The sequence below is a fragment of the Methylobacterium sp. SD274 genome (assembly GCF_017355285.1).
Lineage (GTDB): Bacteria > Pseudomonadota > Alphaproteobacteria > Rhizobiales > Beijerinckiaceae > Methylobacterium.
Window position 1 is genome coordinate 53,504 of the sequence record NZ_JADIJP010000020.1, and the last position, 42,622, is coordinate 96,125.

General features: G+C 65.4%; 39 protein-coding genes and 1 tRNA gene (1 of these 40 only partly in view). 18 read left to right on the plus strand and 22 right to left on the minus strand.

Annotated features, from left to right (window positions below; all coding sequences use genetic code 11):
- The 3 genes in view from IPV08_RS16975 to IPV08_RS16985 are tightly spaced (at most 26 nt apart) and all read left to right on the plus strand, a layout consistent with a single transcriptional unit that may run on beyond the window.
- A protein-coding gene (locus IPV08_RS16975; RefSeq protein ID WP_207412731.1) for a hypothetical protein crosses the window boundary here: on the plus strand, positions 1-132 show its end. It extends 192 nt beyond the left edge of the window; 132 of the gene's 324 nt are visible here — the last part of the coding sequence; the start codon falls outside the window, past its left edge; its stop codon occupies positions 130-132.
- Positions 133-158: 26 nt separating this feature from the next.
- The gene (locus IPV08_RS16980; RefSeq protein ID WP_207412732.1) at positions 159-623 is read left to right on the plus strand and encodes a hypothetical protein; all 465 of its coding nucleotides are present in this window, start codon (positions 159-161) and stop codon (positions 621-623) included.
- Positions 596-1,276, plus strand: coding sequence for a DUF4145 domain-containing protein (locus IPV08_RS16985; RefSeq protein ID WP_207412733.1), 681 nt, complete (start codon positions 596-598; stop codon positions 1,274-1,276). Before IPV08_RS16980 ends, IPV08_RS16985 begins: the two co-directional genes overlap by 28 nt.
- Before the next feature lie 125 nt (positions 1,277-1,401).
- On the opposite strand, the gene IPV08_RS16990 is transcribed toward IPV08_RS16985, so the two are convergent.
- From IPV08_RS16990 to IPV08_RS25105, 7 genes are all read right to left on the minus strand, one after another.
- Positions 1,402-1,887 (minus strand): hypothetical protein, encoded by a 486-nt coding sequence (locus IPV08_RS16990; RefSeq protein ID WP_207412734.1) that lies wholly within the window; start codon positions 1,885-1,887, stop codon positions 1,402-1,404.
- A 585-nt stretch (positions 1,888-2,472) separates the two neighbouring features.
- Positions 2,473-2,964: a MarR family transcriptional regulator gene (locus IPV08_RS16995; protein ID WP_207412735.1), complete on the minus strand. Its 492-nt coding sequence runs from the start codon at positions 2,962-2,964 to the stop codon at positions 2,473-2,475.
- The gene (locus IPV08_RS17000; protein ID WP_207412736.1) at positions 2,961-3,212 is read right to left on the minus strand and encodes a DUF6074 family protein; all 252 of its coding nucleotides are present in this window, start codon (positions 3,210-3,212) and stop codon (positions 2,961-2,963) included. Before IPV08_RS17000 ends, IPV08_RS16995 begins: the two co-directional genes overlap by 4 nt.
- A complete protein-coding gene (locus IPV08_RS17005; RefSeq protein WP_207412737.1) occupies positions 3,209-3,658 on the minus strand; it encodes a hypothetical protein in 450 nt (149 codons plus the stop codon). Before IPV08_RS17005 ends, IPV08_RS17000 begins: the two co-directional genes overlap by 4 nt.
- Positions 3,659-3,842: 184 nt before the next feature.
- Positions 3,843-4,040 (minus strand): DNA-binding protein, encoded by a 198-nt coding sequence (locus tag IPV08_RS17010; RefSeq protein WP_207412738.1) that lies wholly within the window; start codon positions 4,038-4,040, stop codon positions 3,843-3,845.
- 59 nt (positions 4,041-4,099) lie between these two features.
- Positions 4,100-4,759 (minus strand): hypothetical protein, encoded by a 660-nt coding sequence (locus IPV08_RS17015; RefSeq protein ID WP_207412739.1) that lies wholly within the window; start codon positions 4,757-4,759, stop codon positions 4,100-4,102.
- A gap of 1 nt (position 4,760) precedes the next feature.
- Positions 4,761-5,999, minus strand: coding sequence for a site-specific integrase (locus IPV08_RS25105; protein ID WP_207412740.1), 1,239 nt, complete (start codon positions 5,997-5,999; stop codon positions 4,761-4,763).
- Between the two features lie 182 nt (positions 6,000-6,181).
- Between IPV08_RS25105 and IPV08_RS17025 the strand changes: the two genes are divergently transcribed.
- Positions 6,182-6,255, plus strand: a tRNA-Lys gene (locus IPV08_RS17025).
- Between the two features lie 141 nt (positions 6,256-6,396).
- Here IPV08_RS17025 and IPV08_RS17030 read toward each other — a convergent pair.
- The 3 genes from IPV08_RS17030 to IPV08_RS17040 all read right to left on the minus strand — a co-directional run bounded on the left by IPV08_RS17030 (position 6,397) and on the right by IPV08_RS17040 (position 9,105).
- Entirely contained in the window at positions 6,397-7,458 is a 1,062-nt protein-coding gene (locus IPV08_RS17030; protein ID WP_207412741.1) for a DUF3445 domain-containing protein, read from the minus strand.
- 127 nt (positions 7,459-7,585) lie between these two features.
- Complete coding sequence (locus tag IPV08_RS17035; protein WP_207412742.1) at positions 7,586-8,539, minus strand: PDR/VanB family oxidoreductase; 954 nt, start codon at positions 8,537-8,539, stop codon at positions 7,586-7,588.
- A complete protein-coding gene (locus tag IPV08_RS17040; protein WP_207412743.1) occupies positions 8,536-9,105 on the minus strand; it encodes a dimethylamine monooxygenase subunit DmmA family protein in 570 nt (189 codons plus the stop codon). The genes IPV08_RS17035 and IPV08_RS17040 overlap by 4 nt, the downstream gene beginning before the upstream one ends.
- 1,152 nt (positions 9,106-10,257) lie before the next feature.
- On the opposite strand from IPV08_RS17040, the gene IPV08_RS17045 reads away from it, so the two are divergent.
- Both IPV08_RS17045 and IPV08_RS17050 read left to right on the plus strand, forming a co-directional pair.
- A complete protein-coding gene (locus tag IPV08_RS17045) occupies positions 10,258-12,009 on the plus strand; it encodes an APC family permease (protein ID WP_207412744.1) in 1,752 nt (583 codons plus the stop codon).
- Between the two features lie 200 nt (positions 12,010-12,209).
- Positions 12,210-13,343: an aminomethyltransferase family protein gene (locus IPV08_RS17050; protein WP_207412745.1), complete on the plus strand. Its 1,134-nt coding sequence runs from the start codon at positions 12,210-12,212 to the stop codon at positions 13,341-13,343.
- A 95-nt stretch (positions 13,344-13,438) separates the two neighbouring features.
- Here IPV08_RS17050 and IPV08_RS17055 read toward each other — a convergent pair whose 3' ends face one another.
- Positions 13,439-14,497, minus strand: a complete 1,059-nt coding sequence (locus IPV08_RS17055) for a LuxR C-terminal-related transcriptional regulator (protein WP_056426462.1) — start codon at positions 14,495-14,497, stop codon at positions 13,439-13,441.
- A gap of 425 nt (positions 14,498-14,922) precedes the next feature.
- On the opposite strand from IPV08_RS17055, the gene IPV08_RS17060 reads away from it, so the two are divergent.
- The 3 genes from IPV08_RS17060 (at position 14,923) to IPV08_RS17070 (ending at position 21,084) form a co-directional block, all read left to right on the plus strand.
- Entirely contained in the window at positions 14,923-16,278 is a 1,356-nt protein-coding gene (locus IPV08_RS17060; RefSeq protein ID WP_207412746.1) for an NAD(P)/FAD-dependent oxidoreductase, read from the plus strand.
- Positions 16,279-16,338: 60 nt separating this feature from the next.
- Positions 16,339-18,726, plus strand: a complete 2,388-nt coding sequence (locus IPV08_RS17065) for an aminomethyltransferase family protein (protein WP_207412747.1) — start codon at positions 16,339-16,341, stop codon at positions 18,724-18,726.
- A gap of 282 nt (positions 18,727-19,008) precedes the next feature.
- Entirely contained in the window at positions 19,009-21,084 is a 2,076-nt protein-coding gene (locus IPV08_RS17070) for a methyl-accepting chemotaxis protein (protein WP_207412748.1), read from the plus strand.
- Between the two features lie 103 nt (positions 21,085-21,187).
- Here the strand turns inward: IPV08_RS17070 and urtA are convergent, their stop codons facing one another.
- From urtA to IPV08_RS17115, 9 genes are all read right to left on the minus strand, one after another.
- Positions 21,188-22,438 (minus strand): urea ABC transporter substrate-binding protein, encoded by a 1,251-nt coding sequence (gene urtA, locus IPV08_RS17075; protein ID WP_207412749.1) that lies wholly within the window; start codon positions 22,436-22,438, stop codon positions 21,188-21,190.
- A 226-nt stretch (positions 22,439-22,664) separates the two neighbouring features.
- Positions 22,665-23,525 (minus strand): urease accessory protein UreD, encoded by an 861-nt coding sequence (locus IPV08_RS17080; RefSeq protein ID WP_207412765.1) that lies wholly within the window; start codon positions 23,523-23,525, stop codon positions 22,665-22,667.
- 5 nt (positions 23,526-23,530) lie between these two features.
- Entirely contained in the window at positions 23,531-24,166 is a 636-nt protein-coding gene (gene ureG / locus IPV08_RS17085; RefSeq protein ID WP_207412750.1) for an urease accessory protein UreG, read from the minus strand.
- Between the two features lie 14 nt (positions 24,167-24,180).
- The gene (ureC, locus tag IPV08_RS17090) at positions 24,181-25,893 is read right to left on the minus strand and encodes an urease subunit alpha (protein ID WP_207412751.1); all 1,713 of its coding nucleotides are present in this window, start codon (positions 25,891-25,893) and stop codon (positions 24,181-24,183) included.
- 144 nt (positions 25,894-26,037) lie between these two features.
- Positions 26,038-26,733, minus strand: coding sequence for an urease subunit beta (locus IPV08_RS17095; RefSeq protein WP_056426446.1), 696 nt, complete (start codon positions 26,731-26,733; stop codon positions 26,038-26,040).
- 160 nt (positions 26,734-26,893) lie between these two features.
- Complete coding sequence (locus IPV08_RS17100) at positions 26,894-27,592, minus strand: urease accessory UreF family protein (protein WP_056426443.1); 699 nt, start codon at positions 27,590-27,592, stop codon at positions 26,894-26,896.
- Complete coding sequence (gene ureE / locus IPV08_RS17105) at positions 27,592-28,056, minus strand: urease accessory protein UreE (protein WP_207412752.1); 465 nt, start codon at positions 28,054-28,056, stop codon at positions 27,592-27,594. Before ureE ends, IPV08_RS17100 begins: the two co-directional genes overlap by 1 nt.
- A gap of 177 nt (positions 28,057-28,233) precedes the next feature.
- Positions 28,234-28,455 carry a hypothetical protein gene (locus IPV08_RS17110; RefSeq protein ID WP_207412753.1) on the minus strand — a complete coding sequence of 74 codons (222 nt, stop codon included), beginning with the start codon at positions 28,453-28,455 and terminating at the stop codon, positions 28,234-28,236.
- Between the two features lie 371 nt (positions 28,456-28,826).
- Positions 28,827-29,522 carry a GntR family transcriptional regulator gene (locus IPV08_RS17115; protein WP_200919077.1) on the minus strand — a complete coding sequence of 232 codons (696 nt, stop codon included), beginning with the start codon at positions 29,520-29,522 and terminating at the stop codon, positions 28,827-28,829.
- Between the two features lie 139 nt (positions 29,523-29,661).
- Here IPV08_RS17115 and IPV08_RS17120 point away from each other — a divergent pair, with 139 nt between their 5' ends.
- Complete coding sequence (locus IPV08_RS17120; protein WP_207412754.1) at positions 29,662-30,633, plus strand: ribokinase; 972 nt, start codon at positions 29,662-29,664, stop codon at positions 30,631-30,633.
- Between the two features lie 29 nt (positions 30,634-30,662).
- Here the strand turns inward: IPV08_RS17120 and IPV08_RS17125 are convergent, their stop codons facing one another.
- Both IPV08_RS17125 and IPV08_RS17130 read right to left on the minus strand, forming a co-directional pair.
- Complete coding sequence (locus tag IPV08_RS17125) at positions 30,663-31,454, minus strand: hypothetical protein (RefSeq protein WP_348646145.1); 792 nt, start codon at positions 31,452-31,454, stop codon at positions 30,663-30,665.
- A 182-nt stretch (positions 31,455-31,636) separates the two neighbouring features.
- A complete protein-coding gene (locus IPV08_RS17130; protein WP_207412767.1) occupies positions 31,637-32,269 on the minus strand; it encodes a LuxR C-terminal-related transcriptional regulator in 633 nt (210 codons plus the stop codon).
- Positions 32,270-32,552: 283 nt separating this feature from the next.
- Between IPV08_RS17130 and IPV08_RS17135 the strand changes: the two genes are divergently transcribed.
- From IPV08_RS17135 to IPV08_RS17170, 8 genes are all read left to right on the plus strand, one after another.
- Positions 32,553-33,137: a hypothetical protein gene (locus IPV08_RS17135; RefSeq protein ID WP_207412755.1), complete on the plus strand. Its 585-nt coding sequence runs from the start codon at positions 32,553-32,555 to the stop codon at positions 33,135-33,137.
- Positions 33,138-33,140: 3 nt separating this feature from the next.
- Positions 33,141-34,235: an AAA family ATPase gene (locus IPV08_RS17140; protein WP_207412756.1), complete on the plus strand. Its 1,095-nt coding sequence runs from the start codon at positions 33,141-33,143 to the stop codon at positions 34,233-34,235.
- Between the two features lie 66 nt (positions 34,236-34,301).
- On the plus strand, positions 34,302-36,257 hold the full coding sequence (locus IPV08_RS17145; RefSeq protein ID WP_207412757.1) for an AAA family ATPase: 1,956 nt from the start codon (positions 34,302-34,304) through the stop codon (positions 36,255-36,257).
- A 19-nt stretch (positions 36,258-36,276) separates the two neighbouring features.
- Positions 36,277-37,656 (plus strand): hypothetical protein, encoded by a 1,380-nt coding sequence (locus IPV08_RS17150; RefSeq protein ID WP_207412758.1) that lies wholly within the window; start codon positions 36,277-36,279, stop codon positions 37,654-37,656.
- Positions 37,653-39,014, plus strand: a complete 1,362-nt coding sequence (locus IPV08_RS17155; RefSeq protein ID WP_207412759.1) for a hypothetical protein — start codon at positions 37,653-37,655, stop codon at positions 39,012-39,014. The genes IPV08_RS17150 and IPV08_RS17155 overlap by 4 nt, the downstream gene beginning before the upstream one ends.
- On the plus strand, positions 39,011-40,378 hold the full coding sequence (locus tag IPV08_RS17160; RefSeq protein ID WP_207412760.1) for a peptidoglycan-binding protein: 1,368 nt from the start codon (positions 39,011-39,013) through the stop codon (positions 40,376-40,378). Before IPV08_RS17155 ends, IPV08_RS17160 begins: the two co-directional genes overlap by 4 nt.
- 9 nt (positions 40,379-40,387) lie before the next feature.
- On the plus strand, positions 40,388-41,713 hold the full coding sequence (locus IPV08_RS17165) for a hypothetical protein (RefSeq protein WP_207412761.1): 1,326 nt from the start codon (positions 40,388-40,390) through the stop codon (positions 41,711-41,713).
- A gap of 162 nt (positions 41,714-41,875) precedes the next feature.
- On the plus strand, positions 41,876-42,622 hold the full coding sequence (locus IPV08_RS17170) for a cadherin-like domain-containing protein (RefSeq protein WP_246748004.1): 747 nt from the start codon (positions 41,876-41,878) through the stop codon (positions 42,620-42,622).

Consider the following 42,622-nt stretch of genomic DNA (forward strand, 5'->3'; position numbering starts at 1 on the left):
CGCGACAAGGACGACCAGGCAGCTTATGACGCTGCGCTGAAGGCTCGAGTGAGTATGATGGAGGCTGCGCGCCACTTCCAAGCCGCCTATGAGGACCTAGCCTACCGGATGAAGCTTTGTGCCAGGCGGTAGGCCATCACGAGGCGCGCGAGCGCGTCTTGCGCGATGTCTCAGGCGAATGGGTGAAGCAGGCCGGCAAGGAGACAGCTGACAGGGCCGTGCAGGGCCTGCACTTCCTCCAGGCTGACGAGTACCTGACCCGGCGCGAATCCAATGTCCTGCGCGATCGTGAGAAGCGAGACCGAGCCCAGGAATGGGAGCGCGTCACCGGTAAGCCACTCGTCTGGTACAATCGCCTCTGGTTCGCGTGGTTCGGAATGGCGCTGTGGTGCGCTGTGGTGGCCGTGGGCGGCGTTCTCGTTGCCCCCGGCACATCCGAGGCTCGTGAGGCTTCTCCCCGGTGGAAGGCGCTCGCAGCGTGTGGCGTCGTCTCAATGAATTCGCCAGAGTACGAACGCCGCTGCCGGCGTTTCAGCCGGACAGAGATCACCACGACGCGAAGCTATGACGGGCCGGGCTATGGTGCCCCGCGCGAATGGGAATTGCCGAAGGCTTGGGAATAGAAATGCCGGTTCTTGTTCATGATTGTCCGCATTGCCCTGCAAACAATGTATCATTGAAAGCTGTTCTTATAAGGCAAAGGGATGAGAATAATGTAACGGCTCATTTCATTTGCCAAATCTGCAGCAAGCCAATAGGGGCTTGGTTTCGTCGAGACGCCAATCGGGCAGGCGTTTCTTATTCATCACTCGTTAGCTTTGACGGGTCATTTACTGACACAGGCTGGGTCATGGAAAAGATGTGGCCCGAGAAAAGGAATACGGAGGCTCCCAGCAATGTACCTCTGCCAATAGCAAGAAATTTTATTCAAGCGGAACACGCCGCAACTGCGGGCCACCGGGAGTCAGCTGGGATGACCTACCGGCGAGTTCTTGAACTTACGATCAAGGACCGATTTCCAACGGGTAAGGGATCGCTTGCGAGACGCATTCACGACTATGCGGCGGCAGGCGGACTTACCGATGCCATGAAGGAGTGGGCCGATACTGTTCGTGAAATTGGGAATGAGACCGCTCACGATACTACCGAACCTTCCGAAGAAGATATTCAGGATCTAGCGGCTTTCACACGAGTGATGCTCGAATACCTTTATACGATGCCAGCCAAGGTCGCCGCTCGTACTCCTACACCGCCGCCTGGAGACGCACCTCCATAGTGTCGACTGCCCTTGATCGGTCAGCCAGCCCGTAGAACCTCGCCGTGGCATCCACCGCGGCGAGGAACAGCAACGTCAGCGCTCTCATCGCCGAACCCTTGCCCCGGCGCGGCATCCTCCCCCGCTTACTCCGCAGTTTCAGCCCTTTGGTGCTGAGCGCGAGCCTCCGCCCATTCCCGGTCTCTAACGGCTTGCTGCTCTTGAATAACCGCGTCCGCCTTGGCCTGTTCGGCATACATCTTGAGGTCTTCTCTCCGCTGACGAGCGGCAGCCTTCTTGCGCCGCTCCAGCTCCGCAGCCTTCTGCGCGATCATCTCCGCGACCGTGATCGGCTCTGGCTTCGCCTTGGGCTTCCTCCATGCATAGGCATAGGCCTCATAAGGCGCCCGAGAAGCCGAGGGGGGAGCCTGTGAAGGTGCTGGCCCTGTGGATGGCCGTGGAGCGGCATCCACAAGCTGCACAGCCTCTTCCAGCGTCATACCGGCCGAAGCCGCCACACGTGCCGCAGCGGCCCTTCCAGCCGCGCGCTCGCCGGGTGTAGCACCGCGGTCCGCAAGGGTCCGGCATTTCTCGAACCGATCCTGATCGAATTGGAACGGCTGCGATGTCATGCTTTGCCGTTTTCCAAGGCTGCCGCGCGATCAATCGGGCTGTCTAAGATTTGCATCTGGAAGGCGAGACCTGCTGTTGCGACGGCCCCGCTTCGATAATCGGGGGGCGGCAGCTTCCCAAGCCTCATCTTCAGCCCGCTTAGCGGTCTCCCGCCTAAACTGCTCAGCCAGATGCTCCTCAACGACCGGATCCTTTCCTGCAGCTTCGATGGCGGCATTCAGCGCATGCGCCAACGCAGCCGCTTGGCTCAAGTCCAGATCGATTGTGTCAGCCGATCGTGAGCCGCCCCCGATGCCATCGCGAACCTTCAGGTGCACCAAAGGCCGACTGTCGGCCTTCACCGCAGAGATGGCCACTTGGCGGTTTCCCTTGCCGCCTACACGGACCTTGAAACCGCATGCCTCACGGATCACGACACGTCCCTCCTAATTGATTGGGCAATCGATTTCAGGATCTGAGGGAGCCAAGACAGGAAGGCGCAGCGCTTCTCCTCGGTGGCTCTTTCCGGAACGGTGACTGGTTAACTACACAGTGTCCGGTGTCAGGTACCGTGAAACAGTGAAATGGGGGTTCACGGTCCGGCCTCAGGTACCGTTTCGGGCATTCTGAGCGATCACTGTCCGGCCACAGGTACCGTACGGTCCGGCTACAGGTACCTGAGGTACCTCAGGGCGGACCGTGAAATTGCTTTCAGGGCGCCATTTGGTGAATTCCTTGGTCGGCAATTCACCGTCCGTGTCGGACGGGTACTCGGTCAAACGCCACTCGGTCGCGCGCTTGTTTTTATGACTGAAGGCACCGCGGACAGTGACGACAGCAAAGCCTTTCTCTTGGAGCTCACGAAGGTACTCAGCGGCCGTGCTCTTTCCGACACGCAGCTCGTCGCTCACCTCACGTATCGAGAGGGGGATCGCTCCATTGTTGGATCCTGGTCCAGCATATCGCTTCCCAAGCATGAGATAGGTAGCGCGCGCACCTGCAGACAGCGACTTCCAAGCAATGGTATCGGCCATGTAGTGGAAGATCCGGGTGTGCCGACCGACCTTGCCCGAATTGCCTTTCTGATCCCTCTTCATGCGGCTCCCCCGTGGCTGAGGAGGAGGCGCCAGAGATGCGCACGGATGGCACCTTCGTAGGATGCTACCTCAGGCCGGATCAGTTCTTCGGCTACGCCCTTCTTCCGAAGGCCATCCTCGAGCCGCCGAAGCTGTTCACGAAGGTGCCCCTCTGCGTGGTTGTGCGGGACCGTCAACATATAGCCGGCGGTTTTGCGGATCTGCGGTAAGCGCCGTGCGAAACGGAATGGGACGACGATCGCGCTCATGATGCGCCGGCCTCCATCATTGTGGCGAGGTCGAGCACTGCGGCCGCGCCCGCGCGGTACGAGTCGGCGCGGATCTTTTCCACTGTTGGCGGCTCTGTCAGCGGCGAGAAATGCTTTCTGTCCTGTTCAAAGGCGATGAAGTCACGCAACGCCTCCACCGCCTCAGCATAGGTTGCCGGTATCTGCTCGCCGATATGGTCATCGAGGACCAGAAACAGAGCGTGCATGTGCGGAGGCAAGGGGCCTTCCAGCACGCCAGCCAAGTCGCAGATCTCGGTGAGGGTGTAATCACGCCCGAAGAAACTAACAGCCGGCTCGGGGTCGTACTCACGCCGGCCCGTCTCCAGGTGCACCACGCCCCATTGTTCTTGTCGCTCGTTGTCTAGCCGCCAGCCCAAAAGCCGGACGGCTGCAATGTGAAAGGCTTCGCGGATGTCGGCGGTCATGGCGACACCGCCTTTCCGGCCGCGCGGGCGCTCTGTGCGGACTTTCGGTCGGTCAAGATTCCAACCGGCAGCCCGTCAGCGTCATAAGCGTAGTCGCCCGCTGTAGAGTTCCGGATGAATCCTATGGGCGTGCGGCCGTCACAAAGGGCGACATCGCTGCGAACGGTGCCAGGGCGGGGGGCGCTCATGCTGCGGTCCTCCGGGCAGCGCGCTGACGCTCCCAAGTCTCGATAGCCTCAAGAGGGTAGAGATTGCGGCCGTTGAGCTTGACCGCCTTCGGGAAGCCGAGCTTTTCGTCTTTCTCCCAACGGTACAGCGTCTTCACATTGATGCTGTAGCGCGCCGTTAGTTCGCCGCTGGTGGCGTATCTTCTGGTGTTCATTGTCCGCTCCGGTGTGTCTTGGGAACGGACAAAAGATGCATCCTGCAAATTGGCAGCGCTCAGCCCGCGCTGCCAACTTTCTTCGGTGCGTTGGCAGCGATGACTTTTCGGATCGTGTCCAATTTTCTGTCTAGAAATTCTCCTCGCCCCTGCAGGATCGCAGCAACAGATCTAGGCGATAAATCCGGCTTTGCGCTCCAGATATCGCGCGCAAGACGGTTCGCCCTTTTTATCCAAGACGACGCCGCTAACTGCTTTTGCTTGTTATTAACCTTCCTCGCCACAGCAAGATCATTTCTTTTGTTTATTCCTTGCTTGATAAGGGGCTCGTAGCCGAGCATCCGCATTTGCTCACTATATCTTGCGACTGTACAGCCCCAGCTTACTGCGTTCCACACATCGCCGCGCTCACCGCAAGCAAAAGCGGCGGCGGTCAGGTCCACAATGCTTGCACAATACCATTCGACTGAAGGATGATCGAAACCTTCCCTCCGCGCCCGCATCTCGCAAGATCCGGCTTCCGACGATAAGCCTGCGGCCTGAAGATACGCCCGACAATCATCAGCGAAGATCATGAGCTTAGTTCGGATGTCCATCGGCGTTTTTGCCAGTTGTCCGAACAGATCGAACAGAGACACGGTATCGCCGATTTCAACTGTGTCTCTGTCGATTGCGCCGGTGACAGGTCCGGCAACCGGCTTGATGGTGCTCCTGGCCATCTCAGGCGCTCCGCCGGGCAAGCTGGATCACCTTCGCCCCGGACATCAGCAAGACGTCGAGGTGGCCCGCCCATAGCTCCATGGCGCGGCGGCGCTCATCCGCAAAATCGTGTCTCTGATAAACGCCAACGATACCGCCGAAGGTGCCCGACGTGTGATTGAGCGCCTTCTCGACCACGTGCACGGACACGCCAAGGCGGGCGCACCCGCTCGCGAATGTCCTGCGGATGTCGTGGAGCCGCCAGGGCGCCAACGGCTCGCCTTCCGGCATGTGAGCCGCGGCGAGGCGGTTCAAGCGGTCATGCGCCTTGCTGACGCCCGAGAACGGGGTGGTGCCGTTCGTAGTGAATACGAAGAGAGGTTTGGCGCCTATACGCGGCAGACCATCGAGGATTTCCGTAACGCGGGGCGACAGAGGCACCACGTGCGCCCGGTCGTTCTTCGCTCGCTCTCGCGGAATCGTCCACGAGGAAGCGGCAAGGTTGAATTCGCGCCAATCGGCTTCCAGCACTTCCGAGCGGCGCTGGCCTGTCAGAATCAAGAGTTGAACAGCCGAGCCGAAGGGGTAGCCAATCTCACCAGCCGCCTTCCAGATCGCGGTCAATTCGGCGTCGGTCAGCACCCGGTCGCGGGCGATTTCCTGAGACGGAGGCTTGAGCCCGGCCATCGGCGAGGCTTCCAGCACGCCCCGCTCCACCGTCCAGGCGTAGAACCGGCGTAGGGCTGAGAACAGGCGGTTCGCATGGATGGTGGCGCCACGCTCCACCACAGCGTCGATGGCGTTCAGGATCTCGCGCCGGCCGATAGTGCGGATGTCTTTGTCCTGCCAGGGGGCAAGGTCGCCCTCTGTCAGGAACACCTCCGTCTGCCGCCACGTGCGGTTCCGAGGCTTGGCGTACCGCGCGATGAAGTCCGCGGCGACCATGCCAAAGCGCATCGTCACGACGGCCGCTTGCTCGATTTGTGCGGCCGCCTTCTCGCCGGCTGGGTCACGCCCTTCGGATACCGCCTGCAGCGCCTCACGGGCTCGCTCACGGGCATCGCCAAGCCCCAGGCGGGGATAGGGGCCGAGTGTGTGCTTCTTGGGCTTCCCGGCTGCCCTGTAGCGCACCGCCCAACTCTTCGCGCCGCTCGGCTGGATGACAAGGTAGAAGCCGGGAAGAGCGCTGTCCGGTAGCTCCAGACGCTTCGACGGATCGGCCTTCGCGTGCTCAACGCTACGTGCTGTGAAAGCGGCCACGGTAATCCTTCCGCTCCCCGGAGGACCTTCGCGAAAAGGATCAGCTGGTCCTATCCGGGTAACGGTGGGGTAGCGGGCACACCGTGCCTTGCGACGTTACCCCATCGGTGTCTCATGAGCGGACATTGCAGGTCAAGCGCTCTTGAAAAGACCCTCCCTCATGTCCTGGGATGCACTGATGTGAGATGCGCCGAAACAGGCACGCAATAGACTTTTAATCTGTAGGTCCTGGGTTCGAGTCCCAGCGCGCTCACCACTTACTTTATTGATTAAACCAGCGATTGCCGGTCTTTGCGGCATCATCAGCAAGTCTGCAACTGCCATTTCCAAGGCTTCCGACCCTCGATAGTTCGGGCGGCCCGCCTCTACACCACCGCCTCAAAATCTTACAGGCAGCTCAGGCCGGCAACTGGGTCTGGTCGGGCTGGATGCCGAGGGACAGGGGTGTGCCGTCGTCCATAGCGGCCAGACGGGACACCAGCAGGTCGTAGAAGCGGGTCAGGCCCTTGTACTCCACGAGTTCGGGCGGGAGCGTCGCCAGTACGCGATGGAGGCGCTTGTGCCACTTTTTCACCCGCTCGATATCCTGCAGGCTGATCAGGTAGCAGCGGATTCCGAACAGGATCGCGTTGGAGCGGGGCAGGCGGAACAGGGTCTGTAACTCGACGCGCAGGTGAAGCTTGCCCGCGATGTTCTCCGCCGTGAGGGTGGTGCGGTCGGGGCCCCAGTCGGGATAATTCTCGGGCGAGGTATCGAGACGGGGGTTGATCGTCATCGTCCAGTTCAACCGGCGGACGGGATGCCCGTATTGCAGACGCAGGAGATATTGCAGCGCCCGGTCGAATACGCCGATCTCATGTGCCAGCGGTACCGGCCCGTGCCATTCGTGAAAGCTCATCCCGATATCGAATTCCAGCGACCAATCCGCCTGCGTCGTGACCATACCGCCATCGACGTAGAGATTGCTGTCCCGCTGATCCTGAAGGGTGAAATCGCCTTGCGCCTGACGAGTGATGTATTCGAACGGTTCGCAGGGCAGCGTGGACGCATCGCCGAAGACGAAGCGTTGGTCGAGGTTCAGGGGACGGTTGATCCAATGCCACGCGGTCCCGTCCCGCTTCAGGCTGAAATGCTCGGGGTAATCCGTGGACAGGCTCTCCATCAGGAGTTCGAGCGTGTCCCATTGCGCGGGCATCATGTGCGGCAGCACCTGACACCGTTTCGGATCGTGATCGAGGACGATCGCGCGCTCCCTGCATTCCGCGACGTAATGTTCGTCCACATCGAACGCGTGTTCGAAGGCAGGCGACGGGCCTCCTTTCACATGAGGCTCGATATTGACCGAGTACCTGTATGTGTCTTCGCCGAACGGAAACGGAAAGCGGAGGACCGCAGCGTCGCTGTTCCGATAGGAAAAGTCGTCCCGGAACGTCTCGTCCGTCTTGAAGTGAATACCCATTTCAGCCACCTTTTCCCAAGCGGCACTGATACCGACCGATGGCCGGTCTCAGCGCGTTAGGCGGACGCCCGCCGCCGCGCGGTCGCAACAACAGACGACGATCGGTTCTCCTCGTCGTCGACTAATCTTAGAAATCGAGCACGAGGGTCTCGGATCTGGCCCGGGAGACGCAGGTCGCGATGAGGCGTCCCTCCGACTTCTCGGCAGCGGACAGGACGTGATCGCGATGGTCGGGGAGGCCCTCCACCACGGGGAGGAGGCAGACGCCGCAGGCGCCCCCCCTGCAGAGGCAGGGGGCCTCAATGCCATACCCTTCCAGCGCCTCGAGAAGAGTCTGCGACGCCCCGACCTCGATCGACCGGCCGGACCGCGCCAGGGTGACGACGAACGGCTCGCCGCCCTTGGCCCCGCCGAAACTCTCGCGATGGATTGCATGGGGCGTCCATCCGAGGCTGCGCGCAGTCTCCTCGACCGCATCCATGAGGCCCTCCGGCCCGCAGGTATAGACATGCGTGCCCAGCGGCTGGTCGGCGAGGAGGGCGGCGAGATCCGGTCGCGCTCCCCGGGCAACGCCATGAACGTGAACGTTCGTCGCCTCGGTTCCGAGCAGGTCCCGAAAGGTCTCGACCTCGTCGCCGGCGCAGAATTGATGCAGTTCATAATTGGCGCCACGAAGCGCGAGGACCGGCAAGTAGGACAGGAACGGCGTCAAACCGATGCCGCCGGAGATCAGGATATGCTTTCGGGCCCGGGACGCGATGGGGAACAGGCTCGCAGGTACGCCGAGTTCCACGGCATCACCAGCCTTGAGCATGTCATGCAGGAAGTGCGAGCCGCCGCGCGATTCCGCAACACGGCGGACGATGATCGCGTAGTGATCACGTTGATCGGGTGGTGTCACCAGCGAATAGGCGTTCTGCCAGACACGGTCCGTATCCCGCAGAGTGACGAGCACATGCGCCCCTGGCGGTGAGGTGGGGAATGTTCCGCCGCCTTCCGGAACGAAGCGGAAGCGCTTCAGGGTCGGGTTCAGGAGTTCGATCTCGGCGACGCGCGCCGACAGCTTGCCTTCGACGATCATGAATAGGCCTGCTCTGCGGGAGGAACGTCGCCAGCGACTTCGGCATCGACCTTGACCCCCATGAAAGCCGAGAGGCGCCGGGAGAAATGATCCCGGACGAAAAGGTTCGCGCCGCAGCCCTCGCATCGGACGATGGTGGTCGTCACTGCGTGGTTGAAGGTCCGGCAATGGACGCAGGCGACGCGACGCGCCTTGGTGCCGGAATGGCACTGGAAGATCTCCTGCTTGTTCATTCCGGCGCGTTGCGCCGTGTTGAAGACGTCCCAAAGGAAATCCTCGGTCCCGCTTGCATAGAGCCGCAGCCCCATGCGTTCCCGCGCGAGACGATGGTCGAGGCGATCGATGAGGTGCCGTGGCGAACGAAAGCATCGCCCACCACCGGCCTCGGGCGGTCTCGTACGGCCCTCCTGGTCAGGGGCCGCGACGAACCAGATCTCCGCTTCCTGTCCGGGCGATGCCGCGAAGCTGAAGGCCGGAGAGTCTGAAACCAGCAGGTGTCGTAATCCGGAGGAATCCACCGCCAGCGACTGATAGACCGGCCGGCTCTTGATGAACTGATCTGACATCGGCCTCATCTCGACAACGGACGATATGGCAATCACCCGGCTCATCATTCCCATTCACGGTCGCAGCGGTCGGCACGGACCATGCGAACCCTCGGAGCAGAATTTCATCCAAGGAGCATGACTCTCCGTGACCCAACCATAGGGCAACAACCGTTCTCTAAGAGAATTTAATTTTCGCTAAGAGAATAAAAATGTCAATCGCCGATTTCGTCCGGCACGTTGGCCCGATGTCGATCAGGCAAGTGCCGGACGATCGTTTCATCGACTGCCTTCGTCAAATTCTCGAAAAAGCAGGGGCGATCCTGATAAATTGAAAGTGCCCAGCAGGGCCAAAGCCCATGAATCCACGGTTGATTCGGGCATCCTCGGCGATTGATCCCCTCAGGGCAACACAGTGTGCGGGCCATGAAGGATGTCAGCGCCTTGCGATCATCGGCAGCAGATGATTCTGCCTGATCAGATTGCTTATATACTGAGCATAAATGGATAAAAACGGCCAATTGCGGTGCATTTCAGTTCAATTTCCGTCCTTACTCGGCGGTGACCTGCAATAGCGCTTGACAGCCCTTAGCCCGAGGGGAAATGATTGTTCCCGTAGAGAACCCAGGCGATCGTCGACGGTCTCGCTCACGTGATTTGCCGGCCACTCCTGCCCGGCACGACCCGACCGTCCGGCTGACATCCATCAGCCGGACAACACCAAACAGATCTTCATCCCGTGTGCCGACAGGACCTTTGTAGCAGCCACCAAACATCAGGGTAGCGACGATACCGGCATTTCACCCTAAACTTTGGCCTTCGCGCCAATTCGAAGGTGACATGTCCAAAGCAAGTCCATCGACAACTCTGCCAACCTAAATAAATAGCGAACAACAAACCACTAAAGGTACGCTTTCCACCATCATAGCCGGCAGTGGGCAAGCTGGTCTTTTCTGATCAAACGATAAAATATCTCGAAGACATGTCTCTCAGCGCTTCTCACTGGCGTGGCGAGTGCGCACGGGAGCGTGCCTCATGGAAAAGACGAGGCTCCGGGTGCTCCTCGGTTCTTCCCAAACCTCATCGAAACGAACGGCCCGGGGATCGCAGCTTCGCGGAGGGCGCGTCTCGATCCGAACTGATCCCTCGCCAAGACAAATGGAGCATTCAACCATGAGCACCGGACTGACATCCGCGGCAAAGCCTCTGGCGGGCTACACTTCCCCCGCCATCGAAGCCGCCGGAGACGGCAAACTCCATCGCAGCATCAACTGGACGGGCGCGTTCTGGGTCGCCAGTGGCGTTCCCGCCCTCGTCCTGTTCTCGGTGGGCGGCATTGCCGGCAATACGGGCAAGCTTGCCTTCCTGATCTGGACGCTCTCCATGATCATGGGCTTCATCCAGTCCTTCACCTATGCGGAGATCGCCGGCCTGTTCCCGAACAAGTCGGGCGGAGCGTCGGTCTACGGGGCCGCGGCCTGGGTGCGCTACACCAAGCTGGTGGCGCCCCTCTCGGTCTGGTGCAACTGGTTCGCCTGGTCGCCGGTCCTGTCGCTGGGCTGTTCCATCGCGGCCTCCTACATCATCAACGCGGTGGCGCCGCAGCCGACGGCCACGTCGCCGGCCGTGGTGCAATGGCTCGCCACCAACGGTGCCGCCCTGCAGATGGCCGATGCCGACAAGGTGACGGCGGCCATCGCGGCCGTGGCGCCCGGCATCCGCAGCTGGACCCTGTTCACCACCACCCTCGGCCCGGTCTCGCTCTCCCTGAACCTGGCCTTCTTCATCGGCGCCGCCCTCATGCTCGCGGTCTTCGCCGTGCAGCACCGCGGTATTCTCGGAACGGCGAACGTCCAGAAGTATATCGGTCTCCTCGTCATCATCCCGATGTTCATCGTCGGCGTGGTCCCGCTGCTGATCCACGGCGTGAACTGGGAGAACTTCTCTCCGCTCGTCCCCCTCGCCGCACCGGCCGCTCCCGCGCCGGGTGCCTGGAACGTCACGGGCTGGACGCTGGTCCTCGGCAGCATGTTCATCGCGGCCTGGTCGACCTACGGGTTCGAGACGGCGATCTGCTACACCAGCGAGTTCCGTGATCCCGCCAAGGATACGTTCAAGGCGATCTTCTATTCGGGCCTGCTCTGCCTCCTGCTGTTCACCCTCGTGCCCTTCACCTTCCAAAGCATGCTCGGCGTCGAGGGGATGCTGGAGGCCTCCATCGTGGACGGGTCGGGTGTGGCGGCAGCACTCGCGCACATGGTCGGCGGCGGTCCCATCGTCGAGAACTTCCTCGTCATGCTGATGATCCTGGCCCTCGTGCTCTGCATCATGACGGCGATGGCGGGGTCCTCGCGCACCCTCTACCAGGGCTCGGCCGACGGTTGGCTGCCGCGCTACCTCAGCCATGTGAACGAGCACGGCGCGCCGACGCGGGCGATGTGGACCGATCTCGTCTTCAACCTCGCGATCCTGGCGATCGCCTGTGCCGATGCGACGAGCTTCTTCTTCATCCTGGCCGTGTCGAATTGCGGCTACATCATCTTCAACTTCCTCAACCTCAACTCGGCCTGGATCCACCGCATCGACTCGGCGCATATCCCGCGCCCCTACCGCGCACCGACTGTCATCCTGGTGCTCGGCGGCGTCTTCGCCTTCGTGAATGTGATCTTCATGGGCGCGGGCGCGAAGGTCTGGAACCCGGTCGCTCTCTGGGCCGGCCTGATCACCGCCGCCCTGATCATCCCGGTCTTCTGCTACCGCCACTATGTCCAGGACGGCGGCAAGTTCCCGGCGGAGATGTACGAGGACCTGCATGTCGGCCCCGACGGTGCGGTGAGCCGCCGCCGGGCGGGAATCCTGCCCTACCTGACGCTCGCCGCCGGCGTCGTGGTGCTCCTCCTCTCGAACTGGTTCTTCCAGCTGTGATCGAACCGGGCTGCCGGGACCGTCGGCTCCGGCAGCCCGCGCGCGGGACGAGACAGAGCCCGCCCAATCAAAAAACGGAACGCTAGAGCTGCGCCCGACCACGTTGGGTCGGGGCACATCTCTAGGCCTTTGTTTTGCCGCGCTCTTTTTCGCCGAACCGGCATCCACTTCGGCGGAGAGCGCTCTAAGGGACAGCCGCCATGAGCTACAAAGACCTTCCCCGCCAGTCGGCCCTCAACGAATGCCATCTGGCCCTGGGCTCGACACTCGACGCAGAGTGGAACGGGATGCCCATCCCCCAATCCTACAGCACCGACCGCTACGAGGAGACCACCATCGTCCGCTCGCGGGCGGGCCTGTTCGACGTCTCCGGCCTTCGCATCGTCAACATCTCCGGTCCGGACGCGGAAGCGATGCTGAACGCGATGCTCACCAGCGACGTCGGCAAGATCGCGCAAGGTAAGTCGGCGATCAGCAACATCGTCGACGAGAACGGCTCCCTGATCGACGACGTGCTGGTCTACCGCGACGGGCCGCAGGCCTTCCGCGTCTCGCATGGCGGCGGCAGCCTCGAAGACGTTCTTCCCGAATTCACCGAAGGCCGCGCCGTGGAAGCGGCCCGCGACGACGACGTCCACATCCTGTCGCTGCAGGGACCGCTGGCCCTCGCGATCCTCGCGCCGCACACGCCCTTCGATCTGGCGACTCTGAAGTATTTCGAGCATGTCCGCACGACGCTGTTCGGCCGTGACGTGTCCCTGGCGCGGGGCGGCTACTCGGCCGAGCGCGGCTACGAGGTGTTCTGCGCCGCCAAGGACGCCGTCGCCCTCTGGGACGCGATCATGCAGGCGGGCGAACCCTTCGGCATCGTGGCGGCCTCCTGGGACTGCCTCGACATCGTGCGCGTGGAGGGCGGCCTGCTGTTCTTCCCCTTCGACATGCCGAAGCCCGACACCACGCCGTGGGAAATGGGCCTGGCCTGGACCGTCGACCTCGACAAGGCGGATTTTCGCGGCAAGGCCGCCCTGCTGGCGAGGAGGGGCACCGAGCGTTTCAGCCAGGTCGGCCTCGAGATCCTGCACCATGAGGCGGTGACGCCCGGCGCCAAGATCTTCAAGGATGGAATCGAAGTTGGGACCGTCAACAGCACCACCTACAGCCGCCACCTGATGAAGTCCCTCGGCCTCGCCCACCTGCCACCGGAGCTCTCCGCCCTCGGAACCGAGGTCGAGGTCCAAACCGAGACCGGCCCGCTGGTCGCCAACGTGGTGCGGACGCCGTTCTACGACCCGATGCGCCTGCGCACCCATCCGGCCGACGAACGGACCGCCTGATACCAGACCGCGAGCCGGCGGCATGCCGCCGGGCCCCGGTGAGACCGGCCTGCGGGTCGGCCTCACCGGGAAGCCGCGGAGCTATGCGGCCCGTGTCAGGCCGAGGGAAAGAACGGACTGAACTTCTTGATGAGATCCCGTTCCGACGTGACATCCACCTTGCGATAGATTCGGATCTTGCAGTTCTTGATCGTGCCCTTGCTGATCTTCAGAATCTGCGCGATGTCGCCCGTGGCCTGGCCTTTCATGGTCAGGGTCAGGATGTCCCGCTCCCGCGGCGTCAGGGCTGTCAGGATGTCCGCCGCAGCCTGATAACTGGCCAGATCGTCCTGCGCCGAGACTTTCGGACCCAGCATGAAGATCCGGCCGCCGGGCGCCAAGGCGAAGTCGCGATCGAAGGTCTCCGACGTGATCACATGATCCCGCGCGTGGACGGTCTGGATAGCGTCCGCGCGAGCCAGCGTCTCCAGCATCGGTTCGATGGAGACATCAGCCAGGACCGCCTGCTTCCAGGTCTCGTTGGCAAACACCTCCACGTCGTGGCGGTCTCGGATCAGGGTCGGGCGGTTGAGCAATCCCTCCGCCTGCTTCCCATTCGTATAGCGCAGATTGCTGAAAAGGTGACCGAGATGGCTCCGGTGACATCCCTCTAGGGCCGGAAAGATCAGTTCCGCCCGACGGACATCCTCCTGCGAGAACTCCCCCCGCTCGCGTTCGAGGAACAAGCCGAAGCAGCAATGCCCCACCGTCGAGAAGAACATCCCCAATTCGTCGGAAATATTGGCGGCGGGGCGGAAGATCTTCGCATAGAGGATCGATTCTGGGCTGGTATGCCCGATCTCCGACAATGTCAGGATGCCCGGCTTGCCGAACGTCTTCCAATAGAGGGAGAACGGATCGATCCGAAGGCATTTCCTGTTGTAGAAATCCACGATCTCGCTTGGAACCCCGGTGGTGTAGAGCACGTCCGGCGGGGCCACACGCGAGTAACGGATGATCCATCCCGAATCGCTCTCAATGGAGAGAGCGAACAGGGACAGTAAGTTCCGGTGAAAACCCTCGGTTCCGATCGAAGCCGCGACCTCGCCGAACCGTCTGTACCATTCGGCGTCGGTCAACCCGATGCCACCGTTCCGGATCGGTTCGTCACTCATCCTAAAACGGTCATCTTGGAAACGGTGCCATCCACTGCATCTCACGGCGCTCGTCGCGAGACGGCCGGCCTCGCCCATGCGCAGGTCCCGCACAGTATCGTCGGCAGCCCCACCACCCAAGGCCTTCTTTACCCCCCGGTCCTTCGTCCACGGTCGTAAAGAGAGAATGCGGATGCAAGGTAATGGCACATTATCTGCTCGAAACGACCATTTGGCACGATCCTCGCAAACCCAGACGCCCCTCGTTTTTTCAATGCAGAGGCTGACCCACACAGTAGTGCCAACAGTCACTATTGCATCGCCATCTCACCCCGGCATAAAATTTTCCCAGGAAGAATGAACGCGCGGGGCGATCCTCGCTGTCGGAGCGGATGGCTCAATCGGGGGCCGTCTCGCCTCACACGATGTTTCTCGGAGATCTCATCATGCGGAAACGGGTTGCGATCATCGGCGCGGGTCCGAGCGGATTGGCTCAGTTGCGGGCCTTCGAGTCCGCGCGACGCCGAGGCGAGGAGATCCCCGAACTCGTCTGTTTCGAGAAGCAATCCGATTGGGGCGGCCAGTGGAATTATTCCTGGCGCACCGGCCTCGACGGAAACGGCGAACCCGTCCACAGCAGCATGTATCGCTACCTCTGGTCGAACGGCCCGAAGGAATGCCTCGAATTCGCGGATTACTCCTTCGAGGAGCATTTTGGCCGCCCGATTCCGTCCTATCCACCGCGGGCGGTGCTGCACGATTACATCGCCGGCCGCGTCGAGCGCAGCGATGTTCGCAAGTATATCCGCTTCTGCACGCCCGTCCGCTGGGTCAGCTATTCGGAGGAAACCGGCAGGTTCACCGTGACGGCGAAGGATCTGATCGCCGATGAGCATCAGGTCGAAGAGTTCGATTACGTGGTCGTGGCCAACGGGCACTTCTCCGTGCCCAACGTCCCGAATTTAGAGGGACTGGAGCAGTTCCCAGGCCGTGTGATGCATGCCCACGACTTCCGCGTCGCCGACGAGTTCGCCGGCAAGCATCTCCTGATGATCGGCGCAAGCTATTCCGCAGAAGACATTGGCACCCAGTGCATCAAGTACGGCGCGAAATCGATCACCTTCAGCTACCGCACCAAGCCGATGGGCTTCGATTGGCCCGAAGGCTTCGTGGAGAAACCGCTTCTGCTGAAACTCTCGGGGAAGGCAGCGCATTTCAAGGATGGCAGCACCAAGGAAGTGGATGCGATCATCCTGTGCACGGGCTATCAGCACACCTATCCGTTCCTGCCGGACGAGCTGCGCCTCAAGTCACACAACTGCCTGTATCCGGCCGGGATCTACAAGGGCATCTTCTGGCAGTCGAACCCGAAGCTAATCTATATCGGGATGCAGGATCAGTATTACACCTTCAACATGTTCGATGCCCAGGCCTGGTATGCCCGCGACTACATGATGGGCAAGCTCACCCTGCCGGGCGCGGAAGAGCGGAACGCCGACATCACCAAGTGGCTGGCCTATCAGGACACGCTCACCAACCCGTTCGAGGCGATCGACTTTCAGACGGAGTATGTCCGCGAGCTCCTGGCGGCGACCGACTATCCTCCCCTCGACGTCGACAAAGTTGCCGAGCTGTTCAAGGAATGGGAGCACCACAAGATGGAGGGCATCCTCACCTATCGCGACAGATCCTACCGCTCGACCATCACCGGCACGCTCTCACCGGCCCATCACACCACATGGATGAAGGCGATGGACGACTCGCTCGATGCCTTCATGGGCCTGCCCCAAGCCGCGGAATGATCGCGTAACACTCTCGCGTCGGCCCGGCCGCATCGCGGCCAGTTCACCAGGGATCGTCGAATGAACCAGATCTGGATGCAGCCCGAGCCCGCGCGGGGAGGTGCGGCGCCCCGCACGCTCTCGTTCTCGGCGAGGGGTGGAGCCTCAGCCTTCTTCGAGGTCGAGGCCGGGGATCGTCTGCGCATCGTGGATCCGGAAGGGCGCCAGCCCGCCTTTCTCTATGCTCGCCCCGATGCGTTCGGAACGGCGGCCGCGGACGGGCGCGTCGCCTCGAACGTGGGGGATCTCTTGCGCCGGCGGGGCGAGGGGATGGGCGGAGAGGCGGAAAGCGCCGCCCTCGCGCGGCATGGCCTCGCAGCGTCCGATCTCGAAGCGCACGCTCTGTTTCACGGCAAGTCCCAACCGGGCTCGGCCTTCGAGGTGACGGCGGCGGCCGCCTCGGTCTGCGTGCTCATCGTCCCCGGCGGCCCGATGGAGCCGGACGCGCAGGATCCGCCGACCGATCTGCGGGTGGAGATCGAGCCTGTGACGTCCCTCGAGGGGAGGGCGCCGCCGCCGCTGGCTCCGCCCCTTCTCGACCTGCGCGTGAGGGCCGCGACGGCGGAGGCCTTCACGGTCAAGGCCGGTCAGTACATCCAGATCATCGACGTGGACGGGCGCCAATGCGCGGATTTCCTCGCCTTCGATTCCGTGGCCCTCGAAGCGGGTGATGAATACGGCCTCGACGCCACCACCACGCATACCCTGATGGGATCGACGGCGCCGAAACCCGGCCTGCTGTCGAAATATTTCGACGCGCGCATGGTCCCCCTGGTCGAGATCGTGCAGGACACGGTCGGGCGCCACGATACGTTCATGCTCGCCTGCTCGGCCAAGTATTATGAGGATATGGGGTATCCCGGTCATTCGAACTGCACCGACAACTTCAACGCTGTCCTGCGACCGCATGGGGTTCAGCCGAAGAAGGGTTGGCCGGCGATCAACTTCTTCTACAACACCGTCGCCGGGCCGGATGATAAGATCACCATGGACGAGCCCTGGTCACGCGCGGGCGATTACGTTCTGTTGCGGGCGCTGACCGACCTCGTCTGCGCCACCTCGTCCTGCGCCGACGACATCGATCCCGCCAATGGCTGGTGCCCCACCGACATACACGTCCGGGTCTATGATTCTGAAAGCGCCTTCTCCAAGGGTATGAGCCACCGCATGACCCCCGATGCCGAACCGCGCCTCACCCGCGAATCCGGGTTTCACCCACGCACCGCCGCCCTGACACGGAAGATGGAAGATTATCGCGGGTTCTGGGTGCCGACCTGCTTCAACGCGGCGGGCCCGCTGGAGGAATACTGGGCCTGCCGCGAGCGGGCCACGATCATGGACCTCTCGGTCTTGCGCAAGTTCGAGGTGATCGGGCCCGATGCCGAGGATCTGATGCAGCTCGCGGTGACACGCAACGTGCGAAAGCTCGCCGTCAACCAGATCGTCTATACCGCCATGTGCAACCCGCATGGCGGGATGATCGACGACGGCACGCTGTTTCGCCTCGGCCAGAACAACTTTCGCTGGATCTGCGGAGACGAATATTCCGGCATCTGGCTGCGCAAGCTCGCCGAGGAACACAAGCTGAAGGTCTGGGTGAAGAATTCCACCGACCAGCTTCACAACGTCTCCGTCCAGGGGCCGAGATCGCGGGCGATTCTGTCGAGCCTCGTGGTCAGCCCGCCCCAGGAACCCACGATCGACGAGTTGAAATGGTTCCGCTTCACCGTCGGGCGCATCGAAGGCGTTCCGGTGCTGGTGTCGCGAACCGGTTATACCGGCGAACTCGGCTACGAGGTCTGGTGCCATCCGAGCCGGGCGACCGACCTCTGGGACGCGATCATGCGGGCCGGTGCGCCGCATGGCCTCACACCGATGGGGCTCGCCGCCCTCGACATGCTCCGGATCGAGGCCGGCCTCGTCTTCGCCGGATACGATTTCTGCGACCAGACCGACCCGTTCGAGGCGGGAATCGGCTTCACCGTGCCCAAGGACAAGCCGGACCACTACATCGGATCGGAGGCGGTGGCACGTCGGCGGGACAACCCGCACAAGCGGATGGTCGGCCTAGACGTCACGGGCAACGAGCCCGTCGTGCATGGCGATCCCGTCTATGACGGCCGGACCCAGATTGGGATCGTCACCAGCGCCACGAAATCACCGATCCTTGGCAAGACCATCGCCCTGGCGCGCCTCGACGTCTCGGCGGCGGCCATCGGTCGGTCGGTGGAGATCGGTAAGCTCGACGGCCATCAGAAGCGGCTTTCCGCGACCATCGTGGCGTTTCCCCATTTCGATCCCAAGAAGATTCGTGTCCGAGTGGGACCGCCGGCAAGTGAGGATCTGGGAAAGCTATGCTTCCCAAAGCCCTCGCCGGAGACCGTCGCAACTGCCGGAATTCCAGCTTAGGTAGCTCTCAATAGACCGCAACGAGGCTTCTTCACCAACCATTCTTCCGCAACTGACGAACGAACACCCAATCGCACGAGCTAAAATCCTACGGATACGCGAAAGAATTTTGCGAACACCACCATCGGTCCTCCTCGCGGATTCGGACAACCTTTAATCCGCTCACTACAAACCTTGCATTGGGAAAATGGAAATTTAAATCATACTACCAATAGATCATTTGTTAACCTGCCAATTGGATATTGCCTCAGTGCATATCTTATGGGCGGAACCGATCCTGCAATGGCCACTCTTTCCTTCAAAGCCGCGATTGCGGGCAGCGTGTCGCTGGCAGCGATCTTCACCGTCGGAACGATCTTTCTGACCAGACAGATCGGCGACTCGTTCGCCACCCAGGCCGAGGCGCTACAGGGGGAGACACTGTCGAACGAGGCGCGCGCCGTCCGCGGTCGCCTGGACGAGGTCGCCCAGATCGCGAAGAATATCGCTGTGGTCGCCGGCGCCATGCAAAGCAGTGGCGTGAAGGATCGCGCAATTTACGATGCGGCTCTCAAGCGGCTGTTGGCAGAGAATCCCGCCATCCTCGCCACATGGACCGGGTGGGAGGCCAACGCTCTCGACGCGCGCGACACCGAGTTCGCCGGTGGTTCCACCTCCGACGCCACCGGGCGTTTCCTGCCGTACTGGAACCGTGGCAGCGGCACCATCGTGCGCGAAGTGCTGACAGGCTACGAGAACCCCGTGGAAGGGGCCTATTATCAGCAGCCCAAATTGCTGAATCGGCCCGTCGCCATCGAGCCGTACAACTACCCCGTGGCGGGGAAGGACACGATGATCATGTCCTTTGGGGCACCGATCACAGTCGACGGTAAGTTCCTCGGCGTCGGCGGGATCGACATCGATCTGACCGCGATGAGCACGGCAGTGGCTTCAGTCCAACCCTTCGGCACCGGCTACGTCACGCTCGTCTCCGCTCAGGGCGGAGCGGTGGCGTATCCGGATGCGAAGGTGGTCGGCAAATCCCTCGACAAGCTGGATCCCGCGGCTGCCATGGCGGCCCGACGGGCGGTCGAGACCGGGGAGCGCGTGCAGGAGGTCGTGACCGGGCCCGATTCCCGATCCTGGCGCTACATGGCCGAGCCGATCCAGGCCGGAGCGACGAAGGATCGCTGGGCGATCGTCACCGCCGTTCCCGTGGCGACGCTGACGGCCGCGGCCGACAGGGCGCAATGGATCCTCATCGGCATCTCGGCCCTGTGCGTCCTGGCGAGCTCCGCCATTCTCTTCGCCCTCATCCGGCGTCTCGTCGGCGTGCCGATCCGGGCGCTCGGCACCACGATCGGCGACATGGCCGCGGGTGATTACAACGCGCCTGTGCCGCAGGCGGACCGCCGGGACGAAGTGGGGCTCGTGGGCAAGGCCGTCGTCGGGCTGCGCGATTCCCTGCGGCAGAGCGCGGAGGCGGAGGAGCGCCGGAAGGAAGCGGCCCGGGTGATGGCGGACGAGGAGCGTCGGGCCGGCACGCGGGGCTTGGCCGATGGGTTCGAGAACGCCGTGGGCGGCATCGTCGGCCTCGTCGCCTCGGCCGCCACAGAATTGCAGGCCACCGCGCGCGAGATGGCCGACACCGCCGCCCGCACGGCCGGCCAGTCCGACACGGTCGCCAACGCGGCCCGTGACGCGGCGGCGAACGTGACCGCCGTCGCGACGGCGGTGGAGGAACTGGGGAGCTCCGTTCAGGAGATCGCCCGGCAGGTGAGCGGTTCGAGCCAACTGGCGCAGGAGGCCGTCGACGAAGCCCTGCAGACCTTCGGTTTCGTGGAGGCCCTGAGCGGGGCAGTGGCGAAGATCGGCGACATGGTGACGATGATCAACGCCATCGCCGCGCAAACCAACCTGCTCGCCCTCAACGCGACCATCGAGGCGGCACGCGCCGGCGATGCCGGCCGCGGATTCGCCGTGGTCGCCTCGGAGGTCAAGGAACTCGCCAACCAGACCGCACGCGTCACCCAGGACATCGCGGGCCAGATCGCCGTGATCCAGGGCTCCACCGACCAGGCCGTGACGGCGATAGGCACCATCACCAACCGCATCAAGGAGATCAGCACGGTGGCGACCACGATCGCGGTGGCCGTGGAGCAGCAGGGTGCGGCGACGCAGGAGATCGTCCGCAACGTCTCCCTGGCGGCTGTCGGCACCGGTGAGGTGACCTCGAACGTTACGGGTGTGGCCGATGCCGCCGTGCATACCGGCGCCGCGGCGGATCAGGTGCTGGTCTCGGCATCGGAACTGTCACGCCAGTCGGAACATCTCGGTTCCGAAGTGCGGCAATTCCTGGCCAATGTCCGGGCCGCATAAATCCCTTGTGAAGGACCGCCGTCTCACCCGTTCACGGGTGGACGGCAGTCCTGTCGATCGACACGACACGGCGGTCCGGGCTTCGGACCGCCTTCGATAGGGTCTACTGATACCCTTTGGGGAATGGGTCCGGCTTGATCAGCTCCGGGCTCGTATAGACGATCTCGAACTGGCCATCGGCCTTGGCCTTGCCGACGCGGGTCTTGGACCAGAGGTGGTGATTGGGGTCGACGCGCACATAGCCTTCCGGCGCGTCCTTGAATTCCAGGCCCGGGGACGCCGCGACCACTTTGTCGACATCGAACGAGCCAGCCTTCTCGCAGGCCATCTTCCACAGGAACGGGCCGAGATAGGCGGCCTGGGTCACGTCGCCGATGACGGTCTTCTCGCCCCACATCTTGTGGAAGGCGGCGACGAAGGCCTTGTTGTTCTCGTTCTCGATGGACTGGAAGTACTTCATGCAGGAATAGGCGCCCGCGATGTTGTCGCCACCGATGCCCTCGACCTCGTCCTCCGTGACGGACAGGGTGAGCAGGGTCTGTTTCGAGAGATCGATGCCGGAGGCCTTGAGCTGCTTGTAGAACGCCACGTTCGAGCCGCCGACGACGGTGACGAAAATCACCTTCGGCTTGGTGAGCTTGATCTTGTTGATCACCGAGTTGAACTGGGTGTGGCCGAAGGGGAAATACTCCTCGCCGACGACCTTTCCTTTGAGCACGCTCTCGATGTGCTTGCGGGCGATCTTGTTCGAGGTACGCGGCCAGATGTAATCCGAGCCGATGAAGAAGAAGCTGTCGCCGCCCTTCTCCTTGTGGACCCAGTCGAGGCTGGCCAGGATCTGCTGCGTCGCCTCTTGCCCAGTATAGATGACGTTCTTGGACTGCTCCAATCCCTCGTAGAAAGTCGGGTAGTAGAGCAGGCCGTTATACTGCTCGATCACCGGCAGCGCCGCCTTGCGCGAAGCCGAGGTGAAGCAGCCGAAGATCGCCGCGCAATGGTCGTTGACGAGGAGCTTCTTGGCCTTTTCGGCGAAGGTCGGCCAGTCGGAAGCGCCGTCCTCCTGGATCACCTTGATCTTGCGGCCGAGGATGCCGCCGGAGGCGTTGATCTGCTCGAAGGCGAGCTTTTCGGCCTGCGTGGCACCGGTCTCGGAGATCGCCATCGTGCCGGTGACGGAGTGGAGGATGCCGACGGTCACTTCAGTGTCGGTGACGGCGAGTCCCGTCGTGTTCACGGTATCGGCAGCGAAGACGGACGAGCTTCTCGTAGCGGCAATGATGGGGGCTGCTGCCAGGCCGAGTAACAACCGGCGACGAAGCTGAAGATAAGCGGTGCCTTCGTCTTTCGACGCCATCGGTTCGTTCCCCACTTTTCATTGCGGAGGACATGCCTTTGTCCACCCACGGTTGCTCCCTGGAGCAGGATCACTCCAAATCAACCGACGCACACTGTCGGTAAGAAACTTCGTTTCTTAAAGGGCAAATTGGCTGCATGGTGCATCATTGCTGGGCAGGCTGAGCGTCTTTCCTTCACGACCGCTGAGCGGAGCCCGCGCCCGCCGATCCAGTCCAGTCCCGTCCTCATTTGCGACGGCGTGCAGGGGCGCAGCCGAACAGCGCGGCGAAAGCGACCGCGAAGACCGCATCCATGCCCGTCGACAGCACGCCGCCATTGCGCGCGAGGACCCGCACGGCCAATCCGGCGGCGTTCGGAAGCGGGCTCGCTCCGCACAGGCAGCCGATTCCTTCGGCGGCGACCTGGAGCACGCCGATATCGGGACGGCAATCGACGCTCCCGAGGATCACCATCGAACCATAGGCCGCGTAGGCGCCCATGGGGGAGGCGGGGCTTGCCAGGGTCGCGCCGTCGAGGGTGGAGCGCTCGTTGACGAGGATGCGTCCATCCTCAGTTTCGACCCGTAGGGACAGGGCAATCCGGGAGAAGGGCCGGCCCATGCCGGTCGGATCGTGGCTGGCGAAGCCTTCGCTGACGATTACGCGGGCATCCGGGCCGACGACGATGCGGGTGTCGAGATCCAGCGCCGAGTCGGGAAACAGGATCATCGGATCGGGATGGAGCGCCAGGCTCGCGTCGCTGGCGATGGCCAGACGCGTGTCCTGGCGTGCCGCGAAGGCGCCGGTATCATGCACGACGGTGGCCGATTGGGTGGTGACATGGGCCCGGCTCCCGGGCCTCGCCGTGATGTCGAGGCCGAGGCGGTCGGCCCGGTAGAGCCCGCCGGAGGCCGATTGGAGATACAGCGTCGCGATGTCGGGATGGTCCGGATACATCCGGAACGGCCGGGTGATGTGGAACGGATAGGGCACGACCTGCTGCGACAGCACCGTGGTCCCGCCGCCGCGCACGAAGACGAGGCGGGCTTGGCGATGCCGCGAGCGGCCCGCTCCCTCCGGCGAGGCACCCCGGACCTCCTCTCCCACGTCGCTCAAGGCGCGAAGAGCACGGCGCGGCAGATCGCATCCGCCACGGCCTCGATCCCGTCGCCCGCGCGGGCATTGGTGGCGATCATCGCCTTGCCGCCGCGCACGGCGGTGGCCTCGCTCAGCATGGCGGGGAGGTCGATCCCCACATGGGGGGCGAGGTCGGTCTTGTTCACCACGAGAAGGTCGCAGCGCAGCACGCCGGGGCCACGCTTCCTGGGGATGTCGTCCCCCCCCGCCACGTCGATGACGAAGATCCACCAATCCACCAGATCGAGGGAGAAGGTGGAGGCGAGGTTGTCGCCGCCGGATTCGAAGATCAGGAGATCGAGGCCGGGAAAGGCCGCCTCCAGGGCGTCGCCGGCGGCGATGTTGAGGGTCGGGTCCTCCCGGATCACCGTATGCGGACAGGCGCCGGCCTCCACCGCCGAGACCCGGGCCGGGTCGATCAGCCCGGACCGGCGCAGGCGCTCCGCGTCCTCCTTGGTGACGAGGTCGTTGGTGACGATGGCGAGATCGACGCCGCGCCCCGCCAGGACCGGGATCAGACGCTCGATCAGCGCCGTCTTGCCCGACCCGACGGGTCCGCCGATGCCGATCCGCGCGGCGCTGGCGCGGGTCGGGGAGGGGGTGAGAGTCATTGCGGGATTGAGCATCAGCGCAGCATGTAGCGTTGGGCGAGGGGGAGGACCTTGGCCGGTTCGCAGGTCGCGATGGCCCCGTCGACGAAGACGTCGAAGGTCTGGGGATCGACGCGAATATCGGGGCAGGCGTCGTTCCAGAGCATGTCGGCCTTGCTGAGCGTCCGGGTGCCATGGGCCGGCAGCAGCGCCTTGCGCAGGCCGAGCTCGTCGCGCAGGCCCCGCTCGATCGCCAGCGGATGGACGAAACAGGCCGAGAGCCCCTGCTTGGCGAGGCCGAACGCGCCCCATTGCGGGCGCAGCAGCATCGGCTCGCAGGTCATCAGCGACGCAGCGGAATCGCCCATGGCGCCCCAGGCGATGAAGCCGCCCTTGATGACGAGTTCCGGCTTGATGCCGAAGAAGGCGGTCCGCCACAGGACGATGTCGGCCATCTTGCCCTCTTCGAGAGAGCCGATGTGATCGGCGATGCCGAAGGTGCGCGCCGCGTTGATCGTGTATTTGGCGATGTAGCGCTTGATCCGGGCATTGTCGCCGAAGCCGGCCCGGTCCTCGGGCAGGCTGCCACGCTGGTCCTTCATCTTGGAGGCGAGCTGCCAGGTCCGGCAGATCACCTCGTGGATGCGGCCCATGCCCTGGCTGTCGGAGCCGAGCATCGAGATCGCGCCGATATCGTGCAGCACGTCCTCGGCCGCGATGGTCTGGGCGCGGATGCGGCTCTCGGCGAAGGCCACGTCCTCCGGCAGGGCCGGGTTGAGGTGGTGGCACACCATCGTCATGTCGAGATGCTCGTCGAACGTGTTCACCGTGTAGGGATTGGTGGGGTTCGTCGACGAGGGCAGGCAATGGGGCAGGCCGGCGACGCGGATGATGTCCGGCGCGTGCCCGCCGCCGGCCCCTTCCGTGTGATACATGTGGATCACCCGGCCGCCGATGGCGGCGAGCGTGTCCTCCACGAAACCGGATTCGTTGAGCGTGTCGGTGTGGAGCTGGACCTGGAAATCGTGCTCGTCGGCGAATCCCAGGCAGGCATCGATGGCCGAGGGCATCGCCCCCCAATCCTCATGGATCTTCAGGCCGAGCACACCGGTCTCCAACTGCTCCTTGAGGGCCGCCGGCTTGTGGGTGTTGCCACGGCCGAGGAAGCCGAAATTCACCGGCCAATGCTCGGCCGCCTGGAGCATCTTGCCCGTGTTGAACGGCCCCCCGGAATCGATGCCCACGGTGATCGGCCCGAGCGAGCCGCCGAGCAGGGTGGTGATGCCCGACGCGATGGCGTGATCGGGCAAGCCCGCGGAATCGAAATGGACATGGACGTCAATGGCGCCCGGCGTCGCGATCAGCCCCTCGCAATCGCGCACCGTGGTGCCGGCGGACACGATGAGCCGCGGATCGACCCCGTCCATGATCGCCGGGTTGCCGGCCTTGCCGATGCCGACGATCTTGCCGTGGCGGATGCCGAGATCGCCCTTCACGATGCCGAGCACGGGATCGATGACGAGGACGTTGCAGAGCAGAAAATCGAGGGCGCCCTCGGCCGAGGTGATGCCGGGCGCCATGCCGATCCCGTCGCGCAGGGTCTTGCCGCCGCCATGCAGGCATTCGTCGCCGTAGACGGCGTAATCCTTCTCCACGACGGCGACGAGGGAGGTGTCGGCGAGGCGCACGCCGTCCCCCGTGGTGGGACCGTAGAGGGCGGCGTAGTCGCGGCGGGGGATCGTCACCATGATCGTCTCCTTGATACCAAGCGGCACTGATCTTGACCGATGGCCGGGATCAGTGCGTTCGGCGGACGCCCGCCGCCGCGCCGTCGCGCGGGCAGACGACGATGAGGTCTCCTCATCGTCGTCCGGTCTGACACGCCCGGACTTCTAGGCACCCTTGAAGCCGCCGGCTTTGGCCCGCGCCAGGGCGGCGGCGCGGTCCGCCGGCGTATCGATCGTCCCCTGGGTCAGGTCGTTCAGCCCGGTGAGCCGGCGTTCGCCGCCGAACCCCACCAGGGTCACGGTCTTGCGCTGGCCCGGCTCGAACCGCACCGCAGTGCCGGCCGGGATATCGAGGCGCAGGCCGAGCGCCGCTTCACGATCGAAGTCGAGGGCGCGGTTGACCTCGAAGAAGTGGTAATGCGACCCGATCTGCACCGGACGGTCGCCGGTATTGACCACCTCGATAGTCGTGCGGGGACGCCCTGCGGACAGCTCGATCTCCCCCTCGGCGGGCAGGATGGCGCCGGGCTCCAGCGTATCGGCCGGCGCCCCTTCGGCGGGCCGGATCGGCTCGTGCACGGTGACGAGCTTGGTCCCGTCGGGGAACACGCCCTCGACCTGCAGGATCGGCAGCATGGCGGCGATGCCGGGCATGACGTCCCCGGTGGTCAGGATGGTCGAGCCCCACCCGATCAGATCGGCGACGCTGCGCCCGTCGCGGGCGCCTTCGAGGATCTCGTCGGTGATGATGGCGACGGCCTCCGGATAATTGAGCTTGAGGCCGCGCGCGCGACGCTTCCGTGCCAGTTCCGCCGCCGTGAAGATGGTCAGCCGTTCGAGTTCGGTCGGTGTCAGCAGCATGGGCAATCCTCAACGCATGACGCGGCAGAAGGAGGCGGGTCTTCCGAGCCGCCATGCGGCAAGACGTGAATCAAAAAACCGCGGGCCGGCAAACCACAGATCGATCGGGGCGCTGCGGGCTCGAAGGTGACAATCGGGGCCCGCCTTACGGAACCGCACCTCAATTCGCGAACAAGCGCAGATCGGCCCGCGCATGGCGCATGGTGGCGATCTCGATCAGCGGTGTGAAGGCAACGAGCATGATGTCCGGGCTTTCCCTGTCGTCCCGGGCCGCCCCCTGCATAGGTTGGGCCGCAATCTCCGCCAGAACCGGCATCAGGGCGGTCAGGATGCGCTGAGCCTCGATGGCGCCGACCAGCCCAAGCCTGACGGACGCGGTGACGAGGGCAGTGGCACATTGGTAGCCGGCGATCTCGGTGATCGCCGTTTCGTCCAGACCGAGGGATCGCCACAGCGCGCCCTGCATCACCGCCAGATGCCCGAGAAGGCGGCCGTCGCGCACGGCGCGTTGCAACCCGTCGGCCCCCGCCGTCCCGATGCGGGTATGGGCGGCGAGCAGCGCACCACCGTTGCGGCGGCTGCCCGTGCGCATCGGCTCGGGCAGGCAGGCCGCCTCCATGGCGGCATCGATCTGGGCGAGCCGCGCGAGATCCCCCGCCGCCCGATGCGCCAGAACCAAGGCGACCCGGTCGCTGCCGGCCCAGCGGTGACGTAGAACGGCCTCGACCGCATGGCCCAGTTCGGCCCCGCCGAGGCCGTCGAGTAGCGCCGCAAGCCCCTCGATCCCATTCGAGAAAGCGAAGCTGCCGCTTGGAAAGGCCGAATCCGCCTGCTGCAGGGCAATGAGCCGCTGCAGCATCAGGCGGCCTCGTTCCGAGCGTCGAGTCCATGCGTCACGCGTCCGCCAGAGACGAGATCGCCGAGGCGCGCCAGATAATCTTCCGGAGGACCTTCGAGCGCGACGAGAAGATCGTCACCATCGAACCGGACGCGCCAATGCAGGTTGCCGGCGTGGTAGCCAAGTTCGAGGGCGGCGATCCTGTCCCTGGGCGCGAGCCGAAGCCAGCGTTCCGCCCCGACCCGCACCACCACGGCCCGGTCCGCATCCAGGATCAGAACGGCACCGTCGAACAAGGTTTCCTCGCGGGGCAGGGCGATGGCGATCTCCTCACCGCCCCTCGTCGTCGCCCGTAACCGCCGCCGGGCCATGTCGGCGCTGTCGATCGCCAGGATGTCGACGGCATGGCGGTGATCGAGATGATGCAGGCGGTGCGCGATCTCTGGATCGAGCCTGCTGCCTACGATACGGTCGATGACGCGCATTCGGTATCCGCTTTCCCGCAAGGTCCGGGAGACGAGATCAGGCTCAGTCGTTCCGGGCAGCCAGCTTTCGGGCGAGCGTATATCGAAACGCGTCCACTGCAATCGCCTGCAGCCATCTTTTCCCATTCAGGCGGTAAGACGCAGGACGGGCCCTGATGCCGGGGCGAACTCGTGGCGCTACGGCGCCGCTGCCCCCGCGGTCAGGGGAGGACGGTAGAAGGCTCCAATTTCGCGGATCAGATCGCGCCGCTGCTCCTCCACCAGATCCGAGAGGATGTCATCGTGATCCCGGCTGATGACCGAGAGCAGACGCACATTCGGATACTTGCCTTCGAAAACAACGAACACTTCCGCCTCCCCAGAAGGGTCGAGGGGATCGAGGCAGTAATGGTTAGCCATACCGAAACTCCGAGCCATCGCGACAAGAACTGGATTTCATCGAAACCCTTCCGACAAGGCGGCAACCAAACAATCACTCGTCGTTTCTAATCTTCCGAAACCTGTATCTCTCGGAAAATGACCTGTTCGGCCACTCAGCATTTCCAAGTTGCACATAGCGATGAAGACGATCACGCCCATGCCTTGGGGACATCGGCCTCGAATCGGCTGCTCCGATTGCCTCCACGGCTATCACGCAAAAGTAATGGCCGCTACCAAAATGGGTCCAAAATCAGCAATTCCATAGTATTCACATATTTTGGAAAGAGAATGGTACCCTTGACTGGTACCAAAACGGGAGATGCCCGTCGGTCCGGCCGTTGCCTTCGTCCTTATGTGCGCAGGCGCAGCCGGTAGGCGTAGGCATCGCCGCGGAAGAGCCCTTCGACATACTCGATCAAGCGGGAATCGGTGCCGTAGGAGCGGCGCTTGATCAGCAGGCAGGGAAGCGGCTCGGAAAAGCCGAAGATCGCGCATTCCTGCGCCTCGGGGGAGGCGGCCTCGATGGTTTGCTCGCAATCGACCAGGGGAACGCCGCACTCGGCGAGGCGGGCATAGATGGACCCCGACAGGTCGACCTCGGCGAGGCCGGGCGCGAGACCGAGATCGTACCAGGCCTTCTCCACGGAGAGTGGAATGCCGTCCCCCATGCGCACACGCACGAGTCGGAGGAACCGGGCGGTGGACGAGAGACCGAAGATCGAGGCGATGGAGCGGTCCTCGCCGATCGTCCGTTCGAGAATGCGGGAGGAGGGGACGCGACCCAACTCGTGCATCTCCTCGGTGAAGCCCTTGAGGCGCTCCATCCCGGGCTTGATGCGCCGGAAGCCGTCTTCCACGATGTAGCCGTTGCGGCCATGCGCGCTCACCAGGCGCTGCTGGCGCAGAGCGTCGTAGCATTGCTGGACGGTCTTCCTGCTGATGCCGAGATCCTGCGCAAGCTTCCGTTCGGCTGGCAGCGTGGCTCCGGGACCAAGAACACCGTCCGTAATCATGGCCCGGAACTGGTGCTCCAGCTGCCGATACATCGGAAGAGCCGTGTCGTTCTGGATGCGGAGGTTCGCGAAAACGCTTGGTGTTTTGGTCAATGCGGCGGCATCGTGCGAAGAGCGTGCGGGCAGCGTGTCACTGTCCCTTCCTTACAGGATCTTGCGGCGGGCTCGCTACATGGGAAGCGCCTTCGTGCTCGGGAGTTTCGTCGCGGCCGGCACGTTCCGGGTCGACCGGCTTCCCCATCCCGGCGAATCCCTCCTGGCCTCCGCCGTCGCCTGGGAGCCAGGAGGCAAGGGGTTCAATGTCGCCGCCGGCCTGCGCAGGCTCGGCGTGGAGGTCGATGGGCTGATCCCGGTGGGTACGGACCATCTCGCGGCGCTGGCGGATCCCGCGCTTCGGCGGATGGGCCTGCCCGCCGCCATGATACGGCACCATCCAGGCTCCACCGGCATCGGCGTCGGTTTCGTCGGGGCCGATGGCGAGAATTGCCTCGCAGTCCATCCCGGCGCCAACCTGCTCCTGTCGCGGGAGACCGTGCGCTCGGCGGCGGCGAGCCTCATCTCCTCCGCGATGGTGATCGCGCAGTTCGAGATCGGCGACGACGCCATCGCCGAAGCCTTCGTGACGGCGCGCGTGGCCGGCGTCCCGACCCTGCTCAATCTGTCGCCGTTCCGGATGACGCAGCCGGAGATCTTGTCGGAGATTCTGGCATCCACCACGATCCTCGTGGTGAACCAGACCGAGGCGGAGGCTCTCCTCGGATTCCTGTACCCTGGGCGGGCCGGCGGCAACGACCTGCGCGCCGTGGCCGGGAAGCTCGCGGAGGCGCTGCATGCACGCGGCGTGGAGGCACTGGTGATCACCTTCGGCGCGGCCGGCGCGCGGATCGTCCTCGGCGGCTCGACCGTCCTGGACCAGCCGGCCTTCCCGGTGACGGCGATCGACACGATCGGTGCCGGCGACGCCTTCATCGCAGGCCTGGCGGCGGGCCTCCTGACGGGCAGATCCTGGAGTGAGTGCGGACGGATGGCAGCCGCCTGCGGCGCCCTCGCGGTGACACGAAGCGGCGTCCTCGACGCACTGCCGGATCCAGGTGAGGTGGCGGAATTCCTCTGCGCCTACCCGCCCCCGATGGAGGCCCCATGACCCGGCCGGGTTGGGGATGGCGGCCCGCCTCAGCGATATGTGCCGCTGACTTCGTCGAACGCGTAGGTCCGGGCATCCCGGCCCGTCGCAGGGCGCACCTTTCCATCCTCGCCACGGACCGTGCCGGTGAGGGTCACCCGGATGGGAGGCCATGCGAGGGGCTTGAACGAATCCTCCGCTAGGATCTCGAGCTGACCCAGGCTCTTGCCCATCCCGCAGGGTTGCCCGTCATCGGAATCGCAGGCGGCGGTGTCGTCGGACCCGGCGGGGACCTCGCCGACCACCCTCCAGCGAAGCGGCACCTTGCTGAAATGCAGCAGGAGGAAGCTGAGGCTGTGCGCGCCCGCCGCTCCATAGGATGTCAGGCGCAGGCCCATCACCAGACGAATCCGGTTCACCGGCCTCGTCACGGCGCCGAGCGCCTCATCCACTTGAGGAGCGTCCCCGTTGCGGTTGCCGGTCCCGATCTGCCCGATATCGGCCTGCACGCCCTTGAGGCGCCAGTGCATTTCCTCCAGGGCGAAGGTTGCGGCGGCGATGGTCCGCCGGTTGGGCATCTCTGCAATTTCCCCTGGCGCCGCCATCGTCGCAAAGCCTGTGAACCAAGTTCCGGTCGAGGTGGAGATCGTTGTCCCGTACCAGAACTCCGCCGGGCGCCCGTCCTTCATCCGGCAGGTTCCGGTCTCGGCGCGCGCTGGAATCCCGCAGATCGCCGCCAGAACGGTCTCCTTCGGCGGCTGAACGACGTCCGGATCGGCCGAGGCGGGCGAGAGCCCGCCGACTACCGAACCGGCCAGGACCAGCATCGCCCACACACTCACGCGCCTCGAACACCCATGTCGATCATTGGATCTCTTCACGAGGCCAGACCGGGGATGGCCCCCACGGGGCCGATACGGGATGGAACACATGGACGGTGAAGCCTCGCCGGCATCCGGCATGCCGGACAGTGAGAGATCGGCCCCAGAGGGCAATGCCCGAGCACCCGCCCCGGCAATCCGGATCATTCGAACACACCGGCATTGGCCGCCTTCGCAGCAGCGGCGGAGCGGGAGGTGACGTCGAGGGCCCGCAGAAGCGCCGAGACGTGGATCCGGACCGTGAACGGGGAGATGTCCAGTTCCCGGGCGATCTCCTTGTTCGTGTGCCCCATGGCGACGAGGCGCAGGACGTCACGCTGGCGCTGCGTGAGCGGCGGAAGGGTGAGGCGCGGGGTGGTGAGGCCCGAGGCGGTGCTTCGCCTCATCACGCTCTCGCCATCGCGCAGCGCCGCGATCGCCTGCGAGATCTCCTTCGCGGGCAGGGATTTCCCGATGAACCCGTCGGCGCCCTCGGCCAAGACGGCGCGGATCACGGCTTCGTCCTCGATTCTGGAGACGACGATGATCGAGGCCTTCCGGAATTCCTCGCGCAGCGCACCGATGGAGCGATGGGGATCGATCCCGGGAAAATCCGGATCGAGGAGAAAGGTCTGCGGTGGCGGTCCGGCGCGCGACAGTGCCAGAACCTGCTCCATCGAGGCGGCTTCTCGAACGAGGGCTTCCGGGTAGAGCCGTTCGGCGATGTGGATCATCCCCGCGCGGAACAGCGGATGGTCATCGGCGACGATGATCGTCTCTTTCAACGTCCCGATCACTCCACTCCCGACCAGGGCATCGGATTCATCCCGCATGGGACCGAGCTGGTGGCTTACTGCCTGGACAGAGACAGGAAAGGTCAAGGCGGACGCCATAGGTCATGTGTACTAGTAGACCGATTTTTAACAGGTGCATAGAAGCTTGACCGATTAAGAAACGAGAAATTGCCAGGATTTTTTAGAATAATTTTAATATTTAACCTACGGGATAATATTTATTAATAAAAACATCAACTTATACTAGAAGTTTCAATTATTTTAGCCAGAATATGGAGCTGGAAAGATGTCGAATACTGAGCATCAAACGCAAGCTCAGGACAGGAGCGCCGATCTCAAAGCGGCTCCTGCGGGACCGGTTCAGGCAAAGCCGGCCGTTTCACCGAGCATCATCGCCCTGGCCGGTGGCATCGTGGCGGCGGGCGCTATCGCGGCCTTCCTGCTCATGGGTGGCGGAGAGATGGCGGGGACGGCCGAACGCCCGGCCCTGAACCTCGTCAAGACGAGCGAGATCGACAAGGCCGCCGAGACCCTGGCGCCGGAGGAGAAGGAGAAGCTCGTCACGCAGGCCAAGGCCTGCACCGCGCCCCTCGGCAACATGCGCCTGTCGAAGATGACGGCGAATGCCGGCGGCGTGGTGCGTATCCGGGCGGGCAACTACCTCTCGCCGGCCTTCAACGTCGCCGAAGGGCCGATCAACATCGCGGTCCCGTTCCCCGCCCCCTACGAGGTCGGCAGGGGAGAGATCGTCGTCGAGGGCGCGGCCAAGGACGTCTTCTTCGAGCTGACGCCGGGCCTGAAGATCGACACGACGGGCGGCGTCCAGCGGATCCCCGTCATCTGGAACACCAGCAAGCCCTGCGGAGGCTGACCGATGTCGAAATCCGCCATCATCCCGTTCGTCATCTCGGGACTTCTCGTCGCGATCCTGACGCCTTTGCTGATGAGCACGGAATACGGGCCGGTGGCATGGTGGAACGCCGCCGGAAGCGAGTTGCGGTGGCAGGCCGCCATCGGGTCGGCCGCCGCCCTCTTCGCCGCCCTCGGCCTCGTGGTGACGGCCACGGCCGCGCGGCGGGCCGAGGCGGGCCTGGGGCAACCGGCCGGGGGCTTGAGCCTGCCGCGCCTGCTCTTCGCCCCGCGCCGCATCGTCGAGGCACGTTCACCCGACGAGGTCATCGGCACGCTCGAGGGGATGGTCGGCCTCGCGCCGGTCAAGCGCGAGGTCAACGCCCTCATCGCCCGGCTCGAACTGGAGCAGCGCCGCCGCGCGGAAGGCCTACCGGTCTCGGCGATCAGCCAGCACATGATCTTTACCGGCCCGCCCGGCGTCGGCAAGACCGAGGTGGCGCGGGCGATCGGCGAGATCTTCCGCGCCCTGAACGTCCTGCGCCGCGGCCATCTCGTGGAGGTCGACCGCGCCGGGCTGGTGGCGGGCTATGTCGGGCAGACCGCCGCCAAGACCCTGGAGAAGTGCCAGGAGGCCCTCGACGGGGTGCTCTTCATCGACGAGGCCTACACCCTCGCGGGCGGGTCCGGCGGCGGCGATTTCGGCAAGGAGGCGATCGACACCCTGCTGAAGTTCATGGAGGACAACCGCGACCGGATCATCGTGATCGTGGCCGGCTACACCAACGACATGCGCCGGTTCATCGACACCAATCCGGGGCTCGCCGGGCGCTTCACCAAGACCATCGAGTTCCCGCCCTACAAGCCGAAGGAGCTGTGCGAGATCCTCCGGCGCATGGCCGCCCGCCAGCAATTCACGCTGCCCGAGGGGTTCGAGGCGGCGCTGACCCCATGGCTCGCCCAGCGTTCCCGCTCCGACGACTGGTCGAACGCCCGCGAGATGCGCACCCTCCTGGAGAAGGCCCGCGAAGCGCAGGCCGCCCGCGTCGCCCTGGAGGGCGGCGACATGCGCCGCCTGGAGATCGTCGACCTGCTCTTCGCGATCGGCGAGGACGCCTGAGGGCCAGCGCCCCTTCCGGACCGCGACACGCACCGCGCCCGACCCGCATCAAGGCACGTCACATCCATGGAACGCCTCGACAAGCATCCCGCCGCCCTCTTCCTGGCCATCGTGCTCGGCGCGACCGCCCTGGTGGTCGCCCTACGGCCGGACGTGCTCGCTCCCCTGGCGGCGACACCCTCGGCCCTGCTGCGCAACGTCCTGATCCTGGGGGGAATCGTCGGCGGCCTGCTCGCCGCCACCTACATTCCGGCCCGGATCGCCGGCATGCGGCGCGCGATGGATCAGGAGAGGGCGAACCGGAAGATCCGTCCGATCCAGTTCGAGGATGACGGCGCGGCGGTGGAGAAGAAGGACCTCCTCGCCACGGCGCTGGCGACCCTGGACGGCATGGTCGGCCTCGCGCCGGTGAAGGCGGAGGTGAAGGGCGTCATCGCCCGGATGCAGGTGGAGCAGCAGCGCCGCGCCCAGAACCTGCCCGTGGCGGCCATGAGCCAGCACATGGTCTTCACCGGCCCTCCCGGCGTCGGCAAGACCGAGGTGGCGCGGGTGCTCGGCAGCGTCTTCAAGGCGCTGAAGGTGCTGCGCAAGGGACATCTCGTCGAGGTCGACCGGGCCGGGCTGGTGGCGGGCTATGCCGGCCAGACCGCGATCAAGACCCTGGAGCGCTGCAAGGAGGCCCTCGACGGCATCCTGTTCATCGACGAAGCCTACGCGCTGGCACCCGGCGGGGCCGGCGGCGGCGATTTCGGCAAGGAAGCGATCGACACCCTGCTGAAGTTCATGGAGGACAACCGCGACCGGATCATCGTGATCGTGGCCGGCTACACCAACGACATGCGTCGGTTCATCGACACCAATCCGGGTCTCGCCAGCCGTTTCACCAAGACGATCGAGTTCCCGCCCTACAGCCCGCCGGAACTCGCCGAGATCCTGCAGCGCATGGCGGCCAACCAGGGCTTCGTCCTGCCGGAGGGCTTCCAGAAGGAGCTGATCCCCTATGTGAGCGCCCGCTCCCGCGCCGAGGATTGGGCCAATGCCCGCGAGATGCGCACGGTGCTGGAGAAGGCCCGACAGGCCCAGGCGATGCGGCTCTCCGCCCATCCCGGCGGCGACATCAACCGGTTCGAGCCCTCGGACATCGCCGCCGCCCTCGGCAGCCAGGGCGCCGGCGCGATCGACATGGAGGAGGCGCGCAGGGTCATCGGCCGCCTCGAGGCGATGATCGGGCTCGCCCCGGTCAAGCAGCAGGTGAAGACCGTGGTGGCGCGGGTCCTGGTGGATGCCAAGCGGCGCGCGGAGGGCATCGAGGTCGGCGCGGTGAGCCAGCACATGGTGTTCACCGGTCCTCCCGGCGTCGGCAAGACCGAGGTGGCGCGCATCATGGGCGACATCTTCAAGGCTTTGGGCGTCCTGCGGAAGGGCCATGTGGTGGAGGTCGACCGCGCCGGGCTAGTGGCGGGCTATGTCGGGCAGACCGCGGCGCGGACCCTGGAGCGCTGCAAGGAGGCCCTGGACGGCATCCTGTTCATCGACGAGGCCTACACGCTGGCCGCAGGCGGCGGTGGTGGCGGCAGCGATTTCGGCAAGGAGGCGATCGACACCCTGCTGAAGTTCATGGAGGACAACCGCGACCGGATCATCGTCATCGTGGCCGGCTACACCGAGGACATGAGCCGGTTCATCGACACCAATCCGGGGCTTGCCGGCCGCTTCACCAAGACGATCGAGTTCCCGGCCTACGATCCCTACGATCTCCTCGAAATCCTGCGCCTGATGGCGACCCGGCAATCGTTCCGGCTGCCGGCCCGGTTCGAGACCGTGCTGCTCCCGTGGATCGAGCGGCGCGCGCAAGGCCGCGACTGGGCGAACGCGCGCGAGATGCGCACGCTCCTCGAGCGCCTGCGCGAGGCCCAGGCCCTGCGGCTCTCGGCCGATCCGCTCGGCGATCACGGCCAGTTCGAACTCGTCGACGTCGAGCGCGCCATCGGGGGCGCGGCGCCCTCCGCCACGGCGTCGTGACCGCATGAGATCCGGCACGATGACCGCGCGCGCCGCCGTCCATGGCAGCCTGTGGTACGAGGATCCCTGGTACCGCCTGGCCTGGCTCGCCCTGCCGCAGGCCGGCACCGTTCTGCTCGCCAACCTGCTCTTCGCCCTCGTGGCGCAGGGCGAATGGGGTCGGCCCGCCACCGGGTCCCGGCAGCGCGCCGCCGAACTCGAAATCCTGCGCGACCGCGCGGGCGGGGAGGGCGACGCCGCCGCGCTGAACCAGCTCGCGGCCGGAGCCAAGGCGGGGGAGATCGACGCTCAGACCCGGCTGGCGACCCTTTACGATCCCCTCGTCGCCGGACGATTCCCGCGCAAGACCGTGCCGAGCGATCGTGGGCGCGCAACCGAGCTTTACCGGGCCGGCAGCGATGCCGGGGATCCCGCCGCCATGGCGCGCCTCGCCGACCTGCTGCTCGAGGATTCCAACCCGGGCGACGACCGGACACGGGGATGTCGCCTGGCCAAGGCCTGGCTCGACCATCCGGCGACGACGCGGGACATGCTCCGCGGGGAGGAGCGCCTGGCCGAGAAGCTCGCCCGCTGCCTCGTCGATGCCGAGAGCGGCATTCCCCAGGATCCGCGGCGGGCCGGCGACCTCATCGTCGACACCCTCCGGCTGAAATACGAACCGTCGATCCGCACCTATGTGCGCGGCCTCGGCCTGCACAAGCCCGCGCTGATCCGCGCGCTGCAGGAGGCAATGGCGGCGCGGACCGTCGGCCGCTACACCGGTCCGGTGGACGGGCTCGTCCACCCCGAGACGATCGCGGCGCTGGAACGGGAGGCGGGCCTGCGCCCGTTCCTGCCGGAGCCCGCCCCGGAGCGCCGCGCCGAGACCGGCACCGGCCTGACGGCGGAGGAGTTCCGCAGCCTCGCCCAGGCGGCGACCCGGGATCTCGCCGCCCTGGCGCGGGTCCAGGCCATTGCCGACCGGGGGGATGCCACCGCGCTGGCGACCCTCGGCTACCTCTACAGCCCGTTCCTCAACAAGGGCGAGGTCTTCGCGCCGGACGCCCGGCGGTCCGCCGCCAATTTCGAGCGGGCCGCAGCGGCCGGCGCCCGCGACGCCGCCGCCCAGGCGGCGGGTCTCTACGACAAGGGCGCGGGCGCCCTGGAGAAGGACCCCGACCGGGCGGCCTCCCTCATCCTTCGCCAGCTCGAGCTCGATCCGGGCTACCAGGTCTTTCTGACGGACCCGGTCTTCGGCGCGACCTGGAGCCCCGCCTTCTGGGGAGCGCTCCAGCGGGCGCTGGCAGCGCGAGGCATCTACACCAACCCGGTCGAGAGCCGCCGCAACGACGCGGTCATCGCCGCGATCCGACGCTTCGCCCAGGCGAACGGGACGGCCCGGAGCCCATCGAGACCATGAGCAACGCGCGAGACGAGTGGCTGCGCGCGCACGCGGCCCTATGGTACGGCGATGCCCGCTACCGCCTGGCCTGGTTCGGCTTGCCGCAGGTGGTGACACTGGGGCTGGCGGGGCTGTGCCTGTCCCTGGCCGCGCAGGGGGAATGGGGCCAGCCGGCCACCGCCTCGAAGGCGCGGGTGGCCGAGCTGACGACCTTGCGCGACCGGGCCGGCAAGGAGGGCGACCTTAAGGCGTTCCAGGAACTCACCGCCGCGGCCACGCGCAACCAGATCGACGCCGCGACCAAGCTCGGCACGCTCTACGACCCGCTGACCGCCGCCTATTTCCCGAAGAAGCCGTCGCCCAACGACTTCTCCCGGGCCGCCGCCCTCTATGCTCCCGGCGCCGCGGCGGGCGACCTCCTGGCGATCACGCGCCTGGCCGACGTGCTCCTCGATCCGGCCAACCCCAACGGCGATCTCAAGCGGGGCTGCCGCCTCGCCCAGACCTGGATGGACGACCCGGAGACGCTCAACCGCACGATCTCCGGCGAGGAGCGCGTCACCGTCAAGCTCGCCAAATGCTATGTCGAGCCCGAGAGCGGCCTGCCGCAGGATCCCGTCAGGGCGGGCGAGCTGGTGACCGCCGTGCTGTGGCGCAAGCACCAGCCGACCATCGACGCCTTCGTCAACAATCTCGGCATGCAGAGCCCGGCCCTGGTGGCGGGGATCCAGCGCCATCTCGCCAAGTCCGGGCGCTATATCGGCCTCGTGGACGGGCGCGCCAATCCCGCCATCGTCACGGCCCTCCAGGTGGAGGCCGGGATCAAGAACACCGTCGCGGCCCCGCGGCCCGAGCCGCGCAAGGTGGCGCCGAGCGGGCCGGACCCGGAAGTCACGGCCCTGGCGGGCGCCGCCATGGCGGGAGACCGGGGCAAGATGGCTCAGCTCAAGAGCCGGGCCGATTCCGGCGACGCGGACGCGCAGATCGCCTATGCGCGCCTGTTCAACCCGGTGCGGAACAAGGGGCAGGTCTTCGCGCCGGATGCGCAGGTCGCCGTCGCGTATTACGAGCGGGCCGCCGCCGCCGGCAACGTCATGGCGGCGGGGGAGGCCGCCTCGATCTACGATCAAGGCTGGGGCAACGTCGCCAAGGATCCGAAGAAGGCGGCCGCCCTCGCCCTGCGCGGCGTCGACCTCAAGGACGATCAGGTCACCTTCTGGCTGCTGTTCGAGGAAGCGGGCAGTTGGAGCGGCCCGTTCTGGGGCGCCCTCCAGGCCGAGCTGACGGCGCGCGGCTTCTACACGCTCCCCGTCGAGAACAAGCGCAACCCCGCCGTCATCACGGCCCTGCGCGCCTACATGAAGGCGAAGTCGTGAGCGGGACCGACCGGCTCGGCGCGCATGCGGCGCTCTGGTACGCGGATGCGCGCTACCGTTCCGCCTGGCTCGTCCTGCCCCAGGCCGCCATCGCCCTCGTGGCCGGCCTCGCGCTGCTGTTGCTGAAACCCACGGCGGATTGGGGCAAACCCGCCGACAGCAAGGACAGCGAGAAGATCTATCTCGACCTCCTCGACAAGGCCGGCAAGGATGGCGACAAGGCCGCCTTCGAGAAACTGAAGGCCGCGGCGGATGCCGGCGACATCTCCGCCCGCTCGTTCATGGGTGCCCTCCACAATCCCGAATGGGCCGGGATCTACGTCAAGAACCCCGTCAAGCCCGATGCCGCCACCGCCCTGAACTATTATCAGAAGCCCGCCGATCTCGGTTATCCGGGGGCCCAGCGGGGCATGACCGATCTCCTGCTCAACCGCGGGCGCGGCCAGTACGATCTCAAGCGCGGCTGTCGCTACGGGCTCGCCTTTCAGGCGAACCCGGTCGCGATCCGGAACAACTATCTGAACTCCTGGTCGACGCTCTTCTGGATCGCCGGCTGCTACGCCGACGCGGAGAGCGGCGTGCCGAAAGACCCTCAGAAGGCCGCCGACATCTACATGGACACGGTGGCGGCCAAGCTGCCGCTGGCCATCGGCACCTTCACCGACGATCTCGGCCGCCAGCCCTCCGATCTCGTGGCCGCGATCCAGCGCAATCTCACCCGGCGCGGCTTCTATTCCGGACCGGCCGACGGGGCGGCGACGCCCCAGACCCAGGCGGCCATCCGTGCCCTGTCCGGCACCGCCGCCGCTCCGCAGGCTCGGCCCACCGATCCGGGCCAGCCGCCGCCCCAGGCACGCCCCACGGCGCCGGCGCCGAGCACCGACGAGATGATGGCGCTCTTCAAGAGCGCGACCACCGACGCCGCCGCCGAGGGGAAGCTTCGCGCCCTGGCGGAGAACGGTGTGTCGGTGGCGCAGTATCTCTACGCGCTCCTCCTGTCGCCGGCCAACACCAACAAGCAGCGGATCACCACGCCCGACGCCGCCCTGGCGAGCCGCTATCTCGACCGCCTCGTGGCGGAGCGGTCCTTCGCGCCCGCGGCCGCGGCGGCGGCCTTCCTCTACGATATCGGAGGCGCCAATCTCCCCCGCGCCCCCGGAAAGGCGGCGGACATGACGATCCGCGCCCTCGAATTGAAGTCGACGGACATCATTCAGAATCTCAGCGAGGACCAGTGGGGCGCCGGCTTCTGGGCGGCGCTGCAGCAGCGACTGGCCGACCGGAATCTCTATCACGGCCGTATCGTCGATCAGCGCAACGACCGGACCATCCAGGCGGCGCGCCGCCTCCTCGGCAACCCTTAGGAGATGCCCGTGGCGGCTGATCGCGGTTCGAATTCCCTGGCGTACCCGGTGCGGCTGGCCCGGTGCTGCCTCGCCCTCCTGGCGGGGATCGTCGGGCTCGGCCTCGTCCTGCCCGGCGCCGCCGAGGCGCAGATCAAGGTCCGCAAGGCCGATTGCTACGTCGAGGCCGATGGCAGGATCGCCATCAACGGCGTCTGCGAGTTCCTGACCGACGCGCGCAGCTACGGGACGGGCGGCTTCCGTCTCGCCACTTACGAGAACGGCTACCTCCGCTACGGGGTGGTGGTGGCGGTGACGAGCCCCGGAAGCGGCACGGCGACATGGAACGAGACGCCCGGCGGCAAGCCCGACGAGGGTCCCTCCGAGGCCGTCACCTCCGGCGGGGCCTGCTGGACCGGGCCACGCACCCGGACCTGCGCCTGGAAGATCGGCGAGGGCCGTCCCGGTTTCGCCGGGGGCGGCGTCGCGCCGGCGCCCGGGATCGGCGCGCCCCGCACCGCCGATTGTCTCATCGAGGTCGGGGGCGCGGCCCGGATCGACGGCCCCTGCCAGTTCCGGGCGGATGCCGGACAGGACGGGGCGGGCGGATTCGAGGTCCGCTCCTATGCCAGGGGAGGGCTGGACTTCATCGCGCGGCTCACCCGCGATCCACGGGACCTGCAGAAGGCCACCGCCTCGTGGAACGAGCGCCCCGGCGCACCGCAGGCGACGGCTCCCCTCGGCACCCTGGCGCCCAAGGGACCGTGCTGGGAGGGTGCGGGCGTGCGTCTCTGTGTCTGGCAGGCCGGACAGTCTCGCGACGCGTCGGACCGGCCCGCCGCCGGTACCGATCCGGGCCGCGTGCCACCGACCGAGACCGCGCGCCCGGCCTCGCCGCCCGTGCCCCGGGACAATGCGGGGACGGGGGCGAAGACGGGGGAGACACCGCCGGGGATGGTCCTGAAGTTGACCTTCAAGGGCCGCTGCGAATCGCTGGTGATCGATGGCGAGGACATCACCGCGTCCTGCGCCCCCACCGCCAGGAATTCCTCCACCACCGGGTCGGCGCGTGCCGAGTTCGTGTTCGGAACCTCCGACGACCGGGAGGTCAGCTTCCTCGCATCGGCGAAGGGATGGGTCGAGAGCGGCACCCTGCGTCAGCCCATCGACGAAGTGATGTACGAGGAGCGCGGCCAGAGCCTCCTCGTGAAGGCCAAGGGCGTCTGCGAGATGCCCAACCCCATGGGCGGTCCCGTGGTGATCACGTGCAGCGCCCAGACGTCCAACAGCACCTACACCGTCCGCTTCCGCACGGATGGCGGCAAGCCGGTCCTGGAGCGGTCCAGCCCCGGCTGAGCGCCCGCCACGACTCGCCCGTTCCATCCCGAAGCCGAGGAGAAGCCCATGACACACCGCCTCCCGAACGCGGCCCTCCGGTCCACCGCGCCGCTGCAATGCTCGGCCCTCCGATCCTTGGCCCTCCGATCCTTGGCCCTCCGATCCTTGGCCCTGCGATCCTTGGCCCTTCGATCCTTGGCGCTCGCCGGCCTCCTCGGGCATGGCCTCGTGCTGCCGGCGCTCGCGGAGACGGAGAACAAGACCGCCCGCCCGGGCCAGCGGATCTTCCTCCAGGGCTTCACCCATTATTTTCCCCAGCAAGGGTGCCGTTCCAAGGCGGCCTTGATCAGCCTCGTCTCACCGCCGCGCGGCGGGCGCGTCGAAACCCGGCGGGAGCTGAGAGTACTCGGCAGCAAGATCGACGAGCGAGGCGCCACAATTCCGCAGGTGGATGGCTGCGAGGACGTGAAGAAGGATTCGATGTCGATCTTCTACACCGCACGGCCCGATTTTTCCGGTCTCGATACCCTGTCCGTCGCCGTGACCTTCGGCGACGGGACGACGGTGCCCTACACCTTCCGGATCACGGTGCCGGAGGGCGAACGCCGCCAGGCTCCTGCAGTCTCGCAGGCGCCGGCCCCGCGCGGCAACGGCGCGGGCCAGGCCGCCGGAACCACCGCGACGGCACCGGCGGCGCGGGCCGCCAGCACCGGCGACTTCCTGCGCGACACGGTCCGAGAGGCGACGCCCGCTACCCGGCAGGCCCCGGAATCTCCCCCTGCGAAGGCGGCCAATGCACCGGGCGCTACCGCCTCCGCGCCTCCCGCCCGCGTCGAAGCCCCGCCGCCCGCCCGCTGCCTCCTATACACATCTGACGCCGCCGACGATCTTACGCGTGGCGGCGCACGCGCCCGCCGCCCACCTTAA

Excerpts from the sequence above, each read along its gene's own strand:
- IPV08_RS16985 (WP_207412733.1), top strand. The coding sequence starts at position 596 with ATGGGAATTGCCGAAGGCTTGGGAATAGAAATGCCGGTTCTTGTTCAT.
- IPV08_RS16990 (WP_207412734.1), bottom strand. The coding sequence starts at position 1,887 with ATGACATCGCAGCCGTTCCAATTCGATCAGGATCGGTTCGAGAAATGC.
- IPV08_RS16995 (WP_207412735.1), bottom strand. The coding sequence starts at position 2,964 with ATGAAGAGGGATCAGAAAGGCAATTCGGGCAAGGTCGGTCGGCACACC.
- IPV08_RS17000 (WP_207412736.1), bottom strand. The coding sequence starts at position 3,212 with ATGAGCGCGATCGTCGTCCCATTCCGTTTCGCACGGCGCTTACCGCAG.
- IPV08_RS17005 (WP_207412737.1), bottom strand. The coding sequence starts at position 3,658 with ATGACCGCCGACATCCGCGAAGCCTTTCACATTGCAGCCGTCCGGCTT.
- IPV08_RS17010 (WP_207412738.1), bottom strand. The coding sequence starts at position 4,040 with ATGAACACCAGAAGATACGCCACCAGCGGCGAACTAACGGCGCGCTAC.
- IPV08_RS17015 (WP_207412739.1), bottom strand. The coding sequence starts at position 4,759 with ATGGCCAGGAGCACCATCAAGCCGGTTGCCGGACCTGTCACCGGCGCA.
- IPV08_RS17030 (WP_207412741.1), bottom strand. The coding sequence starts at position 7,458 with ATGGGTATTCACTTCAAGACGGACGAGACGTTCCGGGACGACTTTTCC.
- IPV08_RS17035 (WP_207412742.1), bottom strand. The coding sequence starts at position 8,539 with ATGATCGTCGAAGGCAAGCTGTCGGCGCGCGTCGCCGAGATCGAACTC.
- IPV08_RS17040 (WP_207412743.1), bottom strand. The coding sequence starts at position 9,105 with ATGTCAGATCAGTTCATCAAGAGCCGGCCGGTCTATCAGTCGCTGGCG.
- IPV08_RS17045 (WP_207412744.1), top strand. The coding sequence starts at position 10,258 with ATGAGCACCGGACTGACATCCGCGGCAAAGCCTCTGGCGGGCTACACT.
- IPV08_RS17050 (WP_207412745.1), top strand. The coding sequence starts at position 12,210 with ATGAGCTACAAAGACCTTCCCCGCCAGTCGGCCCTCAACGAATGCCAT.
- IPV08_RS17055 (WP_056426462.1), bottom strand. The coding sequence starts at position 14,497 with ATGAGTGACGAACCGATCCGGAACGGTGGCATCGGGTTGACCGACGCC.
- IPV08_RS17060 (WP_207412746.1), top strand. The coding sequence starts at position 14,923 with ATGCGGAAACGGGTTGCGATCATCGGCGCGGGTCCGAGCGGATTGGCT.
- IPV08_RS17065 (WP_207412747.1), top strand. The coding sequence starts at position 16,339 with ATGAACCAGATCTGGATGCAGCCCGAGCCCGCGCGGGGAGGTGCGGCG.
- IPV08_RS17070 (WP_207412748.1), top strand. The coding sequence starts at position 19,009 with ATGGCCACTCTTTCCTTCAAAGCCGCGATTGCGGGCAGCGTGTCGCTG.
- urtA (WP_207412749.1), bottom strand. The coding sequence starts at position 22,438 with ATGGCGTCGAAAGACGAAGGCACCGCTTATCTTCAGCTTCGTCGCCGG.
- ureG (WP_207412750.1), bottom strand. The coding sequence starts at position 24,166 with ATGACTCTCACCCCCTCCCCGACCCGCGCCAGCGCCGCGCGGATCGGC.
- ureC (WP_207412751.1), bottom strand. The coding sequence starts at position 25,893 with ATGGTGACGATCCCCCGCCGCGACTACGCCGCCCTCTACGGTCCCACC.
- IPV08_RS17095 (WP_056426446.1), bottom strand. The coding sequence starts at position 26,733 with ATGCTGCTGACACCGACCGAACTCGAACGGCTGACCATCTTCACGGCG.
- IPV08_RS17100 (WP_056426443.1), bottom strand. The coding sequence starts at position 27,592 with ATGCTGCAGCGGCTCATTGCCCTGCAGCAGGCGGATTCGGCCTTTCCA.
- ureE (WP_207412752.1), bottom strand. The coding sequence starts at position 28,056 with ATGCGCGTCATCGACCGTATCGTAGGCAGCAGGCTCGATCCAGAGATC.
- IPV08_RS17110 (WP_207412753.1), bottom strand. The coding sequence starts at position 28,455 with ATGGCTAACCATTACTGCCTCGATCCCCTCGACCCTTCTGGGGAGGCG.
- IPV08_RS17115 (WP_200919077.1), bottom strand. The coding sequence starts at position 29,522 with ATGTATCGGCAGCTGGAGCACCAGTTCCGGGCCATGATTACGGACGGT.
- IPV08_RS17120 (WP_207412754.1), top strand. The coding sequence starts at position 29,662 with ATGGGAAGCGCCTTCGTGCTCGGGAGTTTCGTCGCGGCCGGCACGTTC.
- IPV08_RS17135 (WP_207412755.1), top strand. The coding sequence starts at position 32,553 with ATGTCGAATACTGAGCATCAAACGCAAGCTCAGGACAGGAGCGCCGAT.
- IPV08_RS17140 (WP_207412756.1), top strand. The coding sequence starts at position 33,141 with ATGTCGAAATCCGCCATCATCCCGTTCGTCATCTCGGGACTTCTCGTC.
- IPV08_RS17145 (WP_207412757.1), top strand. The coding sequence starts at position 34,302 with ATGGAACGCCTCGACAAGCATCCCGCCGCCCTCTTCCTGGCCATCGTG.
- IPV08_RS17150 (WP_207412758.1), top strand. The coding sequence starts at position 36,277 with ATGACCGCGCGCGCCGCCGTCCATGGCAGCCTGTGGTACGAGGATCCC.
- IPV08_RS17155 (WP_207412759.1), top strand. The coding sequence starts at position 37,653 with ATGAGCAACGCGCGAGACGAGTGGCTGCGCGCGCACGCGGCCCTATGG.